Origin of the sequence: Legionella yabuuchiae, assembly GCF_900640115.1 — a bacterium.
GTDB lineage: Bacteria > Pseudomonadota > Gammaproteobacteria > Legionellales > Legionellaceae > Legionella_A > Legionella_A yabuuchiae.
In genome coordinates this window covers 1-57,671 of record NZ_CAAAIW010000013.1, presented here as the reverse complement: position 1 = coordinate 57,671, position 57,671 = coordinate 1, and the positions used below count along the sequence as shown (strand labels likewise).

The following is a 57,671-nucleotide window of genomic DNA, read 5'->3' as shown; positions in this document are numbered from 1 at the left end:
TTGCAGGATACAGCACCTCTTCAATGACTGGGCTTAGACGATGAATTTCATCAATAAATAAAACATCGTTTTCCTGCAGATTAGTCAAGATGGCAGCAATATCTCCTGCTCTTTCAAGTACAGGCCCGGAGGTTTGACGAAGGTTAACGCCCATTTCATGGGCAATTATATTCGCTAACGTTGTTTTTCCAAGCCCTGGAGGACCGAAAATCAGCACATGATCCAATGCATCTTGTCGCTTGAGTGCGGCATCAATAAAAATCCGCATTTGGGTACAGGCTTCCTCTTGACCAATATACTCATCAAGACGCAATGGTCTAATGGCTCTATCAATTTCTTCTTCAGAATCCGCAGCTTGCACACTGACGAGTCGATCGCTTTCCAACATGATTGTATTATTGTTCGTTAGAAAAAAAATGATTTTACCATAGGTTTTTTGTCCTGGCTTGTGCAAAAAGAATTAGCCAATATTTTTTCTTTTAAAAATAGATAGTTAGAAAAAAAACTTATTAACAACCGCTTGACCATGAAGCGCAAAATTTGATATAGTTTTTGTGCAAATTTTTTTTATTATTTTTTCGAGGTCGATTCCCTTACGTTGTTATGTATACGATTAATCTTTTATCCCCACAACAGAAAGACTTGGTTTTATTAACTCAATTACTGAGAAGCCACCCTAATTTCACTGATTTTAGAACGCATATCATTTTCCCAATTGGGGATCTTGAAGTTTCCCTATCGCATACCCTGGTGGTGCTTGATCGAAGCGATAATGTTTATCAATGTGCCGTCTTAGATAATGAGCCGCTCGGCTCTGGCACCTATGGAGGGGTTTATAACGTCATTGCTAATTTTTCCTTAGAAAATGAAGCGATTAAACCAGAAAAACCATTAGAACAAGAGATGGTTTGCAAGGTACAAGTCGGCTCAGAGGAGAGCAGAAATGAATTTGAAATGTCTCAAAAAGCCCCTCACCTAGGGATTTATCCGCAATATTTTTTCAGCCATCAGTATCTTGATAATTGTTGTTATCTATTTTTGAAAAAACAGCCGGGAAAAGATCTTTTTGAATTATTAAACTCCCTTGAACCAAAGCTTTGGGATCCTGGGTTAAACGATCGATTTGAATTATCGATCAAGTTGCTTACCGCCTTAAAGGAACAAATCCATGATCATGGACTCGTACATCGAGACATTAAGCCTGAAAACATTATCGTTGCTTTAGAGAATAATACGTTCACAGTTAATATTATTGATCTCGCTTGCGTCTGCTTAGCAGGTCATAAGCCAAAATATGTCAATGGTACGCCACTATACATTGCCCCTGAGTGTTATGATTCCCGTGGAGAATGTCTTTCTCCCCCTCCTCCAGCTGATTACAAGCTAGATGTATTTGCCGCTGCGGTCATTTTAAAAGAGTTATGGGCAGAGTATGATTTACCTTGGTCGTCCCTCTTTCATGATGATCATGATAAAAATCTAAAACATATATATACCACTTATCTACGTGGAGAGAATTTAACTTTTGATGAATATAAATCATTATTTAAGGTCATACTTAGCATGGCTGAATCTGATCCAAAAAAACGAATGCATCTTTCTGAGGCCATAACCAATTTAATTCACGTAAGGGATTTGGTTTTTGAGCGACATCAACGTGAAGAATTAGAACAGCTAAACGTACCGCAACCAGGCCTTGCAAGGGTTCAGCGGCGCTACAATCCTGAAGAACATGCACCCTCTGCGGAATTACCAGAATTAGCTGCTTCATCTCAAGCCTTTAACAGCAATGTAACACCAGTACAAGCCAAGCACTCATGGTGTTCATTCTTTATGCAAAAAACCACCCCACCACTAAAGATGCATCCAGTAGAGTCTTCCGCTAGTGATGTGCCTCAATTACAAAGGAATATCACTCATTCGTGTTAAATGAGCTGTTTAAAACAATCGTTGTAAAGGTAATACATTTAAATAACTATGAAACACTCTAATAGAATTATATCCCTTGATGTTTTCCGAGGCCTTGTGGTCGCCGCAATGATTGTGGTTAATAGTCCTGGATACAACACTAGTTTTGCTTGGCTTACTCATTCATCCTGGCATGGGTGCACGCTAGCGGATCTCATTTTTCCCTTTTTTTTATTTATTGTTGGGATTTCTCTGGTTTTAGCCCTTTCATCTTCATTGAAAAATCCTGAAAAGAAACGAACAATACTTATTAAAATTATAAAGCGTGTTTTTTTTCTTTTCACCATTGGGTTGATCCTTAATCTGATCCCGAGTCTTAACTTTGAAACCCTACGTTTTTATGGAGTATTGCAACGCATCGCTTTGTGTTATTTAGTCGCGGGGATATTGTTTCTCTATGCCAGCAAATTTTCCCACATTGTTTTGACCATCGGTATTTTAATAAGTTATTGGTTGATTATGACCGTTTACCCTGTCCCTGAGTTTGGAGCCGGCGACCTATCTCCTGCTGGAAACCTTGCTGCCCTTTTGGATAGGTTATTATTTTCACCCACGCATTTATATGGAACGTTTTATGATCCCGAAGGATTTCTAAGCACCTTTCCCGCGATTGCCACTACCTTGTCCGGTCTGATATTTGGTCGCTGGTTTTTTAATAGCTCAATGAATCCTGAACATAAAGTCTACAGAATGCTATTAGTTTCTTTGGGTTTAAGCCTGGGTGGCTATGCATGGGGGCTATTTTTTCCTATTAATAAATCGCTTTGGACCAGTTCTTATGTTCTTTGGGCTGATGGCTGGGCGTTGTTATCTTTTTCAGTGTTATACTGGATCATCGACATTAAGCAATGGAAAAATGGCTTTTATCCCTTAAGACTTCTGGGGCAATATGCGCTGAGCGCTTATGTTCTACACGTACTTTTTTTAAAAATACAAGTGTTCATTAAAATTAAACAACTCAATGGTAGCTTTATCAATCTAAAACAGTATCTCTCTAGACTATTGTTTGGATGGGCACCTGATAACATTTCTTCTTTATTATATGCGCTTAGTTATACCCTCTTTTGCCTTGGCATCATCGCGCTATTTCATATATATACCCGTGATCCTTCAAAATGAGTGATTTAAGCTTTTCCTTTTCCCCCACCACATCTTAAGAACTCGCAAGAGAATGAGCCATTGCTCGCTTTTTAAAATGTGGCAGGATAAAAAATGAAGGCGCCGCCCTTTCACGCATGAAACAAATTAATGTCGTTACCGTTACTTCACAGCAGCAGGTGCTTCGTCAGACCCTGCTTCGGGTGGGTGATAAACGGCTTGATTGGCAGGTTTGTTTATGAGCGCCCGCAGCGAATAAACCAACGCCAGATAACGTTGCTGCTATGCCCATCGTCGCCAAGGCAATGCCAGTTGTTCCAATGGTGTCGACATTTAACACGGTAAATGCAACAGCGATAGCGCTTATTCCCACGGCGGCTATAAAACCACCCCATATCATCATGCTAATATTTCCTAGCAAAGGGGGAGCATGCTTGGCTATTTCTTGAGTTGTTTTGTGAAGCCCATAACGCTGTGCTAGTTGAAACGCGGTATTGCCATACTTATCCCGTGCCTTTAAAATCTCGCTATTGCAATGTTGGCTTGCAAGAATTGCGTTCACGGCTTCAGTTTGTCCCTTTTGGACAGCCCGTATCAACGCGCTATTACCTTCTATATTTTGTGCCTTTAAAAACTCGCTATCACAATGCTGGCTTGCAAGAATTGCGTTCACGGCCTCAGTTTGTCCATTTTGGGCCGCCCATATCAATGCGGTATTGCCATATTCCCCCCGCGCCTTTAAAACCTCGCTATTGCAATGTTGGCTTGCAAGAATGGCCTTCACGACTTCTGTATATCCGCGGCGGGCCGCCAATATCAACGCGGTATTGCCATCTTTATCCTGTGCCTTTAAAAACTCGCTATTGCAATGCTTGCTTGCAAGAATGGCTTTTACTTCATTAGTTTTTGCCCACTTGGCCGCCCACATCAACGCGTTACAGCCATCTTCATTTTGCACCTTTAAAACCTCACTATCACAATACCGGTTTGTAAGAATGGCGTTCACAGCTTCTGTATGTCCTTCGCGGGCCGCCCATATCAATGCGGTATTGCCATACTTATCCTGCGCCTTTAAAACCTCGCTATTACAATGTTGACTTGCAAGAATGGCATTCACTATCTCAGTGCGTCCAAATAGGGATTGGGCCGCCAATATCAACGCGGTATTGCCATTTTTATCCCGTGCCATTAAAACCTCGCTATTGCAATATTGGCTTGCAAGAATGGCTCTCACTACCTCAGTGCGTTCTGATCGGGCCGCCCATATCAAAACGGTATTGCTATCTTTATCCCGTACCTTTAAAACCTCGCTATTGCAATGTTGGCTTGCAAGAATGGCTCTCACTGCCTCAGTGCATCCTAATTGAGCCGCCTGTTTCAACGCGGTGTTGCCATCTTTATCCTGTGCCTTTAAAACCTCGCTATTGCAATGCTGGCTTGCAAGAATGGCATTCACTACCTCAGTGCGTCCAAATAGGGATTGGGCCACCAGTATCAACGCGGTATTGCCATTTTTATCCTGTGCTTTTAAAACCTCGCTATCACAATGCTGACTTGCAAGAATGGCGTTCACAGCTTCTGTATATCCGCGGCGGGCCGCCAATATCAAAGCGGTATTGCCATCTTTATCCTGTGCCTTTAAAAACTCGCTATTGCAATGCTGGCTTGCAAGAATGGCGCTCACGGCTTCTGTACGTCCTTCGCGGGCCGCCAATATCAAAGCGGTATTGCCATCTTTATCCTGTGCCTTTAAAAACTCGCTATTGCAATGCTGGCTTGCAAGAATGGCGCTCACGGCTTCTCTATGTCCGTTGCTGGCCGCTTCCATCAACGCGGTATAGCCCCAGCTATTCCGCGCCTTTAAGACCTCGCTATCACAATGCTGGCTTGCAAGAATGGCGTTCACGGCTTCTGTATGTCCTTTGGTGGCCGCCTGCATCAGCGCGGTATCGCCCCAGCTATCCCGCACCTTTAAGACCTCGCTATCACAATACTGGCTTGCAAGAATGGCTTTTACTGCTTCTGTATGTCCGTGCCGTGCCGCCAAAATCAACGCGGTATTCCGATAAAGCCTATCCTGCGCCTTTAAAACCTCACTATTGCAATGCGGGCTTGCAAGAATGGCCTTTACTACTTCTGTATGTCCGTACCGGACCGCCAATTGCAACGCGGTATTGCCGTCTTTATCCCGTACCTTAAAATCATCCACTGAGTTAACTTTTTTAAGGTAAAGCGCAAGCGTTAATTTAGACCGTGGGCGGCATTCAAATAATTTGGCAATAGCAATTGCCGGGGCATCGCTTGCAATCAGTGGCAAGTGGCAATCTTCAAGATGTATCGCCTCGCAACTGGCAGGGCTTGCGTTAATGGGCAATAAGCAGTCAATAAAGCGCGCGTTATCTAAATTCACGCCGAAGAAATCATGACCTCTTAGGTCCATATGTTGAAAGCTTATCCCTTGAAGGTTTAAGTTCGCGGTCATTCCTTGAAGCAGGGCTTCTTCTACTAGTAAGGGAAGCAGTGCAAGGTCTTGTTGGCCAATTTGACCCTCCTTATTTTGCGCAACCCCGCTCATCAAAGCGATAATCTGTTGATTGGTAAGTTGACTTAACCATAACGCCTGGTGAGGATTGTTTTCTGCCATAATGGCTTGTTGGCTTTTAAAATAAGCAAGATAAAAGCATTGCGCAGGGAAGGCTAATTGTTCTTCCTGAAGGTTATTTTTAAGAAAATTACTGATGTCTATCGCCGCGCCTTCAGACGTTTTTTGCTGAAACCATTGTGTAATAAACTCTTTTGCAAAAGCTACCTTCTCATCAGAGCTAGGGCTATAACCATGGGCTTCAAGCAGCTTACTAAAGGCTTCTTTTTCTTTTAAATACTCAGCCAGGCATTGAATGCCCTGATTCATTATCTCTTGTGCCGGTTTCTCTTCAAAAAATATCTTCTTATCCAGCTCTTCTTTTTCATAAGCCATCATTAAAGCAGATAGCTGATGGCTTATTTTATGGCATGAAAGCGGATAGGAAGGATAATCCCCACGGATGGCTTCAATCGTAGCTGCAATTTGTTCTTCCGCAATATTTTCACCATCTAACGTGCGCTCAAGGGTCTCTGCTCGCGCTTCAATAAACGCATGGTATGTTTCTTTATCTTTCTCTTCCTGGTCATAGTCTTCAAACGAGAAAAAACGCACCAAGGCCAAATGATGCTCGGGCTCTTCTTGTAATAACTCGCCCAGCGCCTCGCCTAGGACGCGAATGGTAACGATATTTGCCGCATCGCCTGTTAGCTTTACGTCCGCGGGAAAGGCATCAACTAAACGATGTAGCGATGCCAGTGATGAGCCCAAACGATGGCAAGCGCCACCGGCACAACTGTGGCGGCCTTGGCCATAAGCTGTAGCGTTATCATAAAGCGTATTTAAAAGCGCTATTTTTCTTGCTTCAAGGCGCAAAACGCCATCTTTATCATCGCTGTCTTCAGGAAGTAGGCGTTCTTCTTTTTCATTGGCAGCTAGCCAGACGAGACTGGTCAGCTGTGCAAGAGTGAGAAAAAATTCTTTTTTCTTATCATCTTGAACGTTTCTAAAACTAAATTGCCCCGGCGTTTTAAAGCAATAATTCAGCCCTTCTTTCATTTGTCTCGCTTTATAAGCGCGTAGGCTCGGGTGGTTTTCAATAAAGGAGGTTATTTCTTTAAAAGTCTTTTGGCATAGCGCTTCATCAAGCGCAAAACCTTTGCCCTCAATGTAATGCTCGTACAGTTGAATAGTATTTTTGTGGGCAAGTTGACTAATCCTAGAGTCATGGACATTTTGAGCGTCATCAGCCAGTGCGGCAAGGCCTGCTTGTGCTTGAGGGAGGGTTGGATGCTGATATCGGTTTTCAGCCGCTGTTACTATTCTTAAAATATCGTTTAGCGCGTTTTCCTGATTGTGCGCAACTATGTATTGCCGCGGCGTTAGGCCGGCAAGCGGTTGCGTAGGGTTAATAAGGGGAGTGCCGTCTCCTTTGATATAATCAAGCAAACACTCAACCACCTTATAAGATATGGACTTGCCTTGGGGGGGCATTAAAGCCCACCAAAGCGCTGATGCGCCGTTGGGGCTAATCGATGCGTAATTTAATCCCTCATGTTCAGCAATAAACGCTCTTAACGCAGCGACGTCTTGGTTGTCAATTAATTCTCTAAGTTTAGTGGGCATGGGAGTTGGTGGCTCTATAATTGGTAGATGTGTATAATTATAAATCATTCAGTATAGAAACTAAAATAATAATACTCAGAAGTGGTGTAACAAGCAGCTAATATGGTCAGAGATAAAAAATATTTTCTTATTTCTAGTTGGGTTAATTAATGGTTGAATTTGACAAAATACAAGAACATTGTTGACTATGAGAATTTGTCAATTCTAATCTAGCAGGCGTTGGCTAGAAAATGGTAAATTTTGTGAGGATCACTTAGTTCGCGGGTATAACAACTCTGTTTAATGGAAAGTTAACTGGACTAAACAATGTTCTTTTTTTAATAAGGCGAATACTTGACTTCGCCGCGGGTATTCGGGATACGTGTTTTTTCACAAAGCCCATGTTTTAGCGATAGAAACTAATATACCATTGGATAATCTCTGTACCATAAAAAAGAGCGATAAGACCTGCTATACATAGGTATGGACCAAATGGAAGAGGGGTATCATGTGATTTACCTTTAAATTTAAGATAGCTTATGCCAATGACTGCGCCAATCATGGAAGAAAATAAAACAATGAACGGTAGAACGGTCCATCCAAACCAAGCTCCAAAAGCGGCAAGTAGTTTGAAGTCACCATGCCCCATACCGATTTTTCCGGTTAATAAATAATACAGTTGGATCAATGCCCACAAACTTAAATAACCTACTGCTGCTCCTAGCACAGCGTTTGGAAGTGGTGTAAATAGTGACAGCATATTCGCAAACAGTCCTATCCAAAGTAGACTTAAGCTTAATGAGTCTGGAATGAGTTGGTGTTGTAAATCTATAAATGCGATAACAATCAAGAGCCAAATAAAGAGCAAAGCAAAGACTAGAGTTAGTGTGTAACCAAAATGCCAGGCAGCGAATAAAGAGAGCACTAAACAAAGCGCTTCCACCAAAGGATATCTAATTGATATTCGTTTTTTACAACAGTGACTTCTTCCTCTTAATACGCAATAACTTAAAATAGGAATGTTATGCCATGCTGGGATTGGGGTTTTACATTCAGGACAGTGGGAACGAGGGGTAAAAAGGTTAACTTTTTCAATAGGCGGCTCAGGTAATTCTAAAAAATTTCGGCATTCTTTTGTCCAGCTGGCGATCATCATGAGAGGAAGACGATGAATAAATACGTTAAGCAGGCTTCCTACACATAAACAAAATATCCCAAAAACGACAGTAAAGGCAATTGGGTAAAGCACAATGAATTCACTCATTATCTCATACTACCGTTCCAAGTTTAAAGATGGGTAAGTACATGGCAACCACAAGACCACCAACCAAGACTCCTAATATTGCCATGATTAGAGGCTCTAATAAACTGCTTAGTGAATCAACGGCATTGTCGACTTCTTCTTCATAAAAATCAGCGACTTTTTTGAGCATTTGCTCTAACGCTCCTGACTCCTCTCCAATAGCAACCATTTGAACAACCATATTTGGAAACATCTTTGTATTTTCCATCGCCACTTGCAATTGCTGACCGCTTGAGACTTCTTCGCGGATATTTTCTGTTGCTTTGGCGAAAAGATAGTTCCCAGTTGCGCCAGAGACGGATTTTAATGCATCAACCAATGGAAGACCCGCAGCAAACGTAATTGAAAGGGTACGTGCAAATCGCGCAATAGAAGCTTTTTCAATAATGGGTCCAATGATTGGAAACTTCAGTAAAAAACGATCGATATTGTGCGCAAATGTCTCTGAATGCTTCATGGAGTAGATAAACCCATAGACACCAAGCCCAACTGCACCAAAGATGATGTACCAATAGGCTTGAAAAAATTCCGACATGGTAATTACACCTCGAGTAACGGCAGGCAAATCTGCGCCAAAGCCTTCAAACAAGGATTCGAATTGAGGCACCACAAAGATAAGTAGTCCTGCTGTAACCACAAAAGCAACGACCATAATGGCCATGGGGTAGGTAAGTGCTTTTTTAATTTTCTTTTTAATCGTTTCAATTTTTTCTTTATATGTTGCAACTTTGTCCAACATGGTGTCCAATGCACCTGATTGTTCTCCAGCATCAACTAAATTACAAAAGAGATCATTAAAATGCTGAGGATATTTTTTAAACGCTTCGGCGAGTGTTGTACCCGATTCCACGTCCGTTTTAATATCCTCAATAAGCTTTTTCATACGAGGATTTGCTTGCCCACGTGCTACAATGTCAAACGCTTGGACTAAAGGGATTCCGGCTTCAATCATGGTCGCCATTTGACGGCTGAAGATGGTGATATCAGCAGCTTTGATTTTTTTACTGCTTTTTCCAAATAAGGGAGCCCGTTTTTTTACGATTTTTCGCGTAATCACGCCTTGCTTTCGTAGTTCTACTTTAGCGATAGCGATACTTTGAGCGTCGATCGTTCCGTTGATTTTTTCACCGGATTGATTCACCCCTTCCCAGTTAAAACTAATAAGTGTGTTTGATATTTTTGCCATATTTATATTAATCTAATGTTACTCGGTTAACTTCTTCTATTGTGGTAATTCCTTCTTTAATTTTCATTAGCCCAGACTGATGAATGGTTAACATTCCTTCTGACTGTGCAAGCTTTAAAATGTCCAGGGAATTTCCTCCTTCCATAATTAAACGGCCTATACCTTTCGATATGGGCATAACCTCAAATAAACCAATTCTACCTTTGTAGCCATGATTACATTGAGTGCATCCGGCGGCTTTATAGACCTTGATGTCCTTAATGTGTTCTGGTGAGAATCCTAATTCGATTAAACTTTTCTCCGTAATGTCAGCATGGGGTATTTTACATTGTTCGCACAAGCGGCGGATGAGGCGTTGAGCGATGATTAAACTGACTGAGCTTGCAATATTGTAAGAAGGGATGCCCATATTGACAAGTCGAGTCAAAGTTTCTGCAGCGCTATTGGTGTGTAGGGTTGATAGAACCAAATGGCCGGTTTGAGCAGCTTTTACAGCAATTTCTGCGGTTTCTAAATCACGGATTTCTCCAACCATGATGATATCTGGGTCTTGACGTAGAAAAGACCGTAATGTACCGGAAAATGTAAGACCTGCCTTGGGATGAATGTTGACCTGGTTAATTCCTTGCACTTTAATTTCCACCGGATCTTCGGCGGTGGAGATGTTTTTTTCAGGCACGTTAAGAAGATTTAATGCGGTATAAAGGGTCACGGTTTTACCGCTTCCTGTTGGCCCTGTTACAAGAATCATCCCTTGGGGATGACCTATGGCTTTCATAAAATGTTCCTTTTGAATGGGATTAAATCCTAGGGCTTCAATGCCTATTTTGGCAGCGCCTGGATCTAGAATCCTCATCACAACTTTTTCACCACCTACGGTCGGGCAAGTACTGACGCGAAAGTCTATTGCCTTTTTGGCTGATAATTTCATTTTAAATCGACCATCTTGTGGCACTCGGCGCTCGGATATATCAAGATTTGACATTACTTTGATGCGAGCAGCGATTCTTGTGGACAGACTGATGGGAGGCGAAGTAACTTCATTTAGAATGCCGTCTTGGCGATATCGGATACGATAAGCACGTTCATAGGGTTCAAAATGGATATCAGAAGCACCTTTTTTAATGGCTTCCACCAGAATACGATTTACAAACTTAACAATTGGAGCATCTTCACGCGAAAGCGCTGTTTCATCGCCTTCATCCTCTTCTTCATCGGTGCTGATTTCAAGTCCTTCAATATCCTGACTTTCATCAAAAAAGCTGGCTAAGCCTTGCGACTCTTGCTCGTTAAGCAATTGGTCAATAAAGTCACTTAATTTGTCTGTTTCAACGACCAGTGGCATGGAATGTAGGCCAGTGTGGAATTGAATTTCTTTTAATGAGCCATTTTTGCTGGGATCATCAATAGCGAGATAAAGTTGCTTCCCACGTGTAAATATAGGAATTATACCATGCCGTCTAATCAGTTTGTTGCTCACAAGATCGGTCGGAATGGATTCAACATCAATACAGTCCAGATCTAGCAAAGGAATGCCAAAATTATTTGCAAGAGATAATGCAATTTCTTTAGCTGTTAGGATGTCGTTATCAATTAAATACTTTTGGAAACTCGTCTTACTGTCAACAGCAAGCCTCTGATAGCTCAGTGCATTTTCTCGATCGAGTAATTTTTCCTGGACGAGTAGCGAGCCAATTACATTTAAGTGTGTATTTTCAGTAATTGCCATAATATACAATTTGATTAATATATGATAACTATAGACAATAAAGGTAGGTACTGCATACGCTTTGATTCTCTAAGTTATCCTGCGAGGTAAACCTATCTTAAGCTAGGGCTATTCATTTTTCTATAACTTTACGTATGTTGCCTTTCATAAGTCCTCAAACAAAGCAGAAATCATCCCTTATTCCTCTCTGTACATGACAAAAAACCTGTCATGTACAGAGCTTATTCCTTTAAATATGTTTTTTGGTTGTTTAAATTATAGTACAGTGGTAGCGAAAATTTAGAAAATCGAGTTCGTCTGTAGATAACTAAGCTCGTAGCCTAAATTGACCTAATATCTAATAAAAAAGGTGTTAATAGAGGATTAAAGTAAATTGGCAACCGATGCACTATCAAAGCAGTATCGTTCCCTGGACGATTGGTTTGAGACAGCTCAAGGCGAGCGTGTTGCCCATGCGTTTGCAAAGGAATTAGAAAAGCACCAAGAGTTCCTTTATGGTAAATCGCTACTGCAACTTGGCAATTGCGGAACCAATATCTGGCTGAAATCAATGCATTTTTATTATAAATGGATAGTAACCCCATATCTTAATATTCAAAATACCTCTTTGATGTCATCAATTACGTCGCTTCCGTTAGAAAAAAACAGCTTGGATTGCTTAATTGCACCCTTTACACTGGAGATTTTATCTCTCGATAAAAATCTAATTGTAGAAATTGATAGAATTTTAAAACCTGCCGGATATGTAATATTTTTCGGTATAAACCCTTGGAGTTTTTGGGGGGCATCTGTAAAATGGGGAAATATTGATTATTTAAGTCATGCTGTTAAATATTTAACGTCTTCCTTTAGCATTAAGCGTATTTTACTGAACTTGGGTTATAATCAGTATTTACATCATAGTTTTTATTACATACCTCCCGTATCTAAGGAGAAATACATCCTTAAGCTTGAATTTTTTAACGAAATTGGCAAAATGCTTTGGCCTTTTCCAGCAGGGTTTTACTGCTTGATTTTGCAAAAGAACGAATATGCTTTTTCGGGATTAGTTCCAGCCGATGACCTAGGGTTATTTGTGGAGGGCAAGCCATCTATGTCGCTCAGTGGAAAGTTAATTCATCAGTAAGTAGAAGCGATTGGAAGCGCTTCGTCGCTTTTAGGACGCGTTTTCTTTACTCGGGTTACTCGTTCTTCTACGTAGACCGATTTATTTGGAACATCTAACATTTAAAGATGGCCGGAACAAGTAGAAACACTTGTTTGAGAAAGCAATAATAGCCGATAGGCCTTGCTATTCAATTCTTACAAACACGTCGGGAATGACTAAAATATTGGTAATAAATTTGAACAAATGCCTTTGGCTTTTGTATAATGCGTTTTTTCTATTTGGGTACTGCAATGTCGAATAAAACATTATATCGCATTACTTTTTCATATCTGGAAGCGATCTATGAGATTTATGCGCGCAAAATATGTGAAAGTGATATGTTTGGATTTCTAGAAGTGCAGGACTTTGTGTTTGGAGAAAACTCTGCATTAGTGGTTGATCCTTCTGAAGAACGCCTAAAGCACGAATTCCATGGGGTTAATCGTACTTTTATTCCTATGCACTCTATTTATCGAATTGATGAAGTTGATAAGGTGGGTGATGTGAAAGTCAGAGATAAGGGTAATGAGCCAGGTAAAGTGAGTATGTTCCCTATCCGAAATAAAAATCCAGATTAAATTGAGCCTTATATGAATCCTATTCATAACGGCTTTTTCATCCTTTACAACTTGGAACTATAATGACCATACCAGCCAAAATTAAGCAAGTTTATGAAAAATCTTCTCGTCTATATACAACTCTTGAAGTGGAGGCGGCTCTGGATAGAATGGCAATTAATATCCATGAAAAACTCCATGATAAAAATCCGGTTATTATTTGCGTGATGATCGGCGGGTTAGTTCCTATGGGAAACTTATTGCCTCGACTTGATTTTCCACTAGAAGTGGATTACGTCCATGCTACACGCTATCAAGGCGATATTCGCGGCGGCGACTTGCATTGGAAAGTAAGGCCAAGCGCAAACTTGAAAGATAGAACGGTTCTGGTGGTGGATGATATATTAGATGGAGGCGTCACGCTTGCGCGAATTCTCGAAGAAATTAATGTATTAGGCGCTAAAGAAGTTTACAGTGCTGTGTTGGTTGATAAACACCATAAGCGAGTTGAACATGGTCTAAAGAAAGCAGATTTCGTGGGTTTAGAAGTAGATGATCATTATATTTTTGGTTACGGCATGGATTATAATGAATATTTGCGCAATGCTCCTGGAATATTTGTCGTAGCTCCAGAACATGAGTAAGAAAGCTACCCGTGATCGTTTAAAATACGACGGTACAAAAATTAAAGGCGTCTAAAAACACGCATTTTGAACGATCATGGGTATATCTGGGTACGAATTTTGAAAACGTCGTTGCGAGGAGCGCAGCGACGAAGCAATCTAGAGACTTTGAGGTAGTGAGTGACGACTTCAGTGTTTCATAAAGATCCTCCCAATAAGGGTTTACCTTTTGAATCAAAGCCAAACTTCTTTTTTTCTTGAGCCACCTTTTATCTGCTTTTCTCTGCCGTGTCGCGTAACAAATCAAAAATAGCGGATAGCGTTTCGCCCATGTTTTTTTGATTTGGATCGCCTTCTGCAAATGTCGCCACTCCCCGTTTTATGAGCCCAACAAAAAGCAATACTCAATAATACCAGCAATTTTTCAATGCGCTCAGGTTGTGTTACCCGTGTATCCTCAACATTAAATCCACCTCCTTTGAGGCATGAAAAAAGCATTTCTATTTCCCAGCGCAAAGCACTCCATCCGTGACTTGTTCCATAAAAAATAACCATTTAAAATACCAACCAGCCCATAGATATTCATTCCTGACTCCATGTCATTTTCTTGACGGAAAAAATAGGGATTATCAATGAATCAGCGGGCTACTTTAATGCATTAAGGCCCCTAGATTGCTTCGTCGCTGCGCTCCTCAAAACGACGTTTTCAAAAATCGTACCGTACAGAGATCTGTGACAAAGAATGATTGAATTTTTCAGGTGCAACTTAAATCGTAAGCCACTTTAATCCGAATGTATTAAGCAAGCTTTTTGTGCACGGGAAATTCTTTTAGGGCGGAAGCAATATCCTTATAGAGCTCAGGCAACCAACGAGGCTGAGCGAAGTTGCTTGTTGCAGCTTTTTCTAAGCGCAAATCATTGGGCGCGATGATGATTTTTACGTTACTTAAACCAACCCGCCTTACCAGCATAAATAGCTGATCAATGGCTTTATTACCGACAGCCAAACATCCAACGGAAGATGATTTACCATGTAAAAAAATATTACCCCCAAGCTTTTTTCTACCATCTAAACTAGCTTTTAGGCGATCAAACGAATTAGGATAGTTAATCATCATGGATAAGTGATGAGCGCTGTAAGGATTAAAAGAGGTTAATCGATATATTCCTTCAGGAATTTGTAAATCATGCTCTTTTAATTTGGGGCCAAGGCGGCCGCTAAACGCGGTTAAGGGATAAGTATGAATGTAACGCCAAGAGGCGGATTCATCCTTTGCCCATAATTGAACATGGCGTTCTTTTTTGAAGGCTAGCAAAGCAATCTTTTGCGGAGGATATTGAACGTCAGCCTGATTAAAATAAGATTTAAGCTGCGGCTCTAACGGCAATCCATAGCGTTGGATTGCTCTATCAATCGCTTTGCTAAGTTGAAGCTTGGGGGCCATTGCATGCGAAGAAGAGTTAATTAAAATTAATATCGCAATGAGTAAATATGGCATAATGCTAATACTACATTAGTTTTATTGATGGTAACAAAAATAAAGGATTACAACAATTTGCAATCACCAAGTTACAGGTTTTTTATGTCAGGCCTTTCAACAAACCAACGGACCGTAATTAATCGTTTGCTGAGTTTTCCCGATCATTTTTATTTGGGAACCAGCCATAAGGAGTCTGCCCAGCTAAATATTGTTTGATAAACAGTTCTGGCGGAAGTTTAAGAATGTCCGTTTTTGCAATCAGAACATAATGGTTTGGGCACAAGTAATGCATTTTCCCATCCGGTGCGACCTTATAAAATAAAAAATCATGAGCACAAAATTCATTTTTATCGAAAGTTGCGACCTGGATGACCGTTGTGTCTTTCAATGTGTTTTCAATAAAATAAGCATTTATCCATACATTTATTAAAATGATTGCGCTTGCAAAAAAAAGAATAGTAAAAAGAACTAACGTTGGGTAACGAAATTTACCTTGCATTTCTTTACTAGCAATTCCAATGTAAAACAAGGCAATGATTAAAATGATAAAGCTTAGGCTGTAGATCAAGGCGTTTTTATAACCGAAGTAATTACCAAAGATTTCACCACCTGCTGTTTCATATTGAAGCAAAATGCCAATTAATGATACTATCAACGAAGCCAGGACAAATCGTTTGCGTTTTTTAACCATTCCTACAAGAAACAAAATAAGGGCTAATAAAGGAATCAAGTAACCGATTGTGTTCAAAATTATATTCATTTCAACATCCTTGGCTTTCGCAATAATTAATGTACATCCTACCCGGAGATACTAATGTATATCTATCTTCTCTGAGCACGGATGCTATATTACCTCGCAGTTTAGAGTTAGGATAGCATTAGTGCTGTTACTAGGGCGTTCCCTAAGCTTTATTACGCCTCACTGTTCTTGTAAAAAGCTAATCCTGCGGCTCTATAACTAATAATATAACTGGTGTAACGGAAAGGGGCAATTGTTTACTGTCGACATTATTTAAATGAATCATTTTAAACTTAAATTGTGATAAGGGCTGAGTGATCCATGTAAATAATTGAGCGCCGTCGATTACGCTTTGCGTCTCTCTCTTCTCGAGATGTTGATGAATACTTCCTAGCCAAATTGGTGATGAATAGTTTTTTAAATGAAAGTTAGATCGCCAAAGCCTTAAAATTAAAATAGGGTGGTTTTCATTTAGCTTGTAGGTCATAACCAGGGCTGGTTTTAGATTTTGATACAACTGTGCCATTAATGGTATTTCTTCATTGTTACTTAATCCACTTGCTTTTTCCAACAATGAAAAAAAGAACGAAGTGGTTTGTTTTTTCCAGCCAGCTTGAGACAGCTGTTCTTCTAATGAGCGAATATTTCCCGCAAATTGAATATTAAATAAACCTGTTTTTTGTCCAATTCGGTTGGTGGTGTAGATGGGCAATATAATATTCGTCTGATTCCACCAGGCATGTTTAGTGAGTACATATTGCTTATGATAGGGCCGGTGTTCTTGTAGCATATGGTTAAAATAAATGCCATATGAAACAGCTGTCCCAAACAGCAAAGCTAGGCAGGAAAATACAATGGGAAGATGGGAGCGAGCTATTTGATAATGCTTTCTTCTATATAAAATCCAATGCCCAAGGCATATAGCAAAACCGATACTATAAGCGCCCAATACCCCAGAGATCCAATTATCCGCTAAATAAATTGCGCCGATGCCGGCTATAAATAAGATCGAAACTAAAGTGATTCGGATGGTTAAGGTAATCACGGTGCGATATTGCGTGCTAATGTAGAGTATCAAAAACCCAAATAAGGCTGTAGCAAAGGTGATGTTTGTGGAAGGGTAAACCTGTTTGATCTTGTGTTTGGTAATAATGGCTGCTTGTGGCACATGAATAAAGTGATTCAGGGCATAAACCACCATTGCAGTAAGTACAGTTAGGCTTAACCAATAAGTCAAGGTTCTCAAATCACGGTGATAAATGGTATAAATCGTAATTGATAACACTAGTGCGGATAATGATAACGGATGAATAAATAATGAAATAAGTATAAAAAACGCATCAAAATGTTGCGTTTGTAATGAATGGAAAAAATATTGAATCGGCTTATTGATTAACGAAATCCATTCGCTTTGAGTGACCAACGCGGTTAAAGCGATCGAAAAGAAAAGACATAACAGGAAAATAATTAAAAGAATAACGGTGCGGGAATGATTCTCTTCATCATCCGGAGTCAATTGGCGGATATAAATCCCAATTTTAGGCTTTTGACTGAGAGTAATCCAAAACCGATGAAGCTTATCTTTTAAGAAAAAGTGGATACGCACTAAAATCCATTTAATTCCAACGCTTAATAACCAAGTAAAAACAAGAAACACTAAAATCAAGATAAAAAGACGACTAGCGTTTTCAGCGGAAAGCTCGCTGCTGGCTGCACCAATAAGTACTCCAGGCATTACATAAACAATCGACCAGCCAATTGCTGAAGCAACATTGGCTAATAAAAAATGCCAGCGATTCATATGCATCATGCCTGCAATAAGAGGAATAACCGAACGTAAAGGACCAATAAATCGGCCAATTAAGACACTTTTACCACCATGTTTGGCGAAATACTCTCTGCCATATCGGAGCCAGTTTGGGTAACGACTAAATGGCCACATATTCGGAAGGCGATGTTTAAACTTAGAGCCTAGAAGATAACTTGCGCTATCTCCAGCGACTGCTCCTAGTATCGCAGCAAAAAGGGTGAGATCAATCCTCATGACCCCAGAGCCTGCTAAGATGCCAATCGCTGTCATCGTCACAGAGCCGGGAATAATACTACCGATAATGGCTAACGACTCTGTGAAGGAGATTAAGAACGTAAAGAACAGAGCCCAATGAGGATTGGCGTAGATCCAAACCGTTAACGGTTGTAAATAATCCGAAAATAAAGTCATGGTTCCTGTTCAAAAGAAGTTAAAAAATAGTGGGCAAATTGTTGCTTAACAGCTTCCAATTCCACATTAGGAATAAAATCTTTTATTTGCACCATTTCCATTTTTTCAAAACCGCATGGGTTAATTCCTTTAAATGGGCCTAAATCCATGGCAACATTCAGTGCGATCCCATGATAGGTACAACCATTTTTTACACGGAGTCCAATTGAGGCGATTTTCTTATCATCCACATAAACTCCTGGCGCGCCACATTTAGTTTGAGCGTTAATCTTAAGATTGTCCAGCAATGTAATAAGAACTTCTTCTAACCGGCAAACTAATGTGCGGATTCCCATATTTCGACGTCGCAAGTCCATTAATACATAACCAACGAGCTGACCGGGACCGTGATAGGTAATTTGTCCACCACGATCGCTCTTTATAACTGGGATATGTTGAGGATTTAAAAGATGTTCTGGTTTTCCTGCTTGTCCCTGAGTATAGACAGGTAGATGCTCAAGCAACCACAATTCATCAACGGTATGTTCATCCCGAGTTTGGGTGAATTGTTTCATCTTGTTCCAAATCGGCTCATAAGGTTGAACTGAAAAATGACGGATATGTATCATTTATAACACCATTTTTACATCAGGATGGTTGCTTAATTCCAAGTACAACGCATCTAGAGATCGCTGATTTTGGGCGCGGACAGTTATTGTAATGGAAACATAAGTTCCTTGAGCGCTAATTTGGGTTTGAAACGCTTCATCTTTTAAGTCTGAATAATGTTTTAGTGCAATATTTTTGATGTCTGCAATAAATGCTTTCTCATTTACCCCAAAAATTTTAATAGGGAAGTCACAAGGAAACTCAATTATTGGCTTTTGATCAGTCATTGTTCGTTCTTTATAAGTTGCTGATAACGGTTATTAATGGTTTCCCAATATTGCCATTTGCGTATATCACCGGTTGTTTTGTCGTTAATTTTAGCGACTGGGAAAATTTCTTTTGTCGTGCTGGTGATCCAAACTTCCTTTGCTGCAAATATGTCATCCTTATTAATTTTATTTTCTTGAAAGGTCCAGTTTAACGAGTTTACCAATTCTATCGTAAGCTGTCTTGTAATCCCAGGCAAACATAACCCATCTGTTGGAGGCGTTCGAATCACGCCATCGGCATCAACAATAAAAACATTGCTAGAACTTCCTTCCGTTAAATATCCATTCCGTATTAATAATGCAGTGTCTGCTCCAGCTGAAACGGCTTCATCATTAAGCAAAACATTCGCAAGCAAGGAGGTGGCTTTGATGTCGCATCGCTTCCATCGTATATCTTCGACTAACCGCGCATTTAATCCTTGTCTTTTTTGAGTGGTTGTAAAGTAGGGCATATTCAAGGTAAAAGCCACAACCGTTGGTGTGAGATCATGAGATAAGTCATGATTACGATTTTCTTGCCAACCTCGGGTAATCTGTAGATAAATTTGCATATTCCCCGAGCCGTTCTGGTCAATTAACTGATCAAAAATAGTACGCCAGTCACATTGGGGTTCAGTTATACGAGCACTTGCCAAGCTTGAGGCTAAGCGCTGCATGTGTCGATCAAAAAAACAAAGGCGGCCTTGATAAACTGGGATAACTTCATAAATGCCATCGCCAAACAAAAAGCCTCGGTCAAAAACCGAGACTTTTGCTTCAGAGGAGGGTACAAACTTACCAGCAATGTAGACTATTTTTTCCATGCTGATAGCACGATGCGCCTAAGATCCAAACCAGTTTTTAAAGGTAAGCCTCACACTATCCTTCATTCTGGTATATAAGCCGCCCTTAGGAGCATCTTCAAGGGCATATAAAGATCGGGTTGTAAGAATATTTTCATCAAACTTGATGATCAATTCACCGACCTGGTCGCCTTTGTTGATCGGTGCCACTAAATGCTTCGGCACTTTGGTGCTGATGCTTAACCGTTTATATTGGCCGCCCGGGATAGTAACAAATTGATCTTCAAGAATACCTACAGTTAATTGATTAGATTTTCCTTTATATAATGGGAGTTCGGTAATAGAGGTACCCCCTTTATATAATTGATGGGTTTCAAAAAAACGAAACCCATAATTCAGAAGGCGTTCACTATCATCTGCGCGAGCGGTTTCATTGGGGGAACCTAGAACAACAGAGATTAAACGCATATTATCTTGTTTTGCTGAGGCGACTAAACAATATCCAGCATCGCTAGTATGCCCAGTTTTAATTCCATCAACTTGATTATCACGCCATAAAAGACGGTTACGGTTTGGTTGTCTAATGCCATTATATGTAAACCATTTTTGCTTATACCAATGGTAATATTGAGGGAAGTCAGAAACTAGAGCACGTCCTAAAATCGCTAAATCCTTAGCTGTAGTGTAAAGATTTTGATCCGGCAATCCCGTACTATCTGTAAAATGACTGTTTTTCATCCCAATCATTTGAGCTTGCTGATTCATGATCTCAGTAAAGCCTTGCTCACTACCACCTAAATGTTCAGCCATGGCTACACAGGCATCATTACCAGAATCGACGATAATTCCTTTTACCAAGTCTTCAATACTAACCTGTTGTCCCTCTTTCACAAACATTCTGGAGCCGCCTGTTTTCCAAGCTTTTTCACTAATTCGGACGTTATCCTCTAGTTTGATTTGCCCAGATTTCAAAGCATTTGAAATGACATATAGAGTCATCATTTTAGTTAAGCTGGCAGGTGGTAATTTTTCATCGCTGTTTTTTTCAGCAAGAATTTTTCCGCTATTTGCATCAATTAATATATAAGCTTTTGCGTTTAATGTTGGTGGGGCAGGAGTAATCAGGGGCGTATTATCCGTCCCAGGATTTTTAAAAACATTGATGTTATCTGCTGGGTTGGCAATCGTCAGACTTAAATTAAACATGAGAAGTAAGAACAGCAGTGGTGTAGTCAATGCTTTTGATAAACGGTCCATTTTGTCACCTGGTATTAAATATTAAAAAAATGAAATTATACTATCACAGTTGAAGTTGCGCGACCAACGAGGAAATGTGTTCACAGCGATTTTCAACCGCATAGGCGGTACTTGTGCGCCAGCTCATTTTCGCTGCAAGCCAAGTTTGTGGCAATGATCTTAAACTGCACATTCCTCTTTGCAACTTATCTAAGAAACGCTATATTTTTTTCTTGAACTCGGATAAATTCAGCTTTTTTGGAGTTTACTCCTGAAAAGCCTACGTACTTTCAAAGTAAAGCTAGGTTAACTTAAACTTGATTTGTTGAGAAGGATCATGCGCTTAATTTTTTTATTAATACTGAGTTTCCTAGCCAGTTGTCAGTCCAAGAATGTCGATCATAAGCACTCAATAACCCCTGAGCATAAAAAAGATCAACAATATTCCAAGAAGAACCGTTACGAGATTACGCCTACAGAACAAGATGGCGCACCTAACGGACCGCATCCAAAAAGGTTTAAATCAGTGACTCCAGTACCAGAAATTACGAGCCGATATGGCAATCCTGGTGAATATCGAGTTAACGGAAAGGTTTATGAGGTTATGCGCACAGCTTCAGGATACCGTGCTCGTGGATTAGCTTCTTGGTATGGTACTAAATTTCATAGCAAGCGAACTTCAAGCGGTGAGCCCTATGATTTATACAGTATGACAGCGGCCCATAAAACCTTACCCTTGCCTACTTATGTCAAAGTGACTAACTTAGAAAATCACCGTGAAGCCATTGTAAAAGTAAACGATCGAGGTCCCTTTCATGAAGGTCGCATCATAGACTTATCCTATGGAGCGGCTCTTAAGTTAGGCTTGCTGCCTAAAGGAACCGCACAAGTTGAGGTGGTGGCATTAACGCCTAAAAATACACCCCAACAAGAACTTCATTATTTTCTGCAAGCAGGCGCGTTTACAAAGCCTGAACAAGCTAAAAAGTTACTCGCTTCGATTGCAAAACTTACCCCGTCCCGTTTATTTATCGAACAGTATAACCAGTACTATATCGTTAAAGCTGGTCCATTTACTGATAAAAAGCATTCCGATGCATTAAAGGTAACTTTAGCGAAGCATGGAATAGGTGGAGCATTTTCTGTTTTGCAATAACAAATTAATGTAAACATTTACTATAATTTTTGTAGGCTAGGATTTTAGCCGTTTTTGATTATCATTCCCAAAAAAGCGGGAATCTTTCTCATAGGCCATATTATGCATAGATCTCTGACCAAAATTGCTAAAGTCCAATACAAAGAGATATTCAGGATACAGAATTTAAAAAAATATTTGTTGCAGTCTCTATTCTGAACTCTAAAACCGGAATCTCAAACCCTGATAAAAAGAAGGTTTCATTCAAAATGGCAGATCAACTTAAACAAGACATTCAAGGATTCAATCAAGATGTGTTGATGCATGAGTTAGAATGCGCTTTTTATATTCGTAAAGAATTAATAAGGTATCTTCAAAGTCTTGGATTTGATTCAAACGCCCCTACTTATCCAAAGCTTATTGCTATGATCGATGATAATTTAAAAGCTTTGCTCAATACAAATAATCAGGAAACCTTTCAACTAGCACTGCAACGTTTTAATGAGTTCATTACAAAACTTATTTCACTTAGAGATAGTTCAACAGAGCCTGCTTCTTTTGATGATGGGCAAGATCCAATCGGAAAAGTGAGAGAGTATCTAAAAGAATTATCTGAAACACGGAACACTTACTTGAACAAGGCCAATAATAAGAGAAGATTATTTTTAGATGCTGGTTGGATGAGTGCTGGGGTTGGCTTAATTGTAGCGGCATCTGTATTGGCCATCGCATTTCCTTGGCTTCTGGTGCCAGGAATAGTGATAGGAGCCGCTATTCTCGGTTATGGTACAGTTGATTTTAGTAAAGCTACCGCTGAGTTGTATATGGAATCGAAGTATCCGGAACTTGGCGAGCGTACCCTGAGTGAAGAAAGAAAGAGTAAATTGCAAGCCCTTGAACAAGAAATGAAGGATTTTTCTGTAACCTCTTTGATAGCAGAACATCAACACCAACAAAATAAAGAGCGTCAGGAGAAACGTTTTTTTTCTAGATTAGGGACAGGATTATCGTTCACAGGTTTATTACTGGCATTTACCAGTTTAGCAGTTATTTTTGTTCCAGTTCTAGCAATACCAATCGTTGGGGTCGTACTTTTAGCTGTGGCGTCAGTAGCAACGGCCATTGCGGCTGTTAGCGTATTGGCTGCCGCACACAATAAAGAAAAGCTACTTCTTAAACAAGCTGAGCTGGAGTTTGAACAAGCCACACGTAACGATGAAGCGCTAATTTCTGAGGTATCTCAGTCATTAATACCTGCTGACAATGCTGCAATAATCCTTAAGAAGCATTCTGATGAACATTTGAGAGAGACTGATTATGCTTCTTCTGTAACCCCTATTGAATCGAATTCTTCGTTATCGGAAGTTAGCAGTCCTACTGACGAGGTTGAGTCTGAATCTGAAGGGGATTCTGATGCTGAAGGGGATTCTGATGTTGAAACGGATATCGCAGAAGATGGGGTATCAGATAGAGTCGACGATGAGTCGGAGGATGAAGAAGGGGATGTATCCAATGCTTCCCTAAAAGGTTAATGGCAAGATCCTAATTGGCTACAATTGCGAAAACGGATGAGTCCATATACGTTGCCTAATAAAATATTTTTTTTCTTATCTAGGGGTTCTATAGGATCGAAACGACTATTCTTTGAATAAGCACTTGTTTAAACTCATATTTTCTTGTACATGACAGATTTTTTCATGTACAGAGCTCATTTTTATAGTAACAATTTGTATTTATCATTTCGCTTGATACAATGCGATAACTCAAGACCTTAATGAAAACCCTAATGAATGCCATGCCCATTGTTCCTGGTAAGATCACGTCCAATCAAATTCGTGCACTAATTAGCAATGTTTCTCCAATTTCTCTTGACTCGGGATGCTGGGAGAAAGTAGCCAAATCCGAACAATTTGTTAAACATATTATCCAGCAAGATCGCACCGTATACGGCATCAATACTGGGTTTGGCTTATTAGCGAATACATCAATCTCTTTAGAAGATTTGACAACGCTTCAGCGTCGGATTCTCTTATCCCATGCCGCGGGGATGGGTGAGTTACTTCCGGATGAGATCGTAAAATTGATTTTATTGCTCAAAATTAATAGCTTAGCTCGCGGTTTTTCAGGCGTGCGAGCAATCATTATTGAAACGTTAGTCAAGTTTTATAACGCGGGTATTTATCCTTGTATCCCAGCTAAAGGTTCTGTTGGAGCTTCTGGCGATCTAGCGCCATTAGCGCACCTATCGTTGCCCTTGGTTGGAGAGGGTACAGCTCGATATCAAGGAAAAATAATTTCTGGATGTGAAGCCTTGAAGCTTATTTCACAAGAACCATTTGAGCTGGCTCCAAAGGAAGGATTGGCGCTCATTAATGGCACCCAAGTGTCAACGGCGATCGCATATTATTATTTACTGGAAGCTCAAGTTCTTCTAGCTGCCAGTGTTGCAATTAGTGCACTTTCAGTGGATGCGGCACTTGGCTGTGATACGGCGTTTTATCCTGAAATTCATGCAGCCAGAGGACAGGAAGGTCAAATACAGGTTGCAAGAGTTTTGCTCAATTATTTAAAGGGAAGCGACATCAGGCAGTCGCACATGAATTGCGATCGCGTGCAAGACCCTTATTGCCTACGCTGCCAACCGCAAGTGGTTGGTGCGAGTCTTGACAACATGCGTTTTGTAGAAACGATTTTAACTAGAGAAGCGAACGCGGCTACCGATAATCCGTTAATTTTTACTGAGATCGATCAAATATATTCTGGTGGAAATTTTCATGCAGAACCAGTTGCGCAAGGGGCAGATATATTAGCAATAGCATTATCTGAAGTGGGGGCTATTGCAGAGCGCCGAATCGCTCTATTAATTGATCCAAATTTTAATGGTGGATTACCAGCGTTTTTAACTCAAAATCCAGGATTAAATTCTGGGTTTATGATTGGTCAGGTAACCGCCGCGGCGCTCGCAAGCGCAAACAAGTCATTAGCGCATCCAGCTAGCGTCGATAGCATTCCTACTTCAGCGAATCAAGAAGATCATGTTAGTATGGCAACGTATGCGGCATATCGCTTAAAAGAAATTATCGAAAATGTATCCGGTATTTTAGCTGTTGAGTTGCTTGCTGCTTGCCAAGGGATTGACTTGCGCAGACCTCTGAAAACGTCCGATACCCTTGAGCAATGGATTAGTTTAGTCCGAAAAGAAGTTCCATTTTGGTCAGAAGATCGTTTTTTTGCTAAAGATTTAGAAAAAGCAAAGCCAATGGTAAAACACATTGGCCAGGAGCAATTTCACTGTTTCTTTAATTAATCGAAAATTAATGTTCTTTTTAGCTCTCTGAAGAATCAACGATAACGCGGGTTCCTTTCATGCCATACCCCGGAAGGTCAATGAATTCTTCATTCAACCATCGCGCATCTTCAATAAAAATACGGACACAGCCATGACTGGCGCGATAGCCAGGAACAGTGTCACTGCCATGGAGGGCAAAACCTCTAAAAAAATGCATGCAATAGGGCATTTCTGCGCCACCATTTTCACCATTCGCACGACGTGGAAAGGCAGTCGATACACAGTCTATATCTTGTTTGCGAATAATGCGAAATGAGCCTGATGGCGTTTTACAATAACTATCACGTTGAGAGCACTTTCCAGAACCAGATGATAATGGACCCCACCAAACCAATTCGCCGGTTTCATCATAGGCGCCCCAAGCCAGCTTTTTCTGGCTGACGTAAATGGCTTTTTCGCCATTAGTTTCAATATATCTTGGAAAAGGGGAGACATCGTAGATGGTCAATCGCTCAAGATTTTTAGGAATCGCAAGCGTCATTCCTTTACGAAGTCGAATGTTCATTCGATTAATACGACGTATGATGTCTCGTTCTTCCATGTTTGGAAATAGACTGTCCCAAGTTTCTCCTTGTTTTACTTTAATGCAAAAATAATCGGGTTCATTACAAAGTGTTTCCCCAAATCGCCCTTTAGCAAGCGCATAAGGACTAGCCAAGACAATGGCAATGATTGTGCATAGGGTAATGAACATTTTCATAACTACCTCAACACGTTGTTAACGTTAATAACTCTATCAAGGTTAACGGCGTATTTAAAAAAAACTTAATAAGTGGTTAAATACCTAAGATACTTGGGTATAATAATCCCCATCATTTTATTTCGGATTAATTATGAGTTGGTTAAAGAAACTATTGCCTTCTAGAATCAGGACAGAAACCTCTCAGAAAAAAGGGGTTCCCGAAGGGCTATGGGTGAAATGCAAGGGATGCAATGAAGTTTTATACCGTACAGAATTAGTAAAAAACTTAAGCGTATGTCCTAAATGTAACCATCATCACCGCTTATCCGCTCGAGAACGATTAGAACAATTTTTTGATGAAGCCAGTATGGTGGAAATAGCGCCAAGCCTTGAGCCCATCGACCGTTTAAAATTCCGTGACTCTAAGAAATATAAAGATCGCATAAGCCAAGCTCAGAAAGCTACCGGTGAAAAAGAAGCCTTAATCGCCATGAAGGGAACGTTAATGAGTCGGCCTATTGTCGCCACTGCATTTGAGTTTGATTTCATGGGTGGTTCTATGGGGGCCACCGTTGGAGAAAAATTTGTAATCGCGTTGGAAGAAGCTTCGGGCTCAAAATCTGCATACGTGTGTTTTACAGCTAGTGGTGGCGCAAGAATGCAAGAGGGCCTATTTTCATTGATGCAGATGGCTAAAACTTCTGCTGCTTTAGCAAAGTATGCAGAAACTGGTTTGCCGTTTATTGTTGTACTTACGGATCCTACCATGGGAGGGGTTTCTGCAAGCTTTGCGAGTTTAGGGGATATCATTATTGCTGAGCCAAAAGCGTTAATTGGTTTTGCAGGGCCTAGGGTAATCGAACAAACCGTGCGTCAAACCTTGCCGGAAGGTTTCCAACGTAGTGAGTTTTTACTAGAACACGGTCATATTGATATGATTGTTGAACGGAAAGCATTGCGTAATACAATCGCTGAACTCGTGGCCAAGCTGACCAAATGATGATTTGTCGTGGATAAGTTAGGCACATCAAAGCTTCCGGAATCTTTAAATGAATGGCTATTCTTGCTGGAACATCGACATCAGCAAGAAATGCAACTTGGACTAGACCGAATCCGGTACGTGGCTGACAAAATGGGGCTTGCAACAACGGAGGCTCTAGTTATTACTGTCGCAGGAACGAATGGAAAGGGGTCAACGATCGCCAGTTTGGAAGCAATCTATCATGAAGCTGGATATCGCGTTGGTAGCTATACCTCTCCTCATCTTATTCAGTTTAACGAACGCATTCGACTAAATATAAACCCGGTCACTGATGCGGCTCTTTGTGAGGCTTTTCAAGTCATTGAGTGTGGGCGAGGCGAGACTCATCTTACCTATTTTGAGATGAGTACACTGGCGGCTTTGTGGTGCTTTAAAAGATATGCAGCAGAGGTCATTCTTCTTGAGGTTGGGATGGGAGGACGACTCGATGCTACAAACATTATAGATTCAGATTTGGCGATCATTACAACGGTTGGCCTTGACCATCAAGAGACTCTTGGAAACACCATCGAAGAAATTGGATATGAGAAAGCGGGTATTATCAGACCCGAAAAGCCAGTAATTTATGCTGACAATGCTCTTCCTTTGAGTGTGTTGCGTTATGCTGAATCGTTAAATGCCCCAGTGTATCAGCTCGCTAAAGCCTATAACTATTACTCTAACTCAGAAGAACTCCAAATAGCCTATCAAGGTGAAATGATTAATCTTACAAGACCTTTGGTCAACTTAAATTGTGCGGTTGCAGCAGTCATAGCAGCAATACATTTGAATGACAGGCTGCCAGTTTCCGATATGATTTTTGATCAAGCTATGCGCAAAATAAATGTACCAGGGCGATTAACTGTAATTCCTAGACATCCAGCCATTGTTTTAGATGTTGCCCATAATCCACAGGCAGCAGAGCTTTTAGCAACGTTTATCCATCAATATAAGCCTAAACAAAAGGTTCATGCTGTATTCGCAGCATTGAAAGATAAAGATCTTTGCGGTTTAATAAAATCAGTCGCTAAAGAAATAGATTTTTGGTATCCAGCGCTTTTGAGTTCTAAGCGAGCGTCAACCCGAAACGATATGGCATTGGCATTTGAGCAGAGCCTTGTGTCGGCAACGCTTTGTTATGAAAACCCAGTGGATGCCTTCCATTCGGCGCTTAATCAAGCAAAACCTAAGGATTTGATTGTTGTATTTGGTTCGTTTCTGACCGTCGGGGCTATTTTATCCATCATTAATACCCACTGAGCATTGGTCAAAGGCGAGATTACCCTATCATTGGGAGAAATTGGTCATGAAATTTACACTAGATGAAAGCCGTAAGCATCGACTGGTCGGTGTGGTGGTGATTTTATCCATTATTGCATTGTTTTTACCTGCGTTTATGAAAAAGTCGAGCGATGGCTTGAACTCCACTGTGAATGTTGCGGTTCATCTGCCGCAAAAGCCTGCTCAACCTTCTGTTTCCAAGCCTAATTCAGAAGAACTATTTCAAACGGTTAAAGTGGCTAAGGTAGATTTATCTGAAGTAATTGAGTCCGAGCCTAAAATAACTCAAATTGTAAAAGCAGAACCTATCCGTAATCCTGAGGTAGCGCACGTTGAACCAAAATCTACCACCCAACTTCAACCTCATCAAGCCCCGAAAGTTGCTAAAGCCACCATTAGAAAAAATAAATCTTCTTTGCCTACAAAGATGACATTAACGCAGGAAAGGACTATAACGCCTAAGAAACAAGAACTTGCTAAGCAGCCTGATACGATTAAAAACCAGCCAACTGGTTATGCGGTACAAATTGCTTCATTTGCTGTTGAAAGCAACGCTAAAGCGTTAGTGCAACAATTGCGTCATAAAGGCTATAAAGCGACTTATAGCCGCTCTTCAACAAGCAAGCGTGAACTCTATAAAGTAATCGTAGGACAAGTGGATAAAAAAGAAGAGGCTAAAGCATTGCAACAAAAGCTTGCTGAGAGTATCCATTTAAAGGGCTTTGTGATTAAAACAGGAGTCAGTTAACCATGTCATGGCATTGGCTTGATTATATTATTTTTGCAGTCGTTGGACTATCGGTTGTAACGGGATTGTTTCGAGGTTTTGTTAAGGAACTTATTGCCCTCATTGTCTGGGTGTTGGCGATATGGCTTGCCTATAGCTATTCACACTTACTTGATTCTTTTCTACAACCTTATATTCATGATAAAAATGCTCGTTTGGCAATTGCTTTTGTTGCGGTATTGCTTTCGACTTTGATTGCCGGTGGGTTGGTGAATGCTATTTTAAGTTTTATCTTAACCCGATCAGGTTTAAGTGGAACGGATCGGTTATTAGGAATGGGATTTGGTTTCGTTCGTGGTGTATTTATCGTGGCTTTAATTATGCTTATTGTTAAAATTACAGCAATTCCGTACCAAGAGTATAGTGAGCAATCGCGTTTATACGCAAAATTTGATCCGATTGTTAATTGGATGGGGCAATATGTACCCGACTTCATCTCCGAAGTTAAAAAACATGAGGAACGGATAAATACTGGAGAACAAACGACCTATTCAGAGCCTATTGTTCTGAAGGAATTAAAAAAAGACAATAATTATGTCGCTATATCTAAGCCTTGACTCTAGATCGTTCATAGAAGACCTATTAGTTCTTATCTTACTTTAGCGAAACCGGATTAATGGAATTGCGTATATATTCTTTACCATACCCAACATCAGTATGGGAATATTATCACTTATATAATAAACTTCCAGGGTTTGCCTTGTTACAAAGCACAGACCGAGCCCGAGGACGATATGACATTCTTACGGCATTTCCTTATGATCAGTTTACTATCGAACGTAACTGCTCTAATATTGCCCAGCTATGGGATGGGTTTCAGGATACGCTTAAAGTTAAATCTTCCTGCTATGACTACCCATTTCAAGGCGGCGCCATTGGTTACATTTCATATGATTTTGGCGAGTATTTAGCCGGCTTAAATTTCAACAACCAAACGCTAGAAGACAACCTGCCCTTAATAGATTTAAAGTTTTATGATTGGGCGATTATTGTTGATCATCATCAGCAAAAAGCTGAGGTTGTTGCTGCTCATCAACATACGGATACTAAAACGATCATATCGGATATTATCCAGCAGTGGAAGGCATCCATAAACCAAGAGCCTGATGTTCGTCTTTCTAAAGCATTTAGTTCACCCATTAGCCAAGACGCATATTTAAACGCTTTTAGCAAAATTCATCACGCATTAAGGTGGGGGCGAGCTTATCAAGTCAATTATACAATCCCTTTTTTAGCCGAATTTAATGATGATCCCTGGTTGATTTATGAAAAGGTATCCTTGCAAAATAAAGTCCCTTACGCTGCCTTTTTAAGACACTCTGAGTTTGATATTTTAAGTTTTTCCCCAGAGCGATTTTTATTGGGAGAAAATCAAAACCTATTCGTTTCTCCAATTAAGGGTTCCGCTCCTCGTTCAGATGATCATTTGCTTGATGAGAGGTATCAATTGCAATTAAAGCTCAGTGAGAAAAATCGTGCTGAAAATATTATGATTGTCGATTTGTTGCGTAACGATCTAGGCAAGATTGCACTGCCGGGGACAGTACGTGTTCAGTCGCTTTGTGAGCTTCAAAGTTATGCTCAGGTGCATCATTTGGTAAGTAATATCGAAGCGAAGCTTAAATCCGGTACCCATCCTCTTGAAGCGTTTAAAGCGTGTTTTCCTGGGGGCTCAATCACTGGGGCGCCTAAGCTTGAGGCGATGCGAATTATTCGCGAACGTGAGCCTTATGCTCGAGGCATTTACTGTGGAAATATTGGGTATTTTTCAAATCATGGACGATTTGATATGAATATCGCGATTCGTACAATAATAGCACAGAAGAATAAATTGTATTTACGAGCGGGAGGGGGAATTGTTATGGACTCTAATGTCCATGAGGAATATGAGGAATGCTATACTAAAATCAAAGCGATTATAAATGAGATAACGATTTAATTGACATGACTAGAGAATCCGCAGTTATTTTACTTCACGAATTAGAAACCGATTCTTTGATTTTGACGAAACGAAATGAATCATTACGACATCATCCAGGAGAGTTTTGTTTTCCTGGGGGAAAGAGAGATATACAAGACCAGGACTTGTGGTCTACTGCATTACGAGAACTTCATGAAGAGCTTGGGATTGAGGCTTCAAGAGTTGGCCTAGTCAAAGCGCTTAAGCCTGAATATACGCTGATTGGTAAAATTATATATCCTTGGCTGGCTAAAATTACTAACGTAAAACCTTATGTGATGAATCAACATGAGGTGGTTGATATAATCAGTTTACCCATGAAAGAGGTTACATCCATCGAGAATTACCAAGACTTATCGATTGAAAAAGCGGGTAAAAAAATTATTAGTTGTCAATACTTAGCCTACCACCAGTTAGTCTGGGGAGCCACGGCTAGAATTATGAAGCAATTGTGTGTTGATAATTTCGTCACCAAGTCCTTCGTTTCGGACAAAAAACCAAAACACTAATTCGAAAGTTTTCTCGACCGAGTTCTAATCAAACACTCATACTCTGTGATAATGCAAGCGGGCTTAAATGTTTACGCGATTGCGTGAGTTCAACGGTTCGCACTTCATCGAGACGAGTAATAGCCGCAAGATCCAGAGCGCCGAGTCGCCGCTCCGCCGGAACATCCTTGGCGTGCATGAGTGAGAGGTTCCTGTATTTCCCTTGGTGCGCGCCTGTTAATGCAAAATCGAAACCAAGACGAGAATTAGAAGCCGTTAAAGGAAACCAAGGATCATAACGCCCAGCTTGCCAGTTCCAAAAAGTTAACTCCCGCGGTAATGTTGCTTCGTTGAACTCAGGCCGCGGGTCAAACGAGCGGTCTCGTCGGCAATATTCTTGAGCGACGTGAACAGGAACATTGCGCTGCGCTTTACCGACGTCTAACCAAGCCGTATTGAGGGCATCCCGATTACGCGCAGCATTCCATACATCATAGTTATCAACGTAGAATTGGAGTGCTTGTATCAACGGCGTAAAATCAAAATGATGCGTGCAATAGGCAACACCGTGTTGGGTATACGAAAGTCCTGTGTGTTCTATTTCATTAACACGTGCTAACATTTCTGCTTTGGTCGCATCATCCATATAACGCTCTAGCATGCGACACATATGGGTATCTTTCGCCCAATAGGCGTATTCATAAGCGGAACATTTGAAGGTTCGACCAGAATAATCGGTAAATCTTCCTTGATGCAGGAGGGCTTCTTGTCTCTTTCCCTCATTATCTCGATATACCTCTGTAAATAATGCCTCTACCTTATCCTGCTCGCCATAGGCCACACGTTGCAGGAATTTATCCAAGAGTCGTTTTTGTCGTTGGAAAAGTGTATCCATTCTCTTTGAAACACGTTCTAGACTTTTTTTATCAGATTTGTTTAAATAATTACCAATGAACAAAATCAAATCATCAGGTAACGCGCCAAAATCAAAGGACAGATAAAGCAACGATTGTTTAATCTCCTCAGGTAAACCAGTGGTTTTTAATGCCGCATGTAAGGCCGTGATCAGCTCGGCTTTATCCTTTGGTGGCAATTCATTAAAACTCAAAAAATTTTTCTTTATATCTTCTGAAATGCGTGTGTCATTAGGATGTTCATGAATCCATTTCACGGCATTTTTATACATAGACGCATCGGCTTGAGTATGCATTACTATGACTCCAAATTTATTTTGGACAAATTATAACACAACAGATTAAAATAACATCAATCCGTCAATCGTAGGAAAATAGTTGACTACGTCTGTGCGTTGCAGATAAGTAACATAGGTGAATTTATGATGCATCTCATATTCAAAGTAGGTGCTTTTTTACCGGATAACGCCCCTTTAACGACCCAATGCCATTTATGGCGTTGGGTCGAATTCGCATTACTTTAATGCGCGGCGTAATATTTTTCCGACATTTGTCTTAGGTAATTCATCGTAAAATTCAATTACTTTAGGCACTTTATATGCAGTTAAATGCTCTCGTGAATGGGCAATGATGTCTTCTTCTGTTAGATTGGGGTCTTTTTTTACAATACACGCCTTAACCCGCTCGCCTGATTCATCAACTTTAACACCAATTACGCCGGCCTCCAGTATGCCTGGATGCATGGTTAATACTTGCTCTACCTCGTTGGGATATACATTAAACCCTGAAACAAGAATCATATCTTTTTTACGATCCACGAGATAAACAAATCCTTTATCATCGATTTTGGCAATATCTCCTGTTCGTAAAAAACCATCCGGCCAAAATACCAACTCAGTTTCATCTTGTTTTTGCCAATATCCAGACATGACCTGCGGTCCGCGGACGCAAAGCTCGCCTTTTTCATGCAAAGGCAACTCATTGCCTTTGTCATCGCGAATCGAAATCTCTGTAGAAGGGAGTGGAAGCCCTATACTACTATTATATTCTTTGACATACATTGGATTGATGGTTACAGCAGGACTTGTTTCCGTTAGGCCATAGGCTTCCAGAATATCAGCCTTTGTTTTTTCGCGCCATTTCATCGAAACACTTTTTTGCAACGCCATACCACCTGCTAAAGCAAGCTTTACTTTTGAAAAGTCTATCTTTCCTAAGTCTGGATGGTTCAATAATGCATTAAACAGCGTATTTACCCCCGTTATCGCGGTAAAGCCTGTGTCTTTGATTTCTTTTATGAAATGTGACAAGTCGCGGGGATTGGTGATTAAAATATTTTTTGCCCCCATGTTTAAAAAAGTTAAGCAATTCGCGGTTAATGAAAAAATATGATAGAGCGGCAGAGCAGTAATAATAATTTCATGTTCGTCTAAATGTAACGGTGATATCCACGCACTAGCTTGCAACACATTAGCAATCATATTGCCATGCGAAAGCATAGCCCCCTTAGCGACGCCGGTAGTCCCGCCGGTATATTGTAAAAAAGCTACATCGTCATGGTTGCATTCCACTTCAGTTAGAGGGTTAGATCGTCCTTGTTCAAGCGCTTGATTAAAAGAAATGGCGTTTGGAATCGTATAATCGGGAACCATTTTTTTGATGTATTTCACCACAGCATTCACAACAATACGCTTAAACCCTGGAAATAAATCGCCAATTTGGGTCACGATGACTTGTTTTAAATTAGGAAGATTAGGCAAAGATTTTTCGACCGTATGGGCAAAATTAGCTAATACTACAATCGCTTCTGCACCAGAGTCATTGAGTTGATGGGTTAACTCATCACTGGTATATAAGGGATTGGTATTGACGACAATAAACCCCCCTCTCAAGATACCAAATAATGCTATGGGATATTGCAATAAGTTTGGCATCATAATTGCTACACGCGCGCCTCTTTTCAAGCCTAGCTGCTGCAAATAGGAAGCGAACTGTTTGCTTAAGGTATCCACCGTCTCATAAGTTAAACCCGTATTCATATTGACGTAGGCTATTCTATCTTTATATTTACTGCAGGATTTCTTAAATAAATCGGTGATGGATTGGTAGTCCTCAATACTAATTTCATGAGGGACGCCTTCCTGATAACTCTCTAACCAAATTTTATCCACGGTATTGGCCTTCTGTTATTTATTCCTGCATAATAGTATAAACAAAAAAAATGGCGTTGGATATTGCGGCTATGAATGATAATGCATTGAAAACACAAGCGTTTAAATTAAAAGGCAGATTGTATACTTTAACAGTGTTAAGTCTGGTAAGTTCTGAAGTTAAATTGTTTGCAGAACAGCTTTCCGAAGTTGTTGCACAAGCGCCAAATCTTTTCAAAAATATTCCAGTTATCTTGGATTGCTCACATCTCAATGGCGCTCCATTAGATATACAAGCTATCTGCCAATGTGCGCGTGAAAAAGGGTTAGTTCCTGTGGCGGTTCAAGGAGGCAATCCAATGCTTGAGACCTTGGCTCAAGTACAAGGATTGGCGGTTATGAATGCATCCTCAAGCCACGATAAACCCATTATGAACGCCCCTGTGTCTCCCAAAGCAAATAAAAAACCACAAATTGTGAATAAAATGATTACAGTCCCAGTGCGTTCTGGCCAGCAAATGGTTAGCAAAGGTGATCTAATCATTACAGCAGCGGTCAGTAATGGTGCAGAATTGTTGTCCGATGGCAATATACACGTTTATGGGGCACTAAGAGGAAGGGCGCTGGCAGGCATAAATGGCAATAAGCAGGCCAGAATATTTTGTCAATCCCTTGAGGCGGAGTTGGTATCCATAGCCGGCTTTTATCGCTTAAGTGATGCAATTAAACCTATCTCAGGTCCATGTCAAATTTATCTTCAAGACGATCAAATTCAAATTGAGCCGGTATGATAGAGGCTGTTTTTATTTCCGATCTGCATTTAAATCCTCAGCAGCCAGACATTACTGAACGATTTAATCACTTTATTGATTGGGCCTCTAAAAATACAACTCAATTATACATTCTTGGGGATTTTTTCCACGTCTGGGCTGGTGATGATGCTTTAGATGACTGGAGCGAATCTATTGCTAAGCGTTTAGCTTGGTTGCAATCACAAGGGATAGAGATTTATTTTATGCGAGGGAATCGTGATTTTTTAATCGGGCAACGTTTTGCTAAGCTTGCAAACATTCAAATTATAACAGACCCTTTAATCATAACATTGAATCATGAATCTATCTTATTGACCCATGGCGACCAATATTGCAGCAGAGATGTCTCTCATCAGTGGTTACGTCGCTTAACCAGAAATCGGGTTTTTTTTAGGATGTTTCAAGCTATGCCTCTTTCGCTTCGTAAAAAAATTGTGTTTGGTGTTCGACAACGTAGTCAGCAATCTAGTAAATCTGATTATCAATTAGAGATTGTACCTGAAGCCATGATCGCGGAAATGAACCGCAATAAAGTCCAGACGGTCATTCATGGTCATATTCATAGGCCTGAAATCAAATATCATAAGGCCAAACAAATCACATACAAACAGATTGTTTTAAGCGACTGGGATGACATCCCGCGTCTACTGTGTTATGATAAAGCAAATGGTTTTTATTTTGATCTAATATAGGAACGGTTATGGCACCTGCACAATTACCACAAATACCTTTGCCAGAAAACATGACTAAGGCACAAGAAGAAGAAGCCAAAAGAAAAATGGCTGAACTGGATGCGCTTTTTAAGGCTTTGGATAAAACGATGCAACAGAGATATCAAGAGTCTCGAGTTCGTACACAAGAACGTATCGCAAATTTAGATATTAATGAAGAACATGTTAATGAACTTTGGAAAGATGTTCAAGATAACACTAAAAAACTAAAAGAACGTGGAATGATGGGATACGATAGCTGGGCTGCAATCATGAGCCAGATCCTTGTTGCATGCCTTAAACTAAATGAAGCGATTGCTTCCCTTAAGCTAACTGAAAAAGGATTGGCATCTTTAAAAAGCTGGATGGACGAGAGAACACATTCAAACAATCTCCAGAAAGTTCACAAACATAAAGATAATCTTGACGAGCTTAAGAAATTAGCGAAGGAACATGGAGTAAACCCTGAGCCTTCTGACCAGCAGCTGGAAGAGCAACAATCGCCAAGTCCTAAGCCTTAAAACTTCATTGCTGGCCTTGGCATCATTTTAGCAATCGTTTGGCAACCTATCTAAACAGTTATCCCATGCGAAACCTTAGGGACGTTGCCAATAATGGCTCACTCCGCAGCAAGGAACGGTCGTATTTAGAGCTTCTTAAACTAAAATCCGACCGTTCTCCAAGATTCAAATTAAGTTTTGAGTAGATGCAGTACATTTTAGATTTCAGACTAAAATACCACTATGAAACCTAAAGACTGTCTCGTGGGAGGTAATCGTTTCGTTTTCAATATCCAACAGTAGCTCAATTCGTTTTGTAATATCCCCACCGTAAAGGGTTGCTAATTTGAGATAATCTTCAAAATGACGCGCTTCAGATTTAGCTAAAGATAAATAAAATTTAGTTAGTTCGGAATCCGAAAGGCTCGCAGCAAGCATTCTAAATCGCTCACAAGAACGAGCCTCAATAATAGCACCTACAATTAACTGATCAGTGAGTCGTTCTTTTCCGCATTGTTTAGTCACAGCCTGATGAAGCCGCAAAGCATAACGTGATGGCTTTAGCGGACCAAATTTAATGTCTCTTTTTTTAAGCAACTGAATGACTTTTTCGAAATGTAACAGTTCTTCTCGTGCCAAGGGGGACATAATTTCGACTAGCTTCGACTCTTCTGGGTACTTGCTCATGAAATTTATTGCAGTCGCTGCTGCTTTGCGCTCACAATGAGCATGATCAATTAATAACAGCGGAAGTTGAAGAGTCGCCTGATTTAACCAGGCTTGGGGTGTTGGTATTCTTAAAAAAGTAGAAAGCGATTGAAAATCATTAACTTCTGTGGCAAACATAGTTAAGCTATACTTATTAAAAAACACTAGTATAACTGGTTTCTGAAAAATTATGAAAAATGAACCTAAAGATATTGAATTAGAACAATGGTTTTCAACGTACGGTATACTGACTGCTGAGCGTATATTAGGTCGATTTAATATCCGTTTTGATCATAAGGATTTAATTAGCGTCGTTAAGAATCCTCGCAATGTGTATTATAAATTGCTTCGCATTCCTTTAAAGCATGTATACACCGGGATCATCATGCAACAGGCTACTGATTATCAAAGCTATGTTCAAAAGCAATTCATCAGTTATTTATTATCCGGCGATGCGGATAAACCAGAAGACGCTCCTGGAGTTAGTGTTCGGGAAAGCTTAGAAGAGGAGCGTAATCATTTAAAACGTCTGAACGATGAGTTTTCAGAGGATGAGACAGCACATAAACGCTTAATTGCAGACAGTCAGGCAAATTTGATCAATCACGCGAAATTGTTGCAACAATCTCTCCAGAGTGTGGCGGAAAAAGTTAACAGCAGTTCCAATAGTGACAAATCAGTTCCTGAGATAAAAAAAGCAACTCAAGCGGCGATTGCTCGTTATGAGGGCAACGAGGATGAAATAACTGATCAAAACTCTTCGTTTTGGACAATTCTACACCAGAGGCTAGGGGTCAAACTTGATGCTCAACAGATGAGTCAAATAAGCCAGCCTTTACAGGCATTTGTTAGCCATACTAAAGACATTGATCAAGCTCTAGAGGGGTTCAGTGAACAGTGCGCTGATATGCTCAGCACGATGCGAAGCATGCGATCCCAATTCCATGATTTGATTTTACGCGTTAACGAACTGATGGCTAATCTTCCCGACTATAGACCAACCCCTGAGAAAGTCGAAGAAAATCTCGAAGCCTTACACTTTGATTCCAAAATCGGTGAATAAAATTTCAGGATTGATGTTTTGAGGAAGCATTCTGATTTATTGACTATCCCCCGTAGATTAGCTGCCTTGATTTGCTAGCCAGTTTGCTTTTATTTCATGTATAATGACTGATTTTTAATAATCATAAACCGGAGTTACCATGACAACCGAATTAACATTGTCTATTATTAAACCAGATGCAGTGGCAAAATCAGTCATTGGCAAGATTTACACGCGTTTTGAAGAGGGTGGCTTAGACATTGTTGCCGCAAAAATGATGCAATTATCCAGAGAACAAGCTGAAGGTTTTTACGCGGTCCATAAAGATCGACCTTTTTTTAATGACTTAGTTGAATTCATGATCTCTGGTCCAGTCATGATCCAGGTGTTACAGGGTAACCACGCAATTGCTAAAAATCGTGAAATTATGGGCGCTACAAACCCTAAAGAAGCAGCTTCTGGTACGATCCGTGCCGACTTTGCTGAAAGCATTGATGCTAATGCGGTTCATGGTTCAGACAGTAAAGAAACTGCCGCTCAAGAAATTCAATTTTTCTTCGAGCCGCACGAAATTTGCCCACGCGGTTAAACGTTTTTGATCATATCTGAGCCGCGTGTCAGAACCCAGGCGTCTAGCTTCTTGGTGTTACTGACGATTGCGGCTAGGCTTGGCTCGAACCTTGAACCAAGCCAGGTGAACTACAGGCAAATCAATCAGAGTTGTAAAGATGAGTATGTTAATTAATCTATTGAACTTCAATTACTCGCAAATGCGTCAGTTTATGAACGACTGCGGTGAGAAGCCATATCGTGCGCAACAATTGATGCAATGGATTCATCAAGTTGGTTTGTCTGATTTTTCCCAAATGAACAATCTCAGTAAGTCATTGCGACAAAAACTTAGTTCAATTGCAGAAATTCGGTTGCCAGAATTGGTAAGTTGCCAAACATCCCACGATGGTACGCATAAGTGGTTATTAAAACTAGATTGTGGAAATTGCATTGAAACAGTTTATATTCCTGAATCTACTCGTGGCACGTTGTGCGTTTCTTCTCAAGTTGGATGCGCGCTGAACTGCAGCTTTTGTTCCACAGCAAAACAAGGGTTCAATCGAAATTTAACCACTGCCGAAATCATTGGCCAGGTGTGGTTTGCGGTTCGAGAATTATCAACCCAGCAGGGCGTACACGATAAGAAAGTGACCAACGTGGTTATGATGGGAATGGGAGAGCCATTACTTAATTTTGATAACGTGGTTGCCGCCATGGATATCATGATGGATGACTATGCTTATGGGTTATCTAAAAAGCGGGTTACTCTGAGCACTTCAGGGGTTATTCCCGACATGGAACGATTACGAGACGTAAGTCCTGTTTCTCTTGCGGTCTCTTTGCATGCGCCAACGGATGAGTTGCGTAATGTATTGGTTCCAATCAATAAAAAATATCCGCTTAAACAATTAATGGATATTTGTCGTCATTACTTTAACGATGAACCTAAACGCAAAGTTACCTTTGAGTACGTCATGTTAAAAGACGTGAATGATCAACCTGAACATGCCGACCAATTAATTAAATTACTAAGCAATGTGCCTGCCAAAGTTAACTTGATTCCTTTCAATCCCTTTCCCTTGACTCAGTATGAGCGATCATCTCAAAAAACAATTGATGCATTTCGTGATCGGTTAATCGCTAAAGGAATCAATACAATCACTCGTAAGACTCGCGGGGATGATATAGACGCAGCATGTGGTCAACTGGCTGGAGAAGTCAAAGACAGAACCAGTCGATCGCAGCGATGGCAAAAGCTTCATTTTAACCTAAAATCAGCGCAGTAATCGCTAGAAATAAACTGCCATATCTTTTTTTGCTATGAGATCATTCCCCCTGGAATGCAGTTTAAATCATGGTTATAATGACCCACCAATTTATATACACTGAGAGCTAGGGTTGAAAAAGCTTCTATTGTTCATCATCACAGCCTTATTATTAGCAGCTTGCCAACAGAACAAAGAACCGGCAGATGAACCAATGGGTAAAGAATACAATCGTGCTGATGCCGCTTCTTTCAATATGCAATTAGGGCTCGCTTATTTAAAGCAAGGAAATCCCCCACGAGCTAAGCGCAAATTGCTAATGGCGTTATCACAAGCCCCTAACTCCCCAGGGGTCAATGCGGCAATGGCCTATTTTCTGGAAAAAACTGGCGATATAAACGAAGCTCGCAGTTATTACAAAAAAGCCATGTCTCTTGCACCTGGTAGTGGGGCACAGCTTAATAACTATGGTACTTTTTTATGTCGCCAAGGCGAATATAAGGTGGCTGAAGAATATTTCACCAAAGCCGTCAAAGATGTTAAATATGAAAATACAGCTGGCGCTTATGAAAACGCAGGGCTTTGTGCGCTAGAGATCCCAGATTATGCCAAAGCTAAACAATACTTTGCGCGAGCCCTTGAGCAAGATCCTTCGCGCAAACAATCCTTATATGAATTGGTTAATATAGAAATGAAACAAAATCAGTACCAGGAAGTACTGGCCAATTTAAAAAAATATTCTAAACTCGCATTCAATGATAAAAGCATGTTAAGAATTGCCGCTCAAGCTGCGGGAAATTTAGGCCAATCAGAACTTGAAAGCAATTACAACCAACGCTTGTTACAATTAAATACATTCTCTGACAATTCCGGAGCAAAAAATGACTACAATAACAACCATTGAAGAAACAGAAGAACATATCGAGGATATGCCAGGGTCGCAATTAGCTGCCGTAAGAGAATTAAAAGGGTTTAGCAGAGAATACGTTGCTAGTAAGCTACACTTGCGAGTTCGTGTGATCGAATTATTAGAAGAAGATGACTATGAAAATATGCCTGAGCCTGTTTTTATTAAAGGCTATATTCGTGCCTATTCAAAGTTATTAGAGGTTGACTCAGCTCCTCTACTTATCGCATTTAATCGGCTAGGTAAAACCGAGAAAAAAAGTGACAAAGCCGCATTATGGCAAAGTCGTAGACATGCTTCATATCGAGCTGAACATGCAGTTAAGTGGTTAACCATTGCCATTGCTGCAGGGGTTATTATCGCAGTTTCCCTCTGGTGGCATAAAAATAAAGATAATGAGCGTCTTTTTACAACCAACTCTGAGAGCAAGGCTGTAGAGAATCAATCCGGTACGGAGGTTCGATTGACGGATTTATCAAAAATGAGATCACTACTATCCTCCGGTTCACACTATAGCAAATCGGAGAGCGTGAGTGAGTGAGAAAATTCAAGCTATTCGTGGAATGAATGATGTTCTACCGGATGAAACCCACTTATGGCAATATCTTGAGTATACCTTTTCAACCTGCTTAAATCGATATGGTTATCAAGAAATTCGCTTTCCAATCGTAGAAAGTACCCAATTATTTAAGCGCACGATTGGGGAAGTGACGGATATTGTTGAAAAGGAAATGTATACCTTCATAGATTTAAACGGAGATAGTCTTACTTTAAGACCAGAGGGGACGGCTGGTTGTGTCCGAGCATGCCTGGAACATGGATTATTACACAATCAGCAGCAAAAGCTTTGGTATTACGGTCCAATGTTTCGTCATGAGAAGCCACAGAAAGGCCGATATCGACAATTCGTTCAGCTTGGTGTTGAAGCATTAGGAATTGGCGGGGTTGATATTGAATTAGAGTTAATATTAATCTGTAAACGGTTTTGGACCCAACTGGGTATTCAAAATGCTGTAACACTTGAAATTAACTCTCTAGGTGAATTGGAAGAGCGTCAGAGATATCGGGACAAATTAGTCGCTTATTTTAAAGCGCATTACGATCAATTAGATGAAGACAGTAAACGGCGATTGGAAAGAAATCCATTGCGTATTCTAGATAGCAAAAACTCAACTATGCAGAACTTGATTGCTAAAGCACCTAAATTAATTGATGAGTTAGGGCCTGAAAGCAAGCAACATTTTGATTCATTCTGTACAGGGTTAAACTCACTTGGGATAGAGTTCGCAATCAATCCCACTTTGGTTAGAGGTCTGGATTACTATGGCCATACCGTTTTTGAATGGGTTACGGATAAATTAGGTAGCCAAGCCACGGTGTGTGCAGGTGGGCGCTACGATAAGTTAATTGAATTAATTGGGGGCAAGCCTACTCCCGGAATAGGATTTGCAATAGGCGTCGAGCGCTTGGTCCTGCTACAAAAAATATTATCCGTTGAACTAGTTGAGCGCGAAACACCACTCGCATTTTTTATTGCTGATGGAAGAAAAGCTATTGAGCGTGCGCTTGCTTTAGCAGAGAATTTGCGCAATGATGCACCCACTGCGCAAGTTATCGTAAATACCAGCGGCGGTAGCTTTAAAAGTCAATTTAAAAAGGCGGATAAGAGTGGCGCACGATTCGCTTTAATTCTTGGAGAAGAGGAATTAAGTAATAACGCCATTGGTGTTAAAGATTTGCGTCAAGAAGGTGAACAGAAAGTCATCCTACAAGACGATTTAATACAGTATATACAATAGGGCAGGAGTGTCACATGTCGGTATACATGACAGAAGAAGAACAAATAGAAGCCATTAAACGTTGGTGGAAACGATATAGCAATATTATTATCGTCACAATATCTTTAATTTTATTGGCAATAGCTGGTTACAAATATTGGTCTTGGCATCAGGACAAAAGAACACTGCAAGCCTCGAATGCCTATGAACATTTGATGGTTGCCTTTTCAAATAAAGACACTAAAAAAATACATTCTTATGCGAACCAGCTGATTAAAGAGTATACTGATACGGTTTATGCTGATGCTGCGCGAATGACTTTAGCAAAACTATTCGTTACAAACAGTAAGTTCAAACAGGCTGAGGAACAACTTCAGCATGTTGCCAGTAAATCTCACATGCCAGCATTACAACAAGTCGCAAGAATTCGGCTAGCAAGAATCCTATTGTCCCAAGATCAAAATGACAAAGCATTGGACAAGCTAGACTCGGTTGTTGATGCTTCTTACAAACCTGTTATTGATGAACTTAGAGGGGATATTTATGCCGCAACAGGCAAGTATCCGCAAGCAGTGGCCGCTTATCGCAAAGCAATGAATGAGTCTCAATCGCAAGGAATAGGTAATCTGTTTCTTGAAATGAAAACCAATGAGTTAGTTGCCTATACTCATTCTTTAAACACAAACGAAGAATTGAAGCAAACAACTTAATGCCAAATATAAGTTTTAGAGGTTAGAAAAATTAAAATGATCAAGAAAAGTTTAATGCTTTTGAGTATGGTTCTTATTCTACCAGGATGTTCGAAAGTCGATGATTATATGCTTGGGAAAGACAATACTCCCAAACCAGAAACACTAGAACCTATTAAGTCTAAAGTAACACTTAAAGAGAAATGGTCCGCTTCTATTGGAACGGGATCAAAATCCTCGATGTATTTGAAATTAAAACCTGTTATCCAAGATCATATTGTATATACAGCAGATAATAGTGGCTTAATTCAAGCCATTGATAAAACAACTTCAAAACCTTTATGGGTCACTCAATTAAAAGAAAAAATCATAAGTGGACCTGCAATTGGTCAAGGTTATCTTGTTGTTGGAACGAACACGGCAAACGTCGTATTGCTTGATCAAACGAATGGAAAGCAAATTTGGAAGACTGAAGTTTCAGGGGATGCGCTGGCAAAACCGGTTATTGCACATAATAAAGTTCTGGTTAAAACCGTAGACGGGCATTTGTATGGTTTAGATTTACATAAAGGATCGAAAGACTGGATAGTCGACCATGGCGCTCCGAACTTAGTATTGAAAGCGAGCTCTACACCCGTTGTTCTTGATAAGTTAGCCCTTGTTGGCTACTCGGATGGTAAGCTTGATGCCGTTGATCTTCAAACAGGAGCCTTGTTGTGGCAACGCGGTATTGCCTATGCCAGTGGCTCAAGCGACGTAGAACGTTTAGTTGATATTGATGCCGATCCTATTGTACGGGGTAGTGTTGCTTACCTTGCCACTTACCAAGGCTATGTGGGTGCATTCTCCTTAGTCGATGGCCAATTTATATGGCGTAAGCCGGCATCAACTTATAAAAATATAGCGTTGGACGAACAGGCGCTTTATTTAGCGGATAGTGATGATGTAATTTGGGCGTTCGATCTAAAAAATGGTAACGTCCGCTGGAAGCAACCAGCTTTAAAAGCAAGGTCGCTAACAGAACCCGTGTTGATGGGAAATCGGTTATTCATCGGTGACAAAACAGGGCTTTTGCACGTTCTGTCCACACAGAATGGCGAATTTGTATCCCGTAAGCAATTAAATGGCCCAATTTATACTGGTCCAATTGTCTCTGACCATAACTTGTATGTAATGACTGGCAACGGATTATTAAATCAACTGGCGGTGAGCTAACCTATGATCCCTGTAATCGCGTTAGTTGGGCGTCCTAATGTTGGAAAATCCACACTATTTAATCGGTTAACACATACCCAGGATGCATTGGTCGCAGACTATCCTGGCCTCACTCGTGATAGACAATATGGCGATGCTGTATTCAACAATAAACCGTTTATCGTTGTGGATACCGGTGGAATTGGCGTTGAGGATCTAGATGTCGATGCACTAATGTCGAAGCAATCTGATATAGCTCTAACTGAATCGGACATCATTTTCTTTCTGGTCGATGGTCGCGACGGACTCACTCCTGTTGATGTTGATATTGCTTCTCGATTAAGAAAAATTAATAAATCTGTTCATTTGATTGTCAATAAAACCGATGGTATTAATGAAGATGTGGCTCGCGCAGAGTTTCAAACGCTCGGATTTTCTGAAGTGCATGCCATTTCAGCAGCACATAATCGTGGGATAGGGAGCTTATTATCTATCGTTACACAAGAGTTTTCTGAAATTGACTCAGAAACCATCGAAGATAGTGATGCTATTAAAATCGCGTTTATTGGTCGGCCTAATGTCGGTAAATCCACTTTAATCAATCGTATACTTGGCGAAGAGCGCGTTGTAGTTTATGACATGCCGGGCACAACTCGCGATAGCGTTGCCATTCCGTTTGAGCGAGATGAGCAAAACTATATTTTAATTGATACCGCAGGGGTTAGGCGACGCGGCCGTATTGATGAAAAAATTGAAAAGTTTTCAATCATTAAGACCTTGCAAGCGATTAAAGAATCTCAAGTATGCCTCTTGCTCGTGGATGCGAAAGAAGGCCTAACCGATCAAGATTTGCATTTATTAGGATTTATCATTGAGGCAGGAAAAGCGCTGGTTATCGCGATTAATAAATGGGATGGACTCGATGAAGATCATAAAGACCATGTCAAAGCAGAGATTAATCGCCGGTTACAATTCGCGCAATTTGCCAAGATTCGTTTTATTTCTGCGTTGCATGGAACTGGGGTAGGGAATCTCTTTAAAGATATTGGCCAAGCCTATTCTTCAGCCATGCAATCTTTTTCTACGCCCAAATTAACTAGACTTCTTCAAGACTTTGTAGCACAACATCCACCTCCGCTCGTTAAAGGACGACGCATTAAGTTACGATATGCTCATGCAGGTGGTCATAATCCTCCTATCATTGTGATCCATGGCAATCAACTCGACTCTTTGCCCAATAGTTACAAGCGATACTTAATCAATTCGTTTACTGAACAACTTAATTTGGTTGGAACACCTCTTAAAATTGAATTTAAAGGTGGGGAAAATCCATACAAACATAAACGAAATAAATTATCTGAACGACAGATTAAACATAAAAAACGTTTGATTAAACATATTAAAAAATTAAAAAAGAAATAGGGTATTAAGTGTTTAGCGTAACTGCTCTCTCCTGGGCGACAAGGTGGACGTGCAGTAACAGTTTAGCGGTATTATTTTGAAGTATCTGGTCATAAACTAAGGATGAGATTATGAACGATAAGGTTCACGTAGTTTCGCAAAAAACCGAATACGATGGCTACTTGCAGTTACGCCAATACACCTTTGAACTTTCTAATCCTAACCCGAATCAATCGTCACCAATCTGTCAATCACGAGAAGTGGTTGTGACCTCTGACTCGGTGCACGTTCTTCTTTACGCACCTAAGATTGATAGCTTTGTGTTTTGCGAAGAATTTCGCCCAGGCGTCTTTGCGAATGCTGCTGATGAAAACCCTTTTCTATTTCAATGCGTAGCCGGAACTATTGAGGAGGGTGAAACCCCTGAAGAAACGGCTCGTAAGGAAGTTTACGAAGAAACGGGAATGAGCGCTGACCGGTTGCTTTCCATTACGCAAGTTTACAAAAGTCCCGGAATGCTCTCTGAAAAGTCACACTTATTCTACTCTGAAGTAGAGGAAATTCCTCAGCCTGGAATTTATGGTGTCGATGATGAAGTGATAAAAACTCATATAATTTCTAAGAAGAAAGCATTTGAGTTGATAGAGAATGCGACCATAAGAGATGGAGCGACGTTGTTAGCCTTATATTGGTTTCAACTTCACCGAGGTCTAAGATGAACATGGGTTGAATCATTCACTCCTTCTATATGCACCCAACCTTCCGAATCTACAAATTTCCATTCATCCGATGAAGCGTTTGATTCCGTTTCCTCGCCATGCAATCGATGTGAGGAATAAAAAGCCATAGGACTATTCGTTGTCGGTGATCTTTCCTCACGATCCACTAAAATATAATCTTCTTCAGGGATTAGTCTGAACGAGCTCTGCATTTGTAATTCTTCTAACTGGTTTTTTAACCTTGTGGCAAACCTCATAAACTCAGGATCGGTAAAGAGTTGTAGAGCTACGGTGGTTATCAATCTAGGTGTACCCGTCATGGTTTCATTTAAGCGGCTCGTTACATTGGGAGTATAGCTTAACCATCTTATTGTACGGCTTTGATTTAATGACTCAATGGTGTTTAATAAACTTAGCATTGATTGTTGGAGCGCAGGCCAATTAGATTTTATGATAGGATCATTAAGAAAGGAGGGTAGATCGTGCAATAATTTTGGCAAAAATATCCTTGCATTAGAATTCGATGTTATCCATAGGTGAATGTTTCTGATTTCTCTCCAGGGAGCACGTTTGATTGTTTGTATTAAACCTCCTGGTTGTTGATTGGGTAAAAGAGAAGGGATTTTTGTTTTCAATCCAACGAGCAAAGCATCGAATACGAAGCCGATCGTTGACTGAAATAAGTGGATGGGATCTCGTATGGTTCGAGTTAAAGCCTTGGGAGGATTAGGCAGAGTTAAATGGGCCGCTACATTCATATGGAAGATGAATATAAGTTGCTCGACACTACTGGCATAGTAAGAGGCTGGAATTTTAGTTAGAACTTCGAGCAAAAAATTAACTGTTCTTGAACTTATGGCATGTCCAATACCTAGAGAGAACGCTAATTCTGAATGCTGGCGCAAATAAAGCACCTGATGCCGATTGCACATTTCCGGTAAAGCAACCGATACCAAGTAGCGGCCATTATGATAAGTCAACAGGAATGAAGCCAATGTGTTTCCAGCAACTGGAAGGTATCGGAGTGAAGAGATGGCGAGCTCGGTTGAGTAATAAGTGACGATATCACGCAATGATCCTTGGACAAAACGTAATGTTGAGCAATGTGCTTCTGTACAAACGGTCATGACTGGAGATGAGCGATTTTTATTAAATAACAGGGGCGCTTCTAAAGTAACAATTGCGGTACGAACAAACAGTTGGGTTTGTTTACGTACCTTAAAGATCCAGGTGGCAGTCTCAAGAAGATGCAAAGATGATTTTAGAATAAATATAGTGGTTGCAGAAGATTGCTCATCTTCATCTGCTATATACGTATTGCATTGAGCATGAATTAAGTCAGTACCATAGGTGACTAAAACCAGCGGAATTACGTCTTCATAAGCAATTCTAAATAAGTGGTTAGCAACAGTTCTTGTGGACGCGTGATCGATAAAAGATTTCGTAAAAGCAGGGAGGGCTTTGCCTTGTTCAAAGAGATAGTGCATGGTTTGATAGGAGTAAGCAGATATAGCGGTGAGTGAGTCTTTGCGCCAAATCCTTTTTCCCCAACGTATAACATTCGATAACCACCCCATCCCTTTCTCCGGCAACACCTCAACTAGAGTCTATAGTTATATGAAAGAAAGGGTCAAGTGTTTTATCGACAGAGAGGGAGCCTTTCAAAAGGGTATGGCTGACCGTGTTTTAAGCCATCCCGTAATGCTGTATCGAATTGCTTTTGTTGGAAGAACCTCATGGGGTAGATCACTGCTAAAACATATCATACGGTTGCCTACAGGTTGAATAGTGGCTAGTAATTCATCTTGGAGGTTGTAAATTAATAATTCACCACCATGCTCAGGCTGCCAGTCGGAGTTTAGGTAATAGACACATGAGATTTTCCGATCTTGGGTATTGAGAAATTGATCGATATGCTTTCTATAAAATGAGCCAGGAGCATAAGCGGCAAAGTGCGCTTCGAAATCCACGAGACTTAAAAAAAATGTTTGGTTTAGTAGATTGCGGATAATCTCGATCGCCGCTATGTAGGCTTTCAGTCCTCTATACTCAGAACATGAATCAAGCCAGCAGATTTGGTCATTACGAATAGCGCGCTTATGCTGAGTTTTTTCATTATTTCCGATTCTAGCCTGGCGAAAGTGGCCCGCTTGATATTTCGTGGCGATAGCAGTAAGAATATCCTGATAATCTGATTTACCTAAGAAATTATCAATAATATGAAAACCATACTGGTGAATACCGTCTTCAAGAGAATGTGGGGATTGAGTGTTCAATTTTTATCAAAGCGAGTGAAGGTGCGCTATTCTATAGAACTTATTGTAAAAGACCAATTGTTTTTTCCAGGGTAGGGTAAGCCCCTAGTTTTTGACCACAAAAGATCTTTATTTACCTTCTTTTTGCGCTTTATGCATAGTATCGCACGATGGGTTCTCTATCCAATTGATTAGACGCTATTTGTATCGCTTTGTCCTTTGGTGGGTAAATTCCTCAGGCATTTGGACTTATGACGAACTCTTAATACTGTATCACGAGATATGTTGGGATAAAACGTCTTGCAACGTTTTCGTTAGATGTGCTTAAACAGTATTCTGTTAAGAAATCGTACATCACTAGCGCGAGATCAGATTGTCACTGCCCGTGATGGATTATCCAGTCGGTCGCATGCGTTGCTTAAGGCCAAGTAGTTCTGCTGTATTTGGGTTATATAGCCTCTCAATAATTTACTTTCCACCCGCGTCGCCGCAACGTGCTGGTGCTGCATGCGCGCCCCAGTCCCGCTGTAAACTCCAAAATCGAAACCAAGACCAGCTAAATCAGTAAGTGGGAAATAAACGCCAGCATCACATTGCAAATTTAATGAACGCCGCAAGGGATTTTTATCTATGACAATAGAATATAGTCCCTGGCAGAGGGCCTGTGCATGGCATGCCGGTAGAAAGCGCTGAATATAACCGATAACTTGATTGCAGAATAAATTACGTTGGTTCCATGACCAAGGGGTAAATTGCTCATCGTAGATCTTAAGCGTCGTAATTAGGTGCAATGGATTAAACAATGTTTCTTTCATTGCTAACGCTGCAAAGTCTGTTCTAAAGTCCTTTAAAGCCTCGCAAATCGATGTGTCATTATTCTCTTTTCTAAGAGCTGCCATAATATCAGCATCTGAACTGTTAGAAATGACTTGAACCAGGGTATTAAAATTATAGGATTTCTGCTTAGGCAAGTCCTCTGGAAATAGTTCTTTAAACTGTCTTGCCTTTTCTTCCTGTCCATTTGGCAGCTTATTAAAATAAGGCTCTATCTTTCTCCAAAGAGTGACATCATGAGAGAGCAAGGCTGCTTGAAAGGGTGTGTAATCTTTGTAGGAACGACCAGAGTAGTCGATGGCTGTAGCTTGAGAAGGAATAAACAATAAACGAAGATTGGCATTAATCATTTTAAGCGCTTCGGCCTCTTCTCCTTTAATAACATGGAGCAAAAGCGTTTTAACCGCTCTTTGTGCTAATGGTTCATGACAAAGAGAAAACATCGTTCGAGATGTCCTAGAAAGTCGAGCCAAGTCTTTGTCTGAAAGATGTTTCGATATATGCCTATCAATCAGTTCAACAGGCAATCGCTCTAATAACGAAGTTCCACTTGCACCCGCGTTCACTTTTTCTCCACCTTTTTTCGGCATATCAATCTACCCTAACTGTTTAAAAAATTAATGAGTTTATCATTAGTTAAAAATTGTATAATAATTATGCTATTAAAGGCTTAAGGAAAGATTAAGAAGTTGGATGGGAGGTCAATTATATTCTCGCCACATTCATACCCTTGTGCTGTGATCCTATGGCATCGCCACCTCTGGGTTCTCCAGAAGCAAACAGGCGATAAGGATTGCCTGATAATGCAGATGATGGAACCTCTCTAACTTCTAAATTTATCTGGTATTTGAGAACTTGGTGTACTACGGGCGTGTTCTGCTACTGATACTTTTTCAGCGTATCCATAAGGGTCCCATGATTAATGGGTTTGTTAAGAACCTATTGTGTATAAACTAGAAACAGCAAGAACCAAACCGATTATTATACGAGACATACACTAAAACCAAGCAAGGCAAACAGGATGTAACTTGCTATATCGGTATCATTTTGATAGCATTGATGAATATTTGTACATAACAACCATCTTATTAACGATAACGTTCAACGTCTGAAATTTGCATAGTTTGCATCTTCTGTGATTGGATTTGCACCAAACGGGTGGTCAATCCTAATGGCTGCAAACCAATGCAGGAGTATTATGAATTTTTTTAGTATTTTAAAAGAAATCACTGTAATTATCCGTGTCTGTAAACGCTCTCCCGCCGAGGCTCGGGCCAAGTTTCAGCGCTTGCTTGAAGACGTTAAGAATGAGCATGAGGGCAAGGGCGTTCCTTATTTGCAACAAACATTGATAGGCCACGGATTAGAAGCACGGGAAAAGCCGGGTACCGAGCATTTGCTGACTACTTACCAAGAGCCAGGGGCTTATAAGCCATTTTTTGATGAAGTGCTTTATCAAAGAATCCTGCCTTTATGCCAATTAGCGCATCTTTATGAGCAAAACGGAAATCCTAAAGAGCACGCGTTTAAACTGGCCACCTTATTTAAGGATGAGAAAAAAATTCATGCCTACTTGTTGAATTTTAAAGAGGGTAATTCGTTTAATTATTTGGTGCACGATGCTTGTTTATTTGAATTACCGCCTCCAGAGGCATGCCAGTTTGAGCGCTGGAAAACCATGGCGAATCGCACGAAAAACAACAAGCCTGATTGGATGTTAAACCCCCGTTTTCGCGAGCTATTACCGCACGCATCTGCTATAGAGCGGATTGAGCGTTCCGGCTTGGAGAAAACAAAACAAAGCAAGAACCTTCCTAGCAAACAAGCCATTGCCGCTAAGACAAAAGAAATTATAACCATTCATCAGGAATATAAGCGCGTTGCAGGCAAGCCTCAGCAGAGGACTGAGGAGCAAAAAGCGGAGAAAAGGGCGCGTCTTAGCAAGTTAGGTTCACAACGATCTCGCTTGCGGTTGGAGTTAGCCGAGCTTTGCGCCGGCATGACTTTAGAAGAAGCCGATATGGCGATTTTGCAAGCGTTTTATGAAAAATATCAATTAGGGAGTAATGCAGCGCATCAACTATTGGTTAAGTATGGCATTAGTGAAAAAGAAATTGCGAGATTTAATACATTGACACGCCAGAATGATGACATGGCCATCCCAAATCTTGTTATTGATGGAGCGACAATCGGGTACCCTGGTATGTATTTAAAAAAACTCGATACCTTGGATGATCGAGGAGCCGCTCTGGCCGCATGCCTTGGCAAAATAACCAATTGTTGCCAATACCTGGGGAATGCAGGCGCTTCATGCGCTATTCATGGGATCACCTCACCTGACGGTGGTTTTTATGTGCTGTTCAAAGGCGATGCTTACAACTCAAGCCTTAATGATCCAATTCTCGCCCAAGCCTGGGCCTGGCGAAGCATCGGCGGCGCACTGTGTTTTGACTCCATAGAGGCAAGTCGGACTACTAATATGGTTGAAGAAATAGCGGAAATGTATCGCTATTTAGCACATGAATTGTGCAACAATCCGGATTTCAAGCATTTTAAAGTCAATCGCATCAACACAGGTAGCCATAGTGGCATTACACGCAACATTGCCTCTAAGGAGTTTCCAGCCACAATAGAGCAACCAGTTGATTACAAAGGCTATAGGGATTCCATGTCACAATTATTATTGGCAGACGCTACTATCCCTTACCTATTTTATGGTCAAACCACCTCAGCGGCTTTCCAGGAAAGGATAAAGCAAGAAACGCAACATTATTTTAAAGTTCTGTTTGAGACAGATGCTCCTCTGATGGACAATGAGCCATTAAAAAAAATCGTGTATTGTCTTTTACACAACAACCAGTCTGAAGTGTTGTTAGCTCAGTTAAAAGAAGTATCCGGAGTACGTCAAACAGAGTTAGAGCAGCTGGTCGAGGTCAATCATCGTTATATTGAAGCGCTAAATCAGAACAGAATAGATTTTACTGCCCTTCAGCAGGGTGCTTATTCAAATGCAATCAATAATAATGGCGAAAACGCCTTACATCTTGCCGCCACAAACCCTGAGTCACTTAAAGCCATTCTTGGAGTATTGCCAGATGCAGAGCGCTTTATAGCCGTGAAGTTTGGTAATAAAAATGGCCACACCGTAATGCACAAGGCCGCCACAAGCCCTGAATCGCTTAAAGTTATTTTTGAATTATTAACAAAATCAGAGCGCCATCAAGCTTTGAAAATTGCTGGTCAAGATGGTGATTCCATATTGCATAAAGTCGTCAGTAACTCCGAGTCGCTTAAAGTCATACTTGGAGTATTACCAGAAGCAAAGCGCCTTGAAGCCCTGAAGATATCTGATAAATTTGGAAAAATGGTATTGCAGAATGCTTACCTAATCCCTGAGTCGCTTAAAGTCATTTTTGAATTATTAACAGAAGCAGAGCGCCTTCAAGCCGTAAAGATGACTGATCAAGATGGCGACTCCATATTACATAAAGTCGCCAGTAACCCTGAGTCGCTTAAAATCATTCTTGGAGTTTTACCAGAAGCAAAGCGTCTTGAAGCTGTGAAAATGACTAATGGTCATGGACACAGTGTACTTTATGATGCTTCCTGTAATCCTGAGTCCCTTCAAATTATTCTCGGAGTATACCCAGAAGCAGAGCGCCTTGAAGCCGTGAAAATGAATAATAAATATGGACAAAACTTATTATTACACCAAGCCGCCAGCAACCCTGAGTCACTTCAAATCATTCTTGGAATGTACCCAGAAGCAGAGCGTCTTGAAATCGTGAAAATGACCGATCAATGTGGACAAACCCTATTGCAGAATATCAACACTCATTCTGAATCACTTAAATTCATTCTTGGACTATACCCAGAAACAGAGCGCATTGAAACTGTGAAAATGACTGATCAATATGGACGCTCTATATTACACAAAGTTGCAAGAACTTATGAATCGCTTAAAGTAATTCTTGAAGTATATCCAGAAGCAGAGCGCCTTAAAGCCGTAAAGATGAGTGATCAATATGGGCAAACCTTATTGCATAAAGTCGCCACAAACCCTGCCTCGCTTGGAATTATTCTTGGAGTACACCCAGAAGCAGAGCGCCTTGAAGCCGTGAAACTGACTGACAAGTATGGAAACACCGTATTGCAGTATGCCGCGGAAAACCCCGAGTCGCTTCAAATCATTCTTGAACTATATCCGGAATCAGAGCGTCTTGATACCGTGAAAATGAATGATCAATATGGAACTACCGTATTACAGAATGCCGCAGGAAACCCAGAATCAGTTAAACGGCTTTTTGAATTATTACCAAGAGCAGATCGCCTCGAAGCTGTGAAGACGTTTAATAACTATGGCCGAAGCATACTAACTGATGCCATCTACTACCCCGAGCTACTTAAAGTCATTTTTGATGACATTAAAATAAGTGAGCAAGTCATAGTAGAACTAATGAAGGGAGAGGAGTACAAAGGGTTCATAATTAATAGAATAATAGAGAACAAGCTTGTTAAGCTTCAAAGCGAATTAAATGTTGAAGAGCGTAATGAATTAGAATTTTCTTTAATTGAATTCTACAAGGTGAAGATTAACGATGATTTTACTAAATTTTCATCACAAGAAATATCAATTCTCAATCTGGGGAGCGGAAGCGATGGGATCGTTAGCACAATTTTTAATGCATTAAAGCGACCGAGCTTATCCCTAAATGCTTATCAGAGTTTAGACAAAATAATAACCCAGGTGAAGAAAATTCAAGAGTCTGGCGAAGACGCAGACACTAAATTTGATTTCATTTCTGAACTTGAAATAGTTTTTAATGAAGTCACTGAGAAAAAACCTGAAGCTGGCTTAGCGAGAAACAATCATTGTTTTTTCAAGAATGACACAAAAAACTTTGAAAACCTATCTCAAGTGGCTCATCCATCGCTCCCTCTTTAGTATAAATAAAACCCTGTTTTTCGTCATTTTCGGCTGCTGAAAAGTTTAGTTCCGATTCCTTTTTTATCAAGTTTAAATCTAAATGCCGGATAACGTTCATATTTTCTTCAATGACGCCCGCATCGCATGAGTAATCTTGGCAGCATCAGCTTCAAAGTGAGCTGAAAAAATATTGAGTTGAGGATCTGGACCTACGTTTTTACCCAAACCGTTGACGAAAATTTAGAATAAGCTGTATCGCTTCAGCACCGTGAGGAAAATGTTGATTTTTCTTCGTTCTTTTCTGCGGCCGCGCTAAGTTCATTAAATTTTTCAGTAATATATACAACTATTTTTGCTAGGTGTTTTAGTTGCCGCATATGATTTTTTACTTGTGCTTTTCCAATGGGTTGGTTTCTTTTGAAGAATTGAGGATTAAAGAGTTCTTGTTCTTCCATATCTTCAAGGACTCTACCGCTAGCATGTTTTGCTATAACAACGGCAATTTTTTCTTCATTATTCGTTTTGGCTAAATTTTTGAATTCAACTTTAATACTAGCACTAAGCTCGTTCAAACTTAATATGAGTGCTTTATTCGCACTATTATTTTCTAGAATAAGATCTAATTGTTGTTTAAATTTAAAAAAATTCATTGAAAGCATTGATTATTCCGCTTGTTATCTCAGATAAATGTAAAAATATTGTACACTGATAACCAGCTAAAAACAATCCATTGTGTGTTTGTTTTGGCTCGGGCGTTTTATTAAAGCTTCATTTTGGACGGTTAGACTTAAACCACCATCAACAACTGCTGAATTTGACGAAATGAGCCATGATTAAGTTGATATTCAAGATAGGCATCTTTATCGACAAGAAGACGGAAGCATGAAAGAGATTACTTTAACATCATTAGAGATAAATTTGGCGAAGAATTTATTTAAAATAATTTTGATCGCCCATCAATGAGTCAACGACTCAAACTCGATTGATGTTATGGTCTCATTGTATCTGGGCTAGGCATATGGAAATCTTTGTAATCGATTTCTGAGCGAGTTAGTTTATCGTCTTTTTGGAAAGGTTTTCCATTACCATGGTGCAACTGGCCATCTCCATTGGAGTAAGCTAAGACCTTCTTGGTTTGTTCATCGAATATAATAAACGAACGACTTTTACTTGCTTGCTGTTGAAAGAAATCAACCGCGTTTTCTGGCGTTGGGAAATCAAGCTTCAGTAAACCGCCTTTAGCTTCAGGTCTTTCCTTTGCAAATTCACCAACAAACGACATGTAATCATCGATAATCGCTTGAAATTCTTCAGGAGTCTCTGTGCTATCGTCACCAGAACGCAATGTATATTGGTGAGACTCATGTTGGGATGACCGCTTCTTCAACATTAGTTCTCTGAGTTCCTGTTCTTCTAGTTGTGAGCGTCTTTCTTTTTCTCGTAACTCATCGAGGCGTTGTTTCATTTCGTTAACCATAGAATTTTTCTCTAGCACGTTTAGGTCTATGAAGTTTAATTATACCATACTAAGCTAAAAAATAGCGTGGATTTCATGTTTGCCGCTTAAGACTTTCTATTATAAACTCAGCATCATAAGGCGCGGCAGAGGATTTTGTGTTATCAAAATAACAATACACCGATTTCCCTTTCAGCAAAACAATTAGCCTTATAAGTTGAGTGAACCTATAGTTGAGATCAAATGCTTTGGCGTTTTGATAAGAAAATCAGGATTATAGGCTTTTAATATCGCTTCCGAATTGTAACCCCAGCAGACAGCGCAACTTTTTATATTCACTTGATTGGCCGCTTCAATATCTCGAGTTTCATCACCTATATACAAAGCATCAGCCAAATCTATTTGATATTTTGCCAGTATTTTTTTTAACCCTTTCGCTTTCCCAAAAATAGTAAATAAGCTAGAAATAGATGAAAAATAATGATGAATGTTATGGGTTTTCAAAAATGCATTAATATTCTTTCTTGAATTTGATGAAACAATATGCAATTGATGGCCTTGTCCATTTAGAATTTCAAGGGTTTCTTTCATATCTAATACTAATGACAATGTGGTAATGTTGCGACGAATCTCAGCGCGCATTTCCAAAATCATAAAGGGGAGTCTTAGAATGGAGATCCCTAAACTCTGAATTACCTGATCTGATGGAAGATTTCTTAATTCTTCGATACTGAGTTGATGTTTAGTATTTGCACAGATCTTACTCAATACAAGGTTTCCTGAATCCGCTAATGTCCCATCAAAATCAAAAAGAATATGCATTGAAGAATTCCTTTTTTTCGCTTCTTAAAATTTAGAAACGATTCTGGTTGTTGTCAAATATAGTTGATTAAAATTTAAAAAGTCTTATATATTTGTTATAATTAGCGCTTTTTAGCTATGACATATTCATTAGATTTTAGGGAAAAAGTACTATCCCATG

Annotated in this window: 50 protein-coding genes and 2 pseudogenes (1 of these 52 running past the window's edge); 28 read left to right on the top strand and 24 right to left on the bottom strand. The window is 40.2% G+C overall.

Going from position 1 to position 57,671, the window contains the following annotated elements; translation table 11 throughout:
• Window positions 1–388, bottom strand: the start of a protein-coding gene (ruvB, locus tag E1O47_RS06595) for a Holliday junction branch migration DNA helicase RuvB (RefSeq protein ID WP_133130471.1). The gene continues 629 nt to the left of window position 1, outside the view; the window shows 388 of its 1,017 coding nt (coding positions 1–388); it begins with the start codon at window positions 386–388; the stop codon falls past the left edge of the window.
• 215 nt (window positions 389–603) lie between these two features.
• Here ruvB and E1O47_RS06590 point away from each other — a divergent pair, with 215 nt between their 5' ends.
• Window positions 604–1,929 carry a protein kinase domain-containing protein gene (locus E1O47_RS06590; RefSeq protein ID WP_133130470.1) on the top strand — a complete coding sequence of 442 codons (1,326 nt, stop codon included), beginning with the start codon at window positions 604–606 and terminating at the stop codon, window positions 1,927–1,929.
• A 48-nt stretch (window positions 1,930–1,977) separates the two neighbouring features.
• Window positions 1,978–3,087 (top strand): acyltransferase family protein, encoded by a 1,110-nt coding sequence (locus E1O47_RS06585; RefSeq protein ID WP_133130469.1) that lies wholly within the window; start codon window positions 1,978–1,980, stop codon window positions 3,085–3,087.
• Between the two features lie 166 nt (window positions 3,088–3,253).
• Here E1O47_RS06585 and E1O47_RS06580 read toward each other — a convergent pair whose 3' ends face one another.
• From E1O47_RS06580 to pilB, 4 genes are all read right to left on the bottom strand, one after another.
• Window positions 3,254–7,273, bottom strand: a complete 4,020-nt coding sequence (locus tag E1O47_RS06580; RefSeq protein ID WP_165475053.1) for an ankyrin repeat domain-containing protein — start codon at window positions 7,271–7,273, stop codon at window positions 3,254–3,256.
• Window positions 7,274–7,658: 385 nt separating this feature from the next.
• On the bottom strand, window positions 7,659–8,519 hold the full coding sequence (locus tag E1O47_RS06575; protein ID WP_207384298.1) for a prepilin peptidase: 861 nt from the start codon (window positions 8,517–8,519) through the stop codon (window positions 7,659–7,661).
• A 1-nt stretch (window position 8,520) separates the two neighbouring features.
• On the bottom strand, window positions 8,521–9,741 hold the full coding sequence (locus E1O47_RS06570; protein WP_133130466.1) for a type II secretion system F family protein: 1,221 nt from the start codon (window positions 9,739–9,741) through the stop codon (window positions 8,521–8,523).
• A gap of 7 nt (window positions 9,742–9,748) precedes the next feature.
• Complete coding sequence (gene pilB / locus E1O47_RS06565; RefSeq protein WP_133130465.1) at window positions 9,749–11,470, bottom strand: type IV-A pilus assembly ATPase PilB; 1,722 nt, start codon at window positions 11,468–11,470, stop codon at window positions 9,749–9,751.
• A 373-nt stretch (window positions 11,471–11,843) separates the two neighbouring features.
• Here pilB and E1O47_RS06560 point away from each other — a divergent pair, with 373 nt between their 5' ends.
• From E1O47_RS06560 to E1O47_RS06550, 3 genes are all read left to right on the top strand, one after another.
• Window positions 11,844–12,596, top strand: coding sequence for a methyltransferase domain-containing protein (locus E1O47_RS06560; RefSeq protein ID WP_133130464.1), 753 nt, complete (start codon window positions 11,844–11,846; stop codon window positions 12,594–12,596).
• Between the two features lie 272 nt (window positions 12,597–12,868).
• Window positions 12,869–13,195 carry a DUF1820 family protein gene (locus tag E1O47_RS06555; RefSeq protein WP_133130463.1) on the top strand — a complete coding sequence of 109 codons (327 nt, stop codon included), beginning with the start codon at window positions 12,869–12,871 and terminating at the stop codon, window positions 13,193–13,195.
• A 62-nt stretch (window positions 13,196–13,257) separates the two neighbouring features.
• Complete coding sequence (locus tag E1O47_RS06550; RefSeq protein ID WP_133130462.1) at window positions 13,258–13,818, top strand: hypoxanthine-guanine phosphoribosyltransferase; 561 nt, start codon at window positions 13,258–13,260, stop codon at window positions 13,816–13,818.
• A gap of 169 nt (window positions 13,819–13,987) precedes the next feature.
• On the opposite strand, the pseudogene E1O47_RS12635 reads toward E1O47_RS06550, so the two are convergent.
• The 9 genes and pseudogenes from E1O47_RS12635 to E1O47_RS06505 all read right to left on the bottom strand — a co-directional run.
• Window positions 13,988–14,082, bottom strand: a pseudogene (locus E1O47_RS12635) (GIY-YIG nuclease family protein); the annotation flags it as partial.
• 21 nt (window positions 14,083–14,103) lie between these two features.
• Window positions 14,104–14,316 (bottom strand): annotated as a pseudogene (locus tag E1O47_RS06540) (IS4-like element ISLpn9 family transposase); the annotation flags it as partial.
• A gap of 278 nt (window positions 14,317–14,594) precedes the next feature.
• Complete coding sequence (locus E1O47_RS06535; protein ID WP_242602037.1) at window positions 14,595–15,296, bottom strand: L,D-transpeptidase family protein; 702 nt, start codon at window positions 15,294–15,296, stop codon at window positions 14,595–14,597.
• Between the two features lie 118 nt (window positions 15,297–15,414).
• A complete protein-coding gene (locus tag E1O47_RS06530) occupies window positions 15,415–16,038 on the bottom strand; it encodes an MFS transporter (RefSeq protein WP_133130460.1) in 624 nt (207 codons plus the stop codon).
• Between the two features lie 178 nt (window positions 16,039–16,216).
• Window positions 16,217–18,238, bottom strand: a complete 2,022-nt coding sequence (locus E1O47_RS06525; RefSeq protein ID WP_133130459.1) for a VTT domain-containing protein — start codon at window positions 18,236–18,238, stop codon at window positions 16,217–16,219.
• Window positions 18,235–18,843: a lipoyl(octanoyl) transferase LipB gene (lipB, locus tag E1O47_RS06520; RefSeq protein WP_423202760.1), complete on the bottom strand. Its 609-nt coding sequence runs from the start codon at window positions 18,841–18,843 to the stop codon at window positions 18,235–18,237. The genes E1O47_RS06525 and lipB overlap by 4 nt, the downstream gene beginning before the upstream one ends.
• 3 nt (window positions 18,844–18,846) lie before the next feature.
• Entirely contained in the window at window positions 18,847–19,113 is a 267-nt protein-coding gene (locus E1O47_RS06515; RefSeq protein ID WP_133130457.1) for an HP0495 family protein, read from the bottom strand.
• On the bottom strand, window positions 19,110–19,958 hold the full coding sequence (locus tag E1O47_RS06510) for an aminotransferase class IV (RefSeq protein ID WP_133130456.1): 849 nt from the start codon (window positions 19,956–19,958) through the stop codon (window positions 19,110–19,112). The genes E1O47_RS06515 and E1O47_RS06510 overlap by 4 nt, the downstream gene beginning before the upstream one ends.
• An 18-nt stretch (window positions 19,959–19,976) precedes the next feature.
• Window positions 19,977–21,194, bottom strand: a complete 1,218-nt coding sequence (locus E1O47_RS06505; RefSeq protein WP_133130455.1) for a D-alanyl-D-alanine carboxypeptidase family protein — start codon at window positions 21,192–21,194, stop codon at window positions 19,977–19,979.
• 316 nt (window positions 21,195–21,510) lie between these two features.
• On the opposite strand from E1O47_RS06505, the gene E1O47_RS06500 reads away from it, so the two are divergent.
• From E1O47_RS06500 to hutH, 3 genes are all read left to right on the top strand, one after another.
• Window positions 21,511–22,329 (top strand): septal ring lytic transglycosylase RlpA family protein, encoded by an 819-nt coding sequence (locus tag E1O47_RS06500; RefSeq protein ID WP_133130454.1) that lies wholly within the window; start codon window positions 21,511–21,513, stop codon window positions 22,327–22,329.
• A 248-nt stretch (window positions 22,330–22,577) separates the two neighbouring features.
• A complete protein-coding gene (locus tag E1O47_RS06495) occupies window positions 22,578–23,840 on the top strand; it encodes a hypothetical protein (protein WP_133130453.1) in 1,263 nt (420 codons plus the stop codon).
• 242 nt (window positions 23,841–24,082) lie between these two features.
• A complete protein-coding gene (gene hutH / locus E1O47_RS06490; protein ID WP_165475052.1) occupies window positions 24,083–25,615 on the top strand; it encodes a histidine ammonia-lyase in 1,533 nt (510 codons plus the stop codon).
• Window positions 25,616–25,634: 19 nt separating this feature from the next.
• On the opposite strand, the gene E1O47_RS06485 is transcribed toward hutH, so the two are convergent.
• On the bottom strand, window positions 25,635–26,351 hold the full coding sequence (locus E1O47_RS06485; RefSeq protein WP_341272534.1) for a L,D-transpeptidase: 717 nt from the start codon (window positions 26,349–26,351) through the stop codon (window positions 25,635–25,637).
• Between the two features lie 139 nt (window positions 26,352–26,490).
• On the opposite strand from E1O47_RS06485, the gene accD reads away from it, so the two are divergent.
• From accD to E1O47_RS06455, 6 genes are read left to right on the top strand one after another with little or no spacing between them, the layout of a single operon-like run.
• Entirely contained in the window at window positions 26,491–27,339 is an 849-nt protein-coding gene (accD, locus tag E1O47_RS06480) for an acetyl-CoA carboxylase, carboxyltransferase subunit beta (protein WP_133130451.1), read from the top strand.
• A gap of 9 nt (window positions 27,340–27,348) precedes the next feature.
• Window positions 27,349–28,620, top strand: coding sequence for a bifunctional tetrahydrofolate synthase/dihydrofolate synthase (gene folC, locus E1O47_RS06475; protein ID WP_133130450.1), 1,272 nt, complete (start codon window positions 27,349–27,351; stop codon window positions 28,618–28,620).
• 46 nt (window positions 28,621–28,666) lie between these two features.
• Window positions 28,667–29,389 carry an SPOR domain-containing protein gene (locus E1O47_RS06470; protein ID WP_133130449.1) on the top strand — a complete coding sequence of 241 codons (723 nt, stop codon included), beginning with the start codon at window positions 28,667–28,669 and terminating at the stop codon, window positions 29,387–29,389.
• A 2-nt stretch (window positions 29,390–29,391) separates the two neighbouring features.
• Window positions 29,392–29,985, top strand: a complete 594-nt coding sequence (locus E1O47_RS06465) for a CvpA family protein (protein ID WP_133130448.1) — start codon at window positions 29,392–29,394, stop codon at window positions 29,983–29,985.
• A 59-nt stretch (window positions 29,986–30,044) separates the two neighbouring features.
• Complete coding sequence (gene pabB, locus E1O47_RS06460; protein ID WP_133130447.1) at window positions 30,045–31,367, top strand: aminodeoxychorismate synthase component I; 1,323 nt, start codon at window positions 30,045–30,047, stop codon at window positions 31,365–31,367.
• Window positions 31,368–31,372: 5 nt separating this feature from the next.
• On the top strand, window positions 31,373–31,897 hold the full coding sequence (locus E1O47_RS06455) for an NUDIX hydrolase (protein ID WP_133130446.1): 525 nt from the start codon (window positions 31,373–31,375) through the stop codon (window positions 31,895–31,897).
• 28 nt (window positions 31,898–31,925) lie between these two features.
• On the opposite strand, the gene E1O47_RS06450 is transcribed toward E1O47_RS06455, so the two are convergent.
• Entirely contained in the window at window positions 31,926–33,086 is a 1,161-nt protein-coding gene (locus tag E1O47_RS06450; protein ID WP_133130445.1) for a hypothetical protein, read from the bottom strand.
• A gap of 219 nt (window positions 33,087–33,305) precedes the next feature.
• Window positions 33,306–34,961 carry an AMP-binding protein gene (locus E1O47_RS06445; protein ID WP_133130444.1) on the bottom strand — a complete coding sequence of 552 codons (1,656 nt, stop codon included), beginning with the start codon at window positions 34,959–34,961 and terminating at the stop codon, window positions 33,306–33,308.
• A gap of 71 nt (window positions 34,962–35,032) precedes the next feature.
• Between E1O47_RS06445 and minC the strand changes: the two genes are divergently transcribed.
• The 3 genes from minC to E1O47_RS06430 are packed head-to-tail and all read left to right on the top strand — an operon-like array spanning window position 35,033 to window position 36,983.
• Window positions 35,033–35,731, top strand: a complete 699-nt coding sequence (gene minC / locus E1O47_RS06440; protein WP_133130443.1) for a septum site-determining protein MinC — start codon at window positions 35,033–35,035, stop codon at window positions 35,729–35,731.
• A complete protein-coding gene (locus E1O47_RS06435) occupies window positions 35,728–36,444 on the top strand; it encodes a UDP-2,3-diacylglucosamine diphosphatase (RefSeq protein WP_133130442.1) in 717 nt (238 codons plus the stop codon). The genes minC and E1O47_RS06435 overlap by 4 nt, the downstream gene beginning before the upstream one ends.
• Before the next feature lie 8 nt (window positions 36,445–36,452).
• Complete coding sequence (locus tag E1O47_RS06430) at window positions 36,453–36,983, top strand: hypothetical protein (RefSeq protein ID WP_133130441.1); 531 nt, start codon at window positions 36,453–36,455, stop codon at window positions 36,981–36,983.
• A gap of 204 nt (window positions 36,984–37,187) precedes the next feature.
• Here E1O47_RS06430 and E1O47_RS06425 read toward each other — a convergent pair whose 3' ends face one another.
• Window positions 37,188–37,808, bottom strand: a complete 621-nt coding sequence (locus tag E1O47_RS06425; RefSeq protein WP_133130440.1) for a MiaE family protein — start codon at window positions 37,806–37,808, stop codon at window positions 37,188–37,190.
• A 52-nt stretch (window positions 37,809–37,860) separates the two neighbouring features.
• Between E1O47_RS06425 and E1O47_RS06420 the strand changes: the two genes are divergently transcribed.
• The 10 genes from E1O47_RS06420 to E1O47_RS06375 all read left to right on the top strand — a co-directional run bounded on the left by E1O47_RS06420 (window position 37,861) and on the right by E1O47_RS06375 (window position 47,217).
• Window positions 37,861–38,733 (top strand): hypothetical protein, encoded by an 873-nt coding sequence (locus E1O47_RS06420; RefSeq protein WP_133130439.1) that lies wholly within the window; start codon window positions 37,861–37,863, stop codon window positions 38,731–38,733.
• A gap of 139 nt (window positions 38,734–38,872) precedes the next feature.
• A complete protein-coding gene (gene ndk, locus E1O47_RS06415) occupies window positions 38,873–39,301 on the top strand; it encodes a nucleoside-diphosphate kinase (protein ID WP_133130438.1) in 429 nt (142 codons plus the stop codon).
• 139 nt (window positions 39,302–39,440) lie between these two features.
• Complete coding sequence (gene rlmN, locus E1O47_RS06410; RefSeq protein WP_133130437.1) at window positions 39,441–40,550, top strand: dual-specificity RNA methyltransferase RlmN; 1,110 nt, start codon at window positions 39,441–39,443, stop codon at window positions 40,548–40,550.
• A gap of 112 nt (window positions 40,551–40,662) precedes the next feature.
• A complete protein-coding gene (gene pilW / locus E1O47_RS06405) occupies window positions 40,663–41,433 on the top strand; it encodes a type IV pilus biogenesis/stability protein PilW (protein ID WP_133130436.1) in 771 nt (256 codons plus the stop codon).
• Complete coding sequence (locus E1O47_RS06400; RefSeq protein ID WP_133130435.1) at window positions 41,411–41,977, top strand: helix-turn-helix domain-containing protein; 567 nt, start codon at window positions 41,411–41,413, stop codon at window positions 41,975–41,977. The genes pilW and E1O47_RS06400 overlap by 23 nt, the downstream gene beginning before the upstream one ends.
• Window positions 41,970–43,235: a histidine--tRNA ligase gene (gene hisS, locus E1O47_RS06395; protein ID WP_133130434.1), complete on the top strand. Its 1,266-nt coding sequence runs from the start codon at window positions 41,970–41,972 to the stop codon at window positions 43,233–43,235. Before E1O47_RS06400 ends, hisS begins: the two co-directional genes overlap by 8 nt.
• Window positions 43,236–43,249: 14 nt before the next feature.
• Window positions 43,250–43,924, top strand: a complete 675-nt coding sequence (locus tag E1O47_RS06390; protein ID WP_133130433.1) for a YfgM family protein — start codon at window positions 43,250–43,252, stop codon at window positions 43,922–43,924.
• Window positions 43,925–43,960: 36 nt separating this feature from the next.
• Entirely contained in the window at window positions 43,961–45,118 is a 1,158-nt protein-coding gene (gene bamB / locus E1O47_RS06385) for an outer membrane protein assembly factor BamB (RefSeq protein WP_133130432.1), read from the top strand.
• Between the two features lie 3 nt (window positions 45,119–45,121).
• Window positions 45,122–46,519, top strand: a complete 1,398-nt coding sequence (der, locus tag E1O47_RS06380) for a ribosome biogenesis GTPase Der (protein WP_133130431.1) — start codon at window positions 45,122–45,124, stop codon at window positions 46,517–46,519.
• A 110-nt stretch (window positions 46,520–46,629) separates the two neighbouring features.
• A complete protein-coding gene (locus E1O47_RS06375) occupies window positions 46,630–47,217 on the top strand; it encodes an NUDIX domain-containing protein (protein WP_133130430.1) in 588 nt (195 codons plus the stop codon).
• Here E1O47_RS06375 and E1O47_RS06370 read toward each other — a convergent pair.
• The 3 genes from E1O47_RS06370 to E1O47_RS06355 form a co-directional block, all read right to left on the bottom strand.
• Complete coding sequence (locus E1O47_RS06370; RefSeq protein ID WP_133130429.1) at window positions 47,199–48,794, bottom strand: hypothetical protein; 1,596 nt, start codon at window positions 48,792–48,794, stop codon at window positions 47,199–47,201. The two genes, E1O47_RS06375 and E1O47_RS06370, sit on opposite strands and share 19 nt — an antisense overlap.
• 84 nt (window positions 48,795–48,878) lie before the next feature.
• Window positions 48,879–49,493, bottom strand: a complete 615-nt coding sequence (locus tag E1O47_RS06365; RefSeq protein ID WP_242602035.1) for a 2OG-Fe(II) oxygenase — start codon at window positions 49,491–49,493, stop codon at window positions 48,879–48,881.
• Between the two features lie 347 nt (window positions 49,494–49,840).
• Window positions 49,841–50,896 carry an F-box protein gene (locus tag E1O47_RS06355; protein ID WP_133130427.1) on the bottom strand — a complete coding sequence of 352 codons (1,056 nt, stop codon included), beginning with the start codon at window positions 50,894–50,896 and terminating at the stop codon, window positions 49,841–49,843.
• 608 nt (window positions 50,897–51,504) lie between these two features.
• On the opposite strand from E1O47_RS06355, the gene E1O47_RS06350 reads away from it, so the two are divergent.
• Window positions 51,505–55,251, top strand: coding sequence for an ankyrin repeat domain-containing protein (locus E1O47_RS06350; RefSeq protein WP_133130426.1), 3,747 nt, complete (start codon window positions 51,505–51,507; stop codon window positions 55,249–55,251).
• 242 nt (window positions 55,252–55,493) lie between these two features.
• Here the strand turns inward: E1O47_RS06350 and E1O47_RS06345 are convergent, their stop codons facing one another.
• The 3 genes from E1O47_RS06345 to E1O47_RS06335 all read right to left on the bottom strand — a co-directional run bounded on the left by E1O47_RS06345 (window position 55,494) and on the right by E1O47_RS06335 (window position 57,511).
• Window positions 55,494–55,892: a hypothetical protein gene (locus E1O47_RS06345; protein ID WP_133130425.1), complete on the bottom strand. Its 399-nt coding sequence runs from the start codon at window positions 55,890–55,892 to the stop codon at window positions 55,494–55,496.
• Between the two features lie 329 nt (window positions 55,893–56,221).
• Complete coding sequence (locus tag E1O47_RS06340) at window positions 56,222–56,698, bottom strand: hypothetical protein (protein WP_133130424.1); 477 nt, start codon at window positions 56,696–56,698, stop codon at window positions 56,222–56,224.
• A 201-nt stretch (window positions 56,699–56,899) separates the two neighbouring features.
• Window positions 56,900–57,511 carry an HAD-IA family hydrolase gene (locus E1O47_RS06335; RefSeq protein ID WP_133130423.1) on the bottom strand — a complete coding sequence of 204 codons (612 nt, stop codon included), beginning with the start codon at window positions 57,509–57,511 and terminating at the stop codon, window positions 56,900–56,902.
• Window positions 57,512–57,671: the final 160 nt, after the last annotated feature.

What these genes read in the sequence shown, in the direction of transcription:
- E1O47_RS06590 (WP_133130470.1), top strand. Translation starts at nt 604, where the DNA reads ATGTATACGATTAATCTTTTATCCCCACAACAGAAAGACTTGGTTTTA.
- E1O47_RS06585 (WP_133130469.1), top strand. Translation starts at nt 1,978, where the DNA reads ATGAAACACTCTAATAGAATTATATCCCTTGATGTTTTCCGAGGCCTT.
- E1O47_RS06580 (WP_165475053.1), bottom strand. Translation starts at nt 7,273, where the DNA reads ATGCCCACTAAACTTAGAGAATTAATTGACAACCAAGACGTCGCTGCG.
- E1O47_RS06570 (WP_133130466.1), bottom strand. Translation starts at nt 9,741, where the DNA reads ATGGCAAAAATATCAAACACACTTATTAGTTTTAACTGGGAAGGGGTG.
- pilB (WP_133130465.1), bottom strand. Translation starts at nt 11,470, where the DNA reads ATGGCAATTACTGAAAATACACACTTAAATGTAATTGGCTCGCTACTC.
- E1O47_RS06555 (WP_133130463.1), top strand. Translation starts at nt 12,869, where the DNA reads ATGTCGAATAAAACATTATATCGCATTACTTTTTCATATCTGGAAGCG.
- E1O47_RS06550 (WP_133130462.1), top strand. Translation starts at nt 13,258, where the DNA reads ATGACCATACCAGCCAAAATTAAGCAAGTTTATGAAAAATCTTCTCGT.
- E1O47_RS06535 (WP_242602037.1), bottom strand. Translation starts at nt 15,296, where the DNA reads ATGCCATATTTACTCATTGCGATATTAATTTTAATTAACTCTTCTTCG.
- E1O47_RS06530 (WP_133130460.1), bottom strand. Translation starts at nt 16,038, where the DNA reads ATGAATATAATTTTGAACACAATCGGTTACTTGATTCCTTTATTAGCC.
- E1O47_RS06525 (WP_133130459.1), bottom strand. Translation starts at nt 18,238, where the DNA reads ATGACTTTATTTTCGGATTATTTACAACCGTTAACGGTTTGGATCTAC.
- E1O47_RS06515 (WP_133130457.1), bottom strand. Translation starts at nt 19,113, where the DNA reads ATGACTGATCAAAAGCCAATAATTGAGTTTCCTTGTGACTTCCCTATT.
- E1O47_RS06510 (WP_133130456.1), bottom strand. Translation starts at nt 19,958, where the DNA reads ATGGAAAAAATAGTCTACATTGCTGGTAAGTTTGTACCCTCCTCTGAA.
- E1O47_RS06505 (WP_133130455.1), bottom strand. Translation starts at nt 21,194, where the DNA reads ATGGACCGTTTATCAAAAGCATTGACTACACCACTGCTGTTCTTACTT.
- E1O47_RS06500 (WP_133130454.1), top strand. Translation starts at nt 21,511, where the DNA reads ATGCGCTTAATTTTTTTATTAATACTGAGTTTCCTAGCCAGTTGTCAG.
- E1O47_RS06495 (WP_133130453.1), top strand. Translation starts at nt 22,578, where the DNA reads ATGGCAGATCAACTTAAACAAGACATTCAAGGATTCAATCAAGATGTG.
- hutH (WP_165475052.1), top strand. Translation starts at nt 24,083, where the DNA reads ATGAAAACCCTAATGAATGCCATGCCCATTGTTCCTGGTAAGATCACG.
- E1O47_RS06485 (WP_341272534.1), bottom strand. Translation starts at nt 26,351, where the DNA reads ATGTTCATTACCCTATGCACAATCATTGCCATTGTCTTGGCTAGTCCT.
- accD (WP_133130451.1), top strand. Translation starts at nt 26,491, where the DNA reads ATGAGTTGGTTAAAGAAACTATTGCCTTCTAGAATCAGGACAGAAACC.
- E1O47_RS06470 (WP_133130449.1), top strand. Translation starts at nt 28,667, where the DNA reads ATGAAATTTACACTAGATGAAAGCCGTAAGCATCGACTGGTCGGTGTG.
- E1O47_RS06465 (WP_133130448.1), top strand. Translation starts at nt 29,392, where the DNA reads ATGTCATGGCATTGGCTTGATTATATTATTTTTGCAGTCGTTGGACTA.
- pabB (WP_133130447.1), top strand. Translation starts at nt 30,045, where the DNA reads ATGGAATTGCGTATATATTCTTTACCATACCCAACATCAGTATGGGAA.
- E1O47_RS06455 (WP_133130446.1), top strand. Translation starts at nt 31,373, where the DNA reads ATGACTAGAGAATCCGCAGTTATTTTACTTCACGAATTAGAAACCGAT.
- E1O47_RS06450 (WP_133130445.1), bottom strand. Translation starts at nt 33,086, where the DNA reads ATGCATACTCAAGCCGATGCGTCTATGTATAAAAATGCCGTGAAATGG.
- minC (WP_133130443.1), top strand. Translation starts at nt 35,033, where the DNA reads ATGAATGATAATGCATTGAAAACACAAGCGTTTAAATTAAAAGGCAGA.
- E1O47_RS06435 (WP_133130442.1), top strand. Translation starts at nt 35,728, where the DNA reads ATGATAGAGGCTGTTTTTATTTCCGATCTGCATTTAAATCCTCAGCAG.
- E1O47_RS06430 (WP_133130441.1), top strand. Translation starts at nt 36,453, where the DNA reads ATGGCACCTGCACAATTACCACAAATACCTTTGCCAGAAAACATGACT.
- E1O47_RS06425 (WP_133130440.1), bottom strand. Translation starts at nt 37,808, where the DNA reads ATGTTTGCCACAGAAGTTAATGATTTTCAATCGCTTTCTACTTTTTTA.
- E1O47_RS06420 (WP_133130439.1), top strand. Translation starts at nt 37,861, where the DNA reads ATGAAAAATGAACCTAAAGATATTGAATTAGAACAATGGTTTTCAACG.
- ndk (WP_133130438.1), top strand. Translation starts at nt 38,873, where the DNA reads ATGACAACCGAATTAACATTGTCTATTATTAAACCAGATGCAGTGGCA.
- rlmN (WP_133130437.1), top strand. Translation starts at nt 39,441, where the DNA reads ATGAGTATGTTAATTAATCTATTGAACTTCAATTACTCGCAAATGCGT.
- E1O47_RS06400 (WP_133130435.1), top strand. Translation starts at nt 41,411, where the DNA reads ATGACTACAATAACAACCATTGAAGAAACAGAAGAACATATCGAGGAT.
- E1O47_RS06390 (WP_133130433.1), top strand. Translation starts at nt 43,250, where the DNA reads ATGTCGGTATACATGACAGAAGAAGAACAAATAGAAGCCATTAAACGT.
- bamB (WP_133130432.1), top strand. Translation starts at nt 43,961, where the DNA reads ATGATCAAGAAAAGTTTAATGCTTTTGAGTATGGTTCTTATTCTACCA.
- der (WP_133130431.1), top strand. Translation starts at nt 45,122, where the DNA reads ATGATCCCTGTAATCGCGTTAGTTGGGCGTCCTAATGTTGGAAAATCC.
- E1O47_RS06375 (WP_133130430.1), top strand. Translation starts at nt 46,630, where the DNA reads ATGAACGATAAGGTTCACGTAGTTTCGCAAAAAACCGAATACGATGGC.
- E1O47_RS06370 (WP_133130429.1), bottom strand. Translation starts at nt 48,794, where the DNA reads ATGGGGTGGTTATCGAATGTTATACGTTGGGGAAAAAGGATTTGGCGC.
- E1O47_RS06355 (WP_133130427.1), bottom strand. Translation starts at nt 50,896, where the DNA reads ATGCCGAAAAAAGGTGGAGAAAAAGTGAACGCGGGTGCAAGTGGAACT.
- E1O47_RS06350 (WP_133130426.1), top strand. Translation starts at nt 51,505, where the DNA reads ATGAATTTTTTTAGTATTTTAAAAGAAATCACTGTAATTATCCGTGTC.
- E1O47_RS06345 (WP_133130425.1), bottom strand. Translation starts at nt 55,892, where the DNA reads ATGCTTTCAATGAATTTTTTTAAATTTAAACAACAATTAGATCTTATT.
- E1O47_RS06340 (WP_133130424.1), bottom strand. Translation starts at nt 56,698, where the DNA reads ATGAAACAACGCCTCGATGAGTTACGAGAAAAAGAAAGACGCTCACAA.
- E1O47_RS06335 (WP_133130423.1), bottom strand. Translation starts at nt 57,511, where the DNA reads ATGCATATTCTTTTTGATTTTGATGGGACATTAGCGGATTCAGGAAAC.